Genomic DNA, 50,563 nt, shown 5'->3' with positions numbered 1-50,563 from the left:
GACCGCCGCCCATCTCTTCCTGACCGAGCAGCGGTCCTGCCCAAAAGTCCCTGCCAGGGCCTGACTCTCCACCAGGCCCTGGCACTCCTCCAACACCTTTTAGCCACCTGGACCGGCACCTGCCCCACCTGTCGGCAACCCACCCCATGGCAGCCCTACGACACCACCTAACAAAGCCCTACTAGCGCGTACCGCCGCGCTCCATCAGCCCGACCTCGCGCGCGAGGCGCCGAGCGGTGTGGGTGAACAGTTCGCCGCGGGCCTCGACCACGCCGTTGAACTGGCCGAAGACCTCGAAGGAGATCAGTCCGAAGAGCTGGGCCCAGGCCGCGATGAGCGCGGCCATCACCTCCGGGGGAAGGCCGGGCGCCAGTTGGGCCGCGAGCCGTTCGGCCTCCGGGCGCAGCTCGTCCGTGAGCGGCGGAAGGGCGATGCCGTCCGCACGATGGGCGTCTGCGGCGATGGAGATCAGCGCCAGCCCGACCCGGGACGCGGGCTCGATCGTCAGCTGGGGTGCCTGATAACCGGGCACGGGCGACCCGTAGATCAGTGCGTACTCATGGGGATGGGCCAGGGCCCAGGCACGTACCGCCACGCAGACGGCGGTCCAGCGCGCGGGAGGATCGGCGGGGCCCGCGGCGGCGAGGGCCCGTTCGGCGGCCGAGCCGACCGCGTTGTAGGCGTCGATGATCAGCGCGGTCAGCAGCTCGTCGCGGCTGGGGAAGTACCGGTAGAGGGCGGACGAGACCATGCCCAGTTCGCGGGCGACGGCGCGCAGTGAGAGCTTCGCCGCGCCCTCGGCCGCGAGCTGTCCGCGCGCCTCGTCCTTGATGGCCGCCGTGACTTCGGTGCGGGCACGTTCCCTGGCTCCCCGGATGGTCGTCATTCGGAGCAGTGTAATGCGTTCGGAGCACCGATCAAAAGAGAGAGCACCGCTCTTGCTTCAGAGCACCGAATCGGTGCACACTGCTCTCAAGCGAGAGCAGTGCTCTCTCAGCTCTTTCAGCGCTCTCGCGCTCTCCCCGCCCTCGTCTCACACCCAGGAGATTCACCGTGTCGCAGCCGCACTATCTCAAGGCCAGCCCGTTCACCGTCCGGATGAACGGACTCATCGGCCGGCTCGCCCGGCACGGCGTGAGCCTCCTCGGCTCGGCCGAACTGTCCGTACGCGGTCGCACGAGCGGCCGGACGCAGCGCATCCCCGTCAACCCCCACACCTACCGGGGCAGTCAGTACCTGGTCTCGGCCCGGGGCCACTCGCAGTGGGTACGCAACATGCGCGCCGCGGGCGCCGGTGAACTGCGCGTCGGCCGCAAGGTCCGGGCGTTCACCGCGACGGAGATCCCCGACAGCGAGAAGCTCCCGATCCTGCGCTCCTATCTGGAGCGCTGGGGCTGGGAGGTCAACCAGTACTTCCAGGGAGTCACCGCGAAGTCCTCCGACGCGGAGATCATCGCGGCGGGCGCCGACCACCCGGTCTTCCTGATCAGGACGGATTCCTGATCAGGACGGACCCCGGGCCAGACGCTCAGGGCCGGACGCTCAGGGCCGGACGCTCAGGGCCAGACGCTCAGGGCCAGACGCTCAGGGCCAGACGCTCAGGGCCAGACGCTCAGGGCCAGACGCTCAGGGCCCGTCGCTCACTCCCGGACACTCAGGGCCGGACACTCAGGGCCAGACACTCAGGGCCGGACGCTCACTCCCGGGCGCCCGCATCCGGCGTACCCGTCACTCCCGCCGCACCGGGCTCCGGCGTCTCACCGTCCGGCGTCCCGGTCTCACTCGGCTGCTGCCTGCGGTCCAGCAGATCCAGCGCGCGGCGGGCCAGCGGATGGGTCCGTACGGCACCGGCCAGTGTGGTCGAACCGCGGGTGATGTCCGCGAACATGTTCCACGCCGGGCGCAGCCCCGTGATCGCCGCGTGCAGCAGTCCCGGCCTGCGCTCGAAGATGGCCAGCATCCGCCGGCCGACGCCCATCTCCACGCCGAGCCCGGCCTTGATGGCGAACGCGTAGTTCAGCGCCTGGCGGCGGGCGTCCACGGCGTCGTGCGACTCCGAGATCCGTACCGCCCACTCCCCCGCGAGCCGCCCGGAACGCAGGGCGAAGGAAATCCCCTCCCTGGTCCACGGTTCGAGGAGGCCCGCCGCGTCCCCGCACACCAGCACCCGGCCGCGCGACAGCGGCGAGTCCTCGCTGCGGCACCGGGTCAGATGCCCGGACGAGACCGCCGGTTCGAAGCCCGCGAGCCCGAGCCGGGCGATGAAGTCCTCCAGATAGCGCTTGGTCGCGGCGCCCTCGCCGCGCGCCGAGATCACGCCGACGGTGAGCGTGTCGCCCTTGGGGAACACCCATCCGTAACTCCCGGGCAGCGGGCCCCAGTCGATGAGCACCCGCCCCGCCCAGTCCTCGGCGACCGTCGGCGGTACCGGGATCTCGGCCTCAAGACCCAGATCCACCTGGTCCAGCTTCACCCCGACATGGGCGCCTATCCGGCTGGCACTGCCGTCCGCGCCGACCACGGCCCGCGCCAGCACCGTCTCGCCGTCCGCCAGCACGACGGCGACCGTACGGCGGTCGGGCACGGCCGGGCCGTGCTGCTCGACGCGCGAGACCGTCACGCCGGTACGGAGCACCGCGCCCGCCTTCTGCGCGTGCTCCACCAGACTCGCGTCGAACTCCGGGCGGTTGATGAGCCCGAAGAGCATGCGCTTGGAGCGGCGGGTACGGGCGAGCTTGCCGTTCAGGGAGAAGGTCACCGCGTGCACGCGGTCCCGGAACGGCAACTCGAAGCCCGGGGGCAGTGAGTCGCGCGAGGGCCCGATGATCCCGCCCCCGCAGGTCTTGTAGCGGGGCAACTCGGCTTTCTCCACCAGCAGCACCTGACGGCCCGCGACCGCCGCCGCGTATGCCGCGGAGGCTCCCGCCGGCCCTGCGCCGACCACGACGACATCCCACACCCGCTCGTCGTGCTCGCTTCCGGCGTCTGCGTTCTCGCTGCTCACGATGTGCTTCTGCTCCTGATCCGACCGGTGGCCCCTGCTGTCGAACGGCATCCTACGGCGCTGGCTCGGTGAACCCGCTGTGGGAGGATCGGCAGTGACTTCGACGTAACACCCGACTGAGACAACGTCGTACCCACCAGGAGCGTGCCCATGACCGCGAATCCGATCGCCGAGACCGTAGCGTCGCTGATGCCCCGTGCCCGCACGGAGCTCGCGGAGCTGGTGTCCTTCCGGTCGGTGGCGGATCCCGCGGTGTTCCCCAGGAGCGAGTGCGAGGCCGCCGCGCGCTGGGTCGCCGACGCGCTGCGCACGGAGGGGTTCCAGGATGTCTCGGCACTCGACACCCCTGACGGCACCCAGTCCGTCTACGGCCTGCTGCCGGGCCCCGAGGGCGCGCCCACGGTGCTGCTCTACGCCCACTACGACGTGCAGCCGCCGCTGGACGAGGACGCCTGGGTGTCACCGCCCTTCGAGCTGACCGAGCGCGACGGCCGCTGGTACGGACGCGGGGCCGCCGACTGCAAGGGCGGCTTCCTGATGCATCTGCTGGCCCTGCGGGCGCTCAAGGCGAACGGCGGTGTGCCGGTGAACGTCAAGGTGATCGTGGAGGGTTCGGAGGAGCAGGGCACCGGCGGCCTCGAACGGTACGCGGAGGCCCACCCGGAGCTGCTGGCCGCCGACGCCGTCGTCGTCGGCGACACCGGCAACTTCCAGCTCGGCCTGCCGACGGTCACGGCCACACTGCGCGGAATGACGATGGTCCGCGTCTCGGTCGACACCCTCGAAGGCAACCTGCACTCGGGACAGTTCGGCGGGGCGGCCCCCGACGCGCTCGCCGCCCTCATCAGGGTGCTCGACTCGCTGCGCGCCGAGGACGGCTCCACCACCGTGGACGGGCTGGCCTCGGACGCCGTCTGGGACGGACTGGCCTACGGCGAGGCCGACTTCCGGAAGGACGCCAAGGTGCTCGACGGTGTCGGTCTGATCGGCGAGGGCGCGGTCGCCGACCGGATCTGGGCCCGCCCGGCCGTGACCGTGCTGGGCATCGACTGCCCGCCCGTGGTGGGCGCCACCCCGTCGATCCAGGCGAGCGCGCGGGCGACGGTCAGTCTGCGGGTGCCGCCGGGCCAGGACGCCGCCGAGGCGACCGAGCTGCTCGTCTCCCACATCGAGAAGCACACGCCGTGGGGCGCGCGGGTCGCGGTGGAACAGGTCGGCCAGGGCCAGCCGTTCCGCGCGGACACCTCCAGCCCCGCGTACACCGCGATGGCCGACGCGATGCGCGTGGCGTACCCCGGCCAGGAGATGCAGGCCTCCGGAATGGGCGGCTCCATCCCGCTCTGCAACACCCTGGCCGAGCTGTATCCGCGCGCGGAGATCCTGCTGATCGGGCTGAGCGAGCCGGAGGCGCAGATCCACGCGGTGAACGAGAGCGTCTCCCCCGAGGAGTTGGAGCGCCTGTCGGTCTCCGAGGCCCTGTTCCTGGTCAACTACGCGCGGTCCAAGCAGGCCTGACGGCGCGAGAGGGGACCGGGGCCCGCCCCGGAGCGGACCCGGAACGGCCGCTGCGCCGCCCCGGAGATCCGCACAGGGCACCGTTCGGACCCGGAACGGCCCCTTCGAGCCGCCCCCGGAGCGGCTCGAAGGGCCCCCGGAGCGGCCTGAGGGCCCCGTGGGCGCGCCGTCAGCCCACGGGGATCCCGTCCTCCAGGTTGAGTACGGTCCCGCGCTCCCTGGCCCGCAGAGCCCAGCGCAGCCGCGCGTAACGGGCGGGGGGCAGCAGCCGCCCGGCCTCCTCCTCGCCGACGAAGCGCCAGCCCCGCAGCTCGGGCCCCGGCAGCAGCAGTTGTCCCGCGAGGTGCGCGGGGAGCAGACCGCCGTCGAAGAGCAGCCGCAGACCGCCGTACCCCGGCGGTCTCGGCGGTTCCCAGTCGACGACCAGCAGTCCGGGCACGTCGGTGAGTTCGATGCCTATCTCCTCGGCGACCTCGCGCATTCCGGCGCGGGCGGGCGCCTCACCGGCCTCGACCACCCCGCCGGGGAACTCCCAGCCGGGCTTGTACGTGGGGTCGACGAGCAGGACGCGGTCCTGCTCGTCGAAGAGCAGGACACCCGCCGCGACGGTCTCGGCGGTCGGCTCGGGTGTCTGCACGATCTCGCAGAGGCCCGCCGTGCCGGTCCGTACCGCTTCCGCGAGACAGACGGCGGTCTCGCGCGCCGTGAGACCGGTGTTGTCGATCACCAGCGCGTCGCCGGTGAGCCAGTCGAGCGCCGCGCGGTAGGGCTCGATGTACGCGTCGCCCCCGCGCCGGACGCGCTCGCCCACTCCGTGCCCGCCCACTCCGTGCCCGCCCGGGTCGTCCGCGCGTGACTCGCCCGACTCGCCGGTCTCATGGGCCACATGGGCCTCGCGGGCCTCACGGGCCGCGATCCTTCCGCGCAGGATCGTTTCATCTGTTGTCAGCAACACATGCCGTACGGGGATACGACGCGAGGCGAGCCCGCCGAAGATCTCGTCCCGGTACTCCTGGCGCAGCAGCGTCATCGGCACGACGAGCGCCCCGCCCACCTCGGCCAGCAGCGCGGCCGCCGTATCGACCACCAGGCGCCGCCAGATCGGCAGGTCCTGGAAGTCGGTCACCTCGGCGAGCCGCTTCTGCGGCAGCAGTTCGGCCAGCGTCCCGCCCATCAGCTCGGGTTCGTACAGAGTGCAGTTCGGGATCAGGTCGATCAGTTCGCGTGCGGTGCTGGACTTGCCCGCTCCGAACGCACCGTTGATCCAGACGATCACGGTTCCCCCTCTTCCGTAGCCCTCAGTGGACTGCCCGCAACACCCTGCCCCGGAAACCCCCGGGCAGACCGGGGAGCCCGCACCGGCCGACCGGTCGTGTCCGAGCTGTGTCCGGATCGAGGTCGTCCTGAGGCCCCGCGCGCGTCTCCTGTACGGACCGATGTCCCCGCCGGGCCGTAACACAACCCCGAGGCACGTCGTTGAGAGCTCGACACAGCAAGGGGGTAACCAATGCGCCGGACGGTGCTGGAGAAGTTTCCCGCGGGAGGACCGCGCGGCAGCTGGCCCGCGGAGGAGTTCGCGCGGGCACGGCGGGACGAGGGCACACCGGCCGAGGTCGTGATGGATCTCGACTCGGACGTGTTCCTCGTCGTCGTACCGCAACAGGCGACCGACTCGGGCTCCTGCGGCGCCAAGTGACGCGTACGCGCCGGAGAACCGGCATGCCCGGAGCCCCGCCCGCGCCCGCCCTGCCTCCGCTCGCACCCGCCCCGTCCGAGTCCGTTCCGCCCGCGCCCACCCCGCTGCCGCACGCCCCGCCTCCGCGTGCGCCACGGCCGCGTGCCCGGCGGTCGGCGCTGACGTTCGCGCTCGCGGGCCTCGCCGTATCGCTGAGCGCCGCCCCCGCGGCGGCCGACAGCAGCGCCTGCACCCACCACTTCTCGGGGCCGCAGATCTGTATCAGGCTGGAGGGGCAGGGCGGCAGGAACGCGGTCACCGGGATCTGGACCAATCCGCCGAGGGCGGTCACGTCCCGCACCGTGTTCCTGTTCCGGAACGGAGAGCTCATCGACAGGGCGACGGCCATCCGTTCCGGCAAGGCGCTGACGCACAGTTGGCCCGCTCAGGACGCGGGCACCGACACCGAGTTGTGTGTGAAGTTCCGGGGCAGCCAGCGCATGGCCTGCCAGACGACCCGCTGAGCGTTCTCCCAGGGCCTGTCGCCGAAGGAGCGTCCCGGGGACAGGCGGGACGTGGAAGACCGGCCCGGGAGCCCGGCGTTCAGCCGCCGACCGCGGCGGCCGTCCCGTCCCGTCCGCCGAGCGCGGCGGCGGCCGCCGCGCCCACCAGACCCGCGTCCCGCCCGGTCAGCGCCGGGGCGATCTTGATGCCCTGGACGAAGGAGAGCGAGGCGTAGTCCTGGAGCGCGCGGCGCAGCGGGGCGAAGAGCACCTCTCCGGCGTTCGCCACTCCGCCGCCGATGACCGCGATACGGATCTCGACCAGTGTGGCGGTCGCGGCGATCCCGGCGGCCAGTGCCTGGGCGGCCCGCTCGAAGGAGGCGATCGCCACCGGATGCCCGGCCCGTGCCGCGGCGGCCACCGCGGCGGCGGAGGTGTCACCGTCGGGTCCCGGCTCCCAGCCGCCCTCCAGCGCCCTGCGGGCGATATTGGGGCCGCTGGCGATACGTTCCACACAGCCCCGGCCGCCGCACGGGCAGAGATCGCCGTCCAGCTCCACACTGATGTGGCCGATGTGCCCGGCGTTGCCGCTCGGTCCCGGGTGGAGTTTCCCGTTCAGGACGAGCCCACCGCCGACCCCCGTGGAGACGACCATGCACAGCGCGTTGTCATAGCCGCGGGCGGCGCCCTGCCAGTGTTCCGCCGCGGTGATGGCGACACCGTCCCCGACGAGCGTCACCGGCAGCCCGCCGGTGACGAGCCGCACCCGTTCCACCAGGGGGAAGCCGCGCCAGCCCGCGACGTTCACCGGGCTGACCGTGCCGGCCGAGGCGTCCACGGGGCCGGCGCTGCCGATACCCATCGCCGTGGCCGACGCCCAGAGCGGGGACGCGGACACCTCGGCCAGAACCGCCTCGACGGCGCGCATCACCGTCTCGCCGTCCTCCCGCGCGGGTGTGGGCCGTTGTGCCCGTACGAGGATCCTGCCGTTGCCGTCCACCAGCGCGCCGGCGATCTTGGTGCCGCCGATGTCGAGTGAGGCAACGGGGTCGGTATGCATCGGTGTGGGATCTCCCGGCGATGAGGTATCCCCGCGTAGACCGGGGATGGACGGAACAGCGGCTTCGATGAACAGTCTCCATTCCCCTGACAACGTTGTCCAGGGCCTATGCTCGACGCCACGGCCGTGGCAGGCAAACCCACGGCAAAGCGACCGGCGAATGAACGCCGGAACACCGACGGAACGACGACAGGACAGCGCACTGTGGCCGACAACACCCGCCGCCCCGAGCCCCGTTACGGCAACAGGCCCACGATGAAGGATGTGGCCGCGCGTGCCGGAGTAGGACTCAAGACGGTCTCCCGGGTGGTCAACGGGGAGCCGGGTGTCACACCCGACACCGAGCGCCGGGTCCAGGAGTCCATCGACGCGCTGGGATTCCGCCGCAACGACTCGGCGCGCGTGCTGCGCAAGGGGCGTACCGCCAGCATCGGCCTCGTCCTGGAGGATCTCGCGGACCCGTTCTACGGGCCGCTGAACCGTGCCGTGGAGGAGGTCGCCCGCGCCCATGGCGCGCTGCTGATCAACGGATCGAGCGCCGAGGACCCGGAGCGCGAGCAGGAACTGGTGCTGGCCCTGTGCGCGCGCCGGGTGGACGGGCTGATCGTGATCCCCGCCGGGCACGACCACCGCTATCTGGAACCGGAGATCCAGGCCGGGGTCGCGACGGTCTTCGTGGACCGTCCGGCCGGGCGGATCGACGCGGACGCCGTGCTCTCCGACAGCTTCGGCGGTGCCCGTTCGGGAGTCGCCCATCTGATCGCGCACGGTCATCGCAGGATCGGCTTCATCGGCGACCAGCCCCGTATCCACACGGCGAGCGAACGCCTGCGCGGCTACCGCACGGCGATGGCGGACGCGGGGCTGGCGATACACGACGACTGGGTCTCGCTCGGCACGACCGTCCCGAAGCGGGTGCACGACGCCGTCGTCGCGATGCTCGCGGGTCCCGAGCCGGTCACCGCGATCTTCACGGGCAACAACCGCGTGACGGTGACGGTGGTGCGGGTACTGGCCGCGCACGACCGGCCGGTCGCCCTGGTCGGTTTCGACGACATCGAACTCGCCGATCTGCTCGACCCGGGCGTCACGGTCATCGCGCAGGACGCGGCGACCCTGGGCCGTACGGCGGCGGAGCGGCTCTTCCACCGGCTCGACGGCGCGGCCGACGCCCCGTCGCAGGTGGTGCTGCCGACGCGGCTGATCGCCCGCGGTTCGGGAGAGATCCCGCCGCCGGCCGAGAAGTAGGAGCGGGAGCGAGGACGCGGCGGCGACGGTCCGGCTCGTCGCCGCTCCCCTTCCCCGGCGGGCGCGGGAGCGGCGGCGACGGCCCGGCGGTGTCCCGACGAGGACCCGGCCGGACAGGACCTACGGAGCGGTGACCGTCAGGTCCGCGCGGCGCGGGATCGCGAAGGTCTCCAGATCGGCGCGGGTCAGACCGGTGAGCCCGGTGACCTCGTCGCTGTCGAGGGCGCCGCAGTCGAGTCCGCGCAGCAGATAGCCGCTGAGCGCCTTGGCCGTTGCGGGTTCGTCCATCACATCGCCGGCCGCCTTGGCGGCATAGGCGGCCAGCCGGGCCGCGGCCGGCTCCAGGCCCTCGCGGTAGAAGGCGTACACGGCGGCGTAGCGGGTCGGCAGATGGCCGGGGTGCATGTCCCAGCCCTGGTAGTAGGCGCGGGCGAGCGCGCGGCGCGTGAGGCCGTAGTGCAGCCTCCACGCCTCGTGGACCTGTGCGGTGGGCCCGACCGGCAGGACGTTGGTGGAGCCGTCGCAGACCCGTACGCCCGTTCCGGCGGCGGCGACCTGCATGACGGCCTTGGCGTGGTCGGCGGCCGGGTGGTCGCTCGACTGGTACGCGGCGCTGACCCCGACGCAGGCGCTGTAGTCGAAGGTGCCGTAGTGCAGCCCGGTGGCCCGGCCGCCGGCCGCGTCGATCATCCTGGCCACGGTGGCGGTGCCGTCCGCGGCGAGGATCGACTGACTGGTCTCGATCTGGATCTCGAACCCGATCCGGCCCGGCTCCAGGCCGCGCGCCTCCTCGAACTCCCCGGCCAGCCGTGCCATCGCGGCGACCTGCTCGGCGTAGGTGACCTTGGGGAGCGTCAGAACCAGCCCGTCGGGAAGACCGCCCGCCTCCATCAGTCCGCTCAGGAAGATGTCGAGGGTCCTGATCGCCCGGTCGCGTACAGCGGCTTCCAGGCACTTCATCCGGATGCCCATGTACGGGGCGGCGGTGCCGTTCCGGTACGCCTCGTGGACGAGCCGGGCGGCGCGGGCGGCGTCCTCGTCCTCCTCATGACCGGGGCGGGGGCCGTAGCCGTCCTCGAAGTCGATGCGCAGGTCCTCGACGGGTTCGCGGCTCAGCTTGTCCCGTACGCGCTCGTACACCGGTCCGGCCAGCTTGCCGGAGAGACCGAGCACCCGCGCGAGCGTGGCCGCGTCGGGGGCGTGGTCGTCGAGGGCGGCGAGCGCCTGGTCGCCCCAGGAGCGGAGGGTGTCCGCGGCGAACGCGTCGCCGGGTACGTAGACGGTGTGGACGGGCTGGCGGGTGCCCGGGTCGCCGGGGTAGCGGCGGGCCAGCTCCGCGTCGACCGACGCGAGGGAGACGCCGACGGCCGCGCCGACCGCGTCCGGGAGACTCGTGGCCACCTTCTCCTGCTGCCCCATTCCCACACCCTCCAATTTTCCGCTCTGCGGAATCAACAATCCGTTGAATGAAGTTAATCGGCGGGCTCGCGCCGCGTCAACGACGCGGGGCCGCGCGGTGATGATCACCACGCGGCCCCGGCCCGTACAACGTCGGCGGATCAGCCCTTGCGGATCTTGATCTCGCCGGTGAGCTGCGGGACGACCTCGAAGAGGTCGCCGACGACGCCGTAGTCGACGAGGTCGAAGATCGGCGCCTCGGAGTCCTTGTTGATCGCCACGATCGTCTTCGACGTCTGCATACCGGCGCGGTGCTGGATGGCACCGGAGATGCCGGAGGCGATGTACAGCTGCGGGGAGACCGACTTGCCGGTCTGGCCGACCTGGCTGGAGTGCGGGTACCAGCCGGCGTCGACGGCGGCGCGGGAGGCGCCGACGGCCGCGCCGAGGGAGTCGGCGAGCGCCTCGATGACCGCGAAGTTCTCGGCTCCGTTGACGCCGCGGCCGCCGGAGACGACGATCGCGGCCTCGGTCAGCTCCGGACGCCCCGTCGACTCGCGCGGGGTGCGGGCGACGACCTTCGTACCGGTGGCCTTCTCGGAGAAGGAGACCGTCAGCGCCTCGACGGCGCCCGCGGCCGGAGCGGCCTCGACCGGGGCCGAGTTGGGCTTGACGGTGATGACGGGCGTGCCCTTGGAGACCCGGGTCCTGGTGCTGAACGCGGCGGCGAACACGGACTGCGTCGCCACCGGGCCCTCCTCACCGGCCTCCAGGTCGACGGCGTCGGTGATGATCCCGGAGCCGATACGGACCGCGAGGCGCGCGGCGATCTCCTTGGCCTCGGCGGAGGACGGGAGCAGCACGGCGGCCGGCGAGACGGCTTCGTAGGCGGCCTGGAGCGCGTCGACCTTCGGGACGACGAGGTAGTCGGCGAACTCGGCGGCGTCGGCGGTGAGCACCTTCACCGCGCCGTGCTCGGCGAGCGCGGGAGCGGTGCTCCCGGCGCCGGGGCCGAGCGCGACGGCGACGGGCTCGCCGAGCCGGCGGGCCAGCGTCAGCAGTTCCAGGGTGGGCTTGCGGACGGCACCGTCCACGTGGTCGACATAGACGAGAACTTCAGCCATGGGACTTCTTCTCTCCTGCTTGCGAAAGATGAGGGGGGCGGTCGGCGAGTGGGGCTCGGACGGGACTCGGACGGGCTTCCGGCCCGCGAGACCGCGTCAGACGAATTTCCGCTCCGCGAGGAAGGCGGCGAGCTGCTTGCCGCCCTCGCCCTCGTCCTTGACGATCGTGCCCGCCGTACGGGCCGGGCGCTCCGTCGCCGAGTCGACCGCGGTCCAGGCGCCTTCGAGGCCGACCTCGTCCGCGTCGATCTCCAGGTCTTCCAGGTCCCAGGACTGCACCGGCTTCTTCTTCGCGGCCATGATGCCCTTGAAGGACGGGTAGCGTGCCTCGCCCGACTGGTCCGTCACCGACACGACCGCCGGCAGGGACGCCTCCAGCTGCTCGCTCGCGGTGTCGCCGTCCCTGCGGCCCTTGACGAGTCCGTCCGCCACCGCGACCTCGGAGAGCAGCGTGACCTGCGGAACGCCGAGCCGCTCGGCGAGGATCGCGGGCAGCACGCCCATCGTGCCGTCGGTGGAGGCCATACCGCAGATGACGAGGTCGTAGCCGGTCTTCTCGATGGCCTTGGCCAGGACGAGGGACGTGCCCATCACGTCCGTGCCGTGCAGGTCGTCGTCCTCGACGTGGACGGCCTTGTCCGCGCCCATGGAGAGCGCCTTGCGCAGCGCGTCCTTGGCGTCCTCGGGGCCGACGGTCAGCACGGTGATCTCGGCGTCGCCGTCCCCGTCGAAGTCCCCGGCGATCTGCAGGGCCTGCTCGACCGCGTACTCGTCGAGCTCCGACAGCAGACCGTCCACGTCGTCCCGGTCGACGGTCAGGTCATCGGCGAAGTGCCGGTCGCCGGTGGCGTCGGGCACGTACTTCACACAGACAACGATCCTCAAGCTCACGCCGGCTCTCCTACTGCATCGTCATTTCTGGGCTGCCTTGTTGCACGCAGCATAGGCGCCTTATGGGGCGGTTTCCGGTCGGGGAGACCGGCGCACCGGAGTAAATATTACTCGCCAGTACACCCAGAATATTCCCGCTGAGCAAGCGCTTGGAACTGTGACCTTGCCAACGCGGCGGGAGAGCCGGAGAGAGAACACTCAGTCGCGCAGCGCGTTGAACCGTCCCTGGTGGTAGAGGAGCGGCCGGCCGCCGCCCGCGGGGTCGCCGACGACGGCCTGGGCGATCACCAGCCGGTGGTCCCCGGCGGGGACCCGGGCGATCACCCGGCAGACCAGCCAGGCCACGACGCCGTCGAGCACCGGCACCCCCTCGGGCCCGGTCCGCCAGGACGTGGGCGGCGCGAACCGGTCGGCGCCGCTGCGCGCGAACGTGGCCGCCAGATCCGTCTGGTGCTCGCCGAGTATGTGCACGCCGACATGGTCGGCCTCGGCGAGGACCGGCCAGCTGGAAGAGGAGGTGCCCACGCCGAAGGAGATCAACGGGGGCTCGGCGGCTGCCGAGTTGAGGGAGGTGGCGGTGAATCCGACCGGGCCCTCCCCCTGGGCCGTGATGACCGCGACGCCCGCGGCGTGCTGCCGGAACACGGAGCGGAGCAGATCGGGAGTGGCCAGTCGGGGAGTGGAGAGATCGGGTGTGGCCGTCATGGAGTTGTCCTTCTTCGGGAGTGGCGAACAGGGCCGTGGCTGCTCAGACAGCCGGACAGCGCGCGCTCGCGTTGCGGGCCAGATCGACATGGGCCCGCCCGTAGAGAAGGAGTTCTTGGGGCACCTGATCAGCGTGACGATAGGTGGCGGGCGCAGTCAAGTACGTAACGCCCGTCCCCGCGTCGGACCCCGGCGTCACAGCGCCTCGCCCAGGGCAGCGATCACATCCGCTGTGCGGGGCTGACCGGCCGCTCTCCGTACGACGCGGCCCCCGGCGTCCAGCACCAGCACCGTCGGGGTCCTGAGGATGCCCAGCTCACGCACCAGTTCCAGCCGTTCCTCGGCGTCCAGCTCCACATGGGAGACGCCGTCGACCATGCCCGCCACTTCGGCGAGGGTGCGCCGGGTGGCCCGGCAGGGCTGACAGAACGCGCTGGAGAACTGGACGAGCGTGGCCCGCTCCCCCAGCTCGGCGCCCAGCTCGGCCGCGCCGAGCCGCTCACCGCCGTCGTTCCCCCGCACCATCGGCCTCCCGTCCCCGCGCCCACGCAGCACTCGGTGGGCGCCCGCCCGCCGTGAGCGCCGCCGTACGCGCATGAGTCCTGTCGTACTCATCCCCGGGTGCAGCGTTCACACCACCGCGGAATATTCCGCGGCCGCCGACATGGCGGGACTGTCGGCCAGGGGGCGCGCGCTCGCCGCCGCCCTCCTCGACGCGGTCTCCGGCCGCGGGCCCGGGGTACGAGATGTACCTGTTGGTCCGGCGCACCACGCCTGCGCTGCGATGACATGACGCCGACGTGACGAGAATCTCGCCGGACGCACAGACCAGGACTGGCCACGAGGCCGCGTATGGGGCACGATCGGCGGAATGCCGAAAACCTACGGCTGCGTAACTTCCGCCGGGAGAACCCTCCCCGGAACAGAAGGGTCCTCACCTGATGGCAGAGCTCGTCTATCGGCCGGTCATCGGCGCCGCCCGCACGATGTTCAAGGCGCTGGACCTGAAGATCGACACTCAGGGTTCCGAGCACATCCCGCGCACCGGTGGCGCCGTGCTCGTCAGTAACCACATCAGCTACCTGGATTTCATCTTCACGGGCCTCGCGGCGCTCCCGCAGAAGCGCCTGGTGCGCTTCATGGCGAAGGAGTCGGTCTTCCGGCACAAGGTCTCCGGCCCGCTCATGCGTGGCATGAAGCACATCCCGGTGGACCGCCAGCAGGGCGAGCAGGCGTACGCCCACGCGCTGGACTCGCTGCGCTCCGGCGAGATCGTCGGGGTCTTCCCCGAGGCGACCATCTCGCCGTCCTTCACCCTCAAGAGCTTCAAGTCGGGCGCGGCCCGGCTGGCGCAGGAGGCCGGGGTACCGCTGATCCCGATGGCGCTGTGGGGCACCCAGCGGGTGTGGACCAAGGGCCGGCCGCGCAACTTCAAGCGCAGCCACATCCCGGTGACGATCCGGGTCGGTGAGCAGATCGAGGCGGCGGCGGACCAGTACGCCGGGGCGATCACGCGCCGCCTGCGCGAACGCGTACAGGAGCTGCTGGAGGCGGCGCAGCGCGCCTATCCGGTACGCCCGAGGGACGCGGCGGACACCTGGTGGGTGCCCGCGCACCTCGGCGGCACCGCGCCCACACCGGCGCAGGTCCGTACGGCGGAGACCGGCTGAAACGTCTCTCCTCCGCTCTCCTCGGAGGGCGGCGGGAAGCATCCGTCAGAGAGGTGAGACCGGCCGGAAACCGAGGGGTTTCCGGCCGGTCGCCTGCTTTCGCGCCCTAGCGCGTCATCTCTTCCTTGAGCGCCTGCACGAAGGCGTCGACGTCGTCCTCCGTCGTGTCGAAGGAGCACATCCAGCGGACGTCCCCCGCCTTCTCGTCCCAGAAGTAGAACCGGAACCGGCGCTGGAGGCGCACACTCACCTCGTGCGGCAGCCGCGCGAAGACGGCATTGGCCTGGACGGGGTGGAGGATCTCCACTCCGTCCACCGCGCGTACGCCCTCCGCGAGCCGCTGGGCCATCGCATTGCCGTGCCGGGCGTTGCGCAGCCAGAGGTCGCCCGCGAGGAGCGCCTCCAACTGCACCGATACGAACCGCATCTTGGACGCGAGCTGCATGGACAGCTTCCGCAGATGCTTCATGGCCCGCGCGGCGTCCGGGTCGAGGACGACGACGGCCTCGCCGAAGAGCATGCCGTTCTTCGTGCCGCCGTAGGAGAGGACATCGACGCCGACGGTGTTGGTGAACGTCCGCATCGGGACGTCCAGCGACGCCGCGGCGTTGGATATCCGCGCCCCGTCGAGATGGACCTTCATGCCCCGCTCATGGGCGTGCGTGCAGATGGCGCGGATCTCGTCGGGCGTGTAGACCGTGCCCAGTTCGGTGTTCTGGGCGATCGACACGACCTGTGGCATGGCCCGGTGCTCGTCGTCCCAGCCGTACGCCTGCCGGTCGATCAGCTCGGGCGTGAGCTTGCCGTCCGGGGTCGGTACGGTCAGCAGCTTGAGGCCGGCGACCCGCTCGGGGGCGCCGCCCTCGTCCACGTTGATATGCGCGGTCTCGGCGCAGATGACCGCGCCCCACCGGTCGGTGAGCGCCTGGAGCGCGACCACGTTGGCGCCGGTGCCGTTGAAGACCGGGAAGGCCTCCGCCGTCGGGCCGAAGTGGCTGTGCATGACGCGCTGGAGGTGACCGGTGTAGTCGTCCTCTCCGTAGGCGATCTGATGGCCGCCGTTGGCGACGGCGAGCGCGGCCAGGACCTCGGGGTGGGCGCCCGCGTAGTTGTCGCTCGCGAAGCCGCGTACGTCGGGGTCGTGGTGCCGGCGCGCGTCCGTCGTACGGGACCTCACGGCTCGGGGGTCAGCCACAGGCGGTTTCCATTCACTTCCCGGGCGGGCCGGTCCCAGACTCCGGCGATGGCCTCGGCCAGGTCCGTGACATCCGTGAAGCCCGCGAACTTCGCATTCGGGCGCTCGGCGCGCATCGCGTCGTGCACCAGTGCCTTGACCACCAGAATGGCAGCCGCGGCCCGGGGGCCCTCCTCGCCCCCCGCCTTGCGGAAGGCGTCGCCGAGGGCCAGCGTCCATGCCTCGGCGGCGGCCTTGGCGGCGGCGTAGGCGGCGTTGCCCGCGGTGGGCTTCGTCGCGCCCGCCGCGCTGACCAGCAGGAAGCGTCCGCGATCGCTGCGCAGCAGGCCGTCGTGGAAAGCGAGGGAGGTGTGCTGGACGGTGCGGATCAGCAGCTTCTCCAGCAGGTCCCAGTCGGCGAGATCGGTCTCGGCGAAGGAGGCGCTGCCGCGCCAGCCGCCGACGAGATGGACCAGTCCGTCGATCCGGCCGAACTCCTTCTCGGTCTTGTCCGCCCACGCGCGGGTGGCGGCGAGGTCGAGCAGATCGACGGTGTCGCCGGTGATCGTGGCGCCGCCCCGCGACCGTGCGGCGTCGACCGCCTCGGCCAGCCGGGTGGCGTCCGCGTCCGCGCCGACGACCGTGGCGCCCGCCGCCGCGAGCCGCAGCAGCACGGCCCGGCCCGCGGGACCCGCCGCTCCGGCCACCGCGATCACGGCGCCGTCCAGTGCGCCGTTCCCGGCACCGTTTCCGTTCATGGCCGTGGCCTCTCGCTCGCGAGGGCTCACGCGGCCGCTCGCCCGGTGTCGTTGGCGCGGATCCCCTTGGTCGAGGCGATCACGTTCTTCAGCTTCTTGGAGAGCGCCTCGTAGAACATGCTGAGCGGAAACTCGTCCGGAAGCACGTCGTCGACCAGCTTACGAGGCGGCTGGGTGAGGTCGAGGGCGTCGGGGCCCTTGGCCCAGCGGGAGCCGGGGTGCGGGGCGAGATACGTCGAGACCAGTTCGTACGCGGCGAACCAGTGGACCAGCTTGGGGCGGTCGATGCCGGCCCGGTACAGGTCCTCGATCTCCGCGCAGAGCTGGTTGGTGACCTGCGGGGCCCGCTCCCAGTCGATGCGCAGGGTGTTGTCCGTCCAGCGCACCACATCGTGCTGGTGGAGATAGGCGAAGAGCAGCTGGCCGCCGAGTCCGTCGTAGTTGCGCACCCGCGCGCCGGTGACCGGGAAGCGGAACATCCGGTCGAAGAGGACGGCGTACTGGACGTCGCGGCCCTGCGCGACACCGTCCGCTTCCAGCCGTACGGCCTCCCGGAAGGCGGTGAGGTCGCAGCGCAGCTCCTCGAGCCCGTACATCCAGAACGGCTGGCGCTGCTTGATCATGAAGGGGTCGAACGGCAGGTCGCCATGGCTGTGCGTGCGGTCGTGGATCATGTCCCAGAGCACGAACGCCTGCTGGCAGCGTTCCTGGTCGGCGACCATCGCGCTGATGTCGTCGGGCAGTTCGACGCCGAGCGTACGGACGGCCGCGTCGATGACCCGGCGGAAGCGGGCGGCCTCGCGGTCGCAGAAGATCCCGCCCCAGCTGAACCGCTCCGGGGCCTCGCGTACGGCGATGGTCTCCGGGAAGAACACCGCGGAGTTGGTGTCGTAGCCGGAGGTGAAGTCCTCGAAGGTGATGCCGCAGAAGAGCGGGTTGTCGTAGCGCGTGCGCTCCAGTTCGGCGAGCCACTCGGGCCAGACCATGCGCAGCACGACCGCTTCGAGATTGCGGTCGGGGTTGCCGTTCTGCGTGTACATGGGGAAGACGGCGAGGTGCTGGAGGCCGTCCACCCGGTCGGCGGCGGGCTGGAAGGCCAGCAGCGAGTCCAGGAAGTCCGGGACGTCGAAGGCGCCGTCGGCCCATTTGCGCAGATCGGCGACGAGCGCCGTGTGGTAGGCGGAGTCGTGCGGGAGGAGCGGGGAGAGCTGCTCGACCGCGGTGACGACCCGGTCGACCGTCGCCTCGACGAGAGCGCGCGCCGGGGCGCCCTGGGCGTCGAAGTCGATCGAGCCGTCCTCGGACTGCCAGGGGCGGATCTCCTCGACGGCATCCTTGAGCTCCCGCCAGGCCGGGTGTTCGATCACCCGGGCAGCCCTCGATATACCGGTTACGGCGGCGTCCTGCGCAAGAATTTCCGTCATGTCACTTCCTCCACGGGAGAACTTGGCGTCAAGACACCGTATAGGGCTTCGCTTCTCCCTTACAAGCAGGGATGACACAAATTATCCTGCGCACCCCCTTGGTCACCGCAGTTTTTCCCGCGATCCAGGGGAAGGACACTCGTAACCAGCGTAGCGTCGCGGGCTCCAACCGGCCTCCGGACTCACTGGTGCGCGGCCGGGTCCCAGGGAGGGGCCTGGCCGTTAGGCTGCGCGCGGGAGCCGCCGTCGACGGAAGCGAGGATCGTCTTGACTTTCCAGACCATCGGTCATCGTGGAGTGATGGGTGTCGAACCGGAGAACACCCTGCGCTCTTTTCTGCATGCCGAGCGCGCGGGTATGGACGCCATCGAACTGGACCTCCATCTGACCAAGGACGGCGCCCTCGCCGTCATGCACGACACGGACGTGGACCGTACGACCGACGGAACGGGCGCGATCGCCGATCACACGCTCGCCGGGCTCCGGGAGCTGGACGCGGGGCGGGGCGAGCGCGTCCCGGTCTTCGAGGAGGTGCTGGACGCCGTACGGTCGCCGCTCCAGGCCGAGATCAAGGACAGGGCCGCGGCCCGCGCGCTGGCGGAGGTGATGCTCCGGCGCGGGCTCGTGGAACGCGTCGAGGTGTCGTCGTTCCATGACGAGGCGGTCGCCGAGATCACCTCACTGGTGCCGGGCGTACGTACCGTACTGGTCGCCAGCCGCTGGGGCGCCGACATCGTGGACCGGGCCAGGGCGGTGGGCGCCGCCCGGCTGGCCCTGAACATCCGGAGACTGACCCTGGAGGTCGTGGAGCGCGCGCACGCGGAGGGGCTGGGGATCATCGGCTGGGTGGTGAACACCCAGGACCAGCTGCGGCTGGCGCGCGCGTTCCAGCTGGGGGCGGTGACCACGGACTTCCCGGAGATCCGGCGCACGGGCAGGTTCACCGCCTGAATCCGCCTCACCGCCTGAGTCCGCGCGGGATCCGCGCGATCCCGCGCGGATCCTGACCGGACCCCGTGTCCCAGCGCCGCGGCGTTTCAGCCGAGCGGCTTGACCAGCAGCTCGAACTCCAGGTCGGCACGCCGCGGGATACCGAAGCGCTCGTCGCCGTACGGGAAGGGATGCAGCTTTCCCGTACGGCGGTAGCCGCGCCGCTCGTACCAGGCGATCAGTTCCTCCCTGACCGTGATCACGGTCATGTGCATCTCCCGCACGTCCCAGGTCTCGCCCGCGATGCGCTCCGCCGCCGCCAGGACCTGCCGCCCGAGGCCGGAGCCCTGCGAGCCGGGCACCACGGCGAACATCCCGAAGTAGGCGGCGTCCTCGCGGTGTTCGAGCTGGCAGCAGGCGACAAGCGCGCCGTCCCGCTCGACGACCAGCAGCCGGCTGCCGGGCGACTCGATCACGTCGAGCACCCCTTGCGCGTCGGTCCGCTGCCCCTCCAGGATGTCCGCCTCGGTGGTCCATCCCGTACGGCTGCTGTCACCGCGGTACGCCGACTCTATGAGGGCGACGAGCGCGTCGGTGTCGGCCGCCGTGGCGTCCCGGTAGACGAGTGCGCCGGTCCGGTGCGGGGCGGTGGGGTGGCTGGGGACGTCCATGGTGCGCGATCTCCTCTGTCCGGCCTGTCCGGTATGCCCGACCCGCCCTGGGTGCGGCCGGGACCTCCGCAGCCTAACGCGAGCGGCATCGGCGACCGGGCCCGCGTCAGCCCTTCACCGCCCCGACCAGCCCGTTGACGAAGTACCGCTGGAGGCTGAGGAAGAGCAGGATCACCGGAATGACCACGATGAGCGCGCCCGCCATCAGGTTGTTGTAGTGCGGCACGTTCTCCGTGGAGAGGTACTGGAGGCCCAGCGGCAGGGTGTACGTGGACGGATCGTTCAGGGAGACCCGGGTGAGCAGGAACTCGTTCCAGGTCGGGATCGCCGTCAGCAGCGCGACAGTGATCAACGCGGGTCTGGCCAGCGGCAGATAGACACTGGTGAAGATCCGCAGCTCGCTCGCCCCGTCGACGCGCGCGGAGTCGCGCAGCTCGCCCGGGACGGCCAGGAAGGCGCCGGTCATCAGCAGCACCGAGAGCGGGGCGCCGCCATTGACGAACGGCAGCACCAGCCCGAAGTGCGTACCGAGAATGCCGAGTTTGTTCTCCAGCAGCACGATCGGCAGCATCACCGTGATGCCGGGCACGAACAGCAGGGACACGAAGAGTTTCTGGAGGGCACCCCGGCCGGGGAAGCGCAGCACGGCGAAGGCGTAGCCCGCCGCCGCGTAGATCACCAGCGTCAGCACCACCGTATAGACCGTGACCAGCAGGCTGTTCAGGAAGAAGTCGAAGAAGTGCAGCTTGTTCCAGGTGTCGACGAACGTGTCGAACGTCGGGTTGTCCGGGATCAGATGCCCGCCGCGTACGACCTCGATCTGGTCCTTGAAGGCGGCCGACACCATCCAGAGGAACGGGTAGACGCTGATGAGTCCGTAGAGACCGAGGAGTATGCCGACGACGGTACGGGCGACGAGCCGGCGGGTGCGGGCCCTGCTCTCGTCGGGCGCACCGGTACGGGCTTTCATGGAGAGCGAGGTCATGTTCTGCTCCGCAGCGCTCGCAGGTTGATCAGGGCGAGGACGAGCGCGACGGCGAACAGGATCCAGCCGAGCGCACTGGCGAGCCCCAGGGTGGGCGCGAGATTCTTGAGGAACGCGAGGCGGTATGCCTCCAGGCCCAGCACATTGGTGTGATCACCGGGGCCGCCGTTCGTCATCACCAGGAAGGTCTGGAAGCCCTGGAGCGACTCGCGCAGGTTGAGCAGTACGACGATGGCGGTGATGGGCCGCACCAGTGGCCAGACCACCGAGGCGTTGGTGCGCCACCAGCCCGCGCCGTCCAGTTCGGCGGCCTCCAGCACGCTGCGGTCGATCCCCTGCAGGCCGGTCAGGTACAGCAGCATCGCGACCGGCACATGGCCCCAGACCGTCACCACGATCATGGTGGGCATGGCGGTGGACGGATTGCCGAGCCAGCCCTGCGGCTGCTGGAGCGAGCCGAGCCCCAGACCGTCGAGGAGGAAGTTGACCGCGCCGTCCGGCTGGAGGATGTACTGCCAGGCGAAGAAGACCGCGACCCCGCTGGTCACATAGGGCAGGAAGTACACCGAGCGCAGCACCGACTGGAACCGCTTGACCCGGTTGAGCAGCACGGCGAGCGGAAAGGCGACCGCGACGGTGAGGGCGGGTGCGGCGATCATCACCCAGAGGGTGTTGACCGCCGCGTGCCGTACCCGTGGGGCGTAGACGGGGCTGCGCCACAGCAGATCGGCGTAGTTGTCCAGCCCGACCCAGGTCCAGTTCGGTGTGAAGCCGTTCCAGGTCGCGAAGCTGAGCGCGAAGCCGTACCCGACGGTGTACAGGCCCATCACACAGAACAGGACCACCGCCGGGCCGACGAAGAGGTATCCGGTGAGCGTCTCGTACGGACGGATGCGCCGGCGGGGAGCCGTCGTCACCGCGCCGCCGCCCAGTAGGAGGCGTTGAGTTCGCGCAGCTTCTTCGCCGTCTGTCCGACGGACTGCGTCCCCAGCGGGGTGAGGTCGGCGAGGATGGCGCCCGCGTCGTCCTGCTCGTAGCCCGGCGCGCGGAACTCGTTGCCCCGGCTGGGGTCGTAGGTGTTCTGCGGTGTGCCCTTGAAGCTGTCGACCATGGCGGAGAGCGCCGGGCCGAGTACGGCGGCGGAGTCGGCGCCGAGTTCGGTGGCCGGGACGTCGGAGGCGTCCTTGGCGAAGCGCTCGGCGATGTCCTTGGTGGAGAGGAATTCCAGCCACTTCTTGGCGTTGTCGGGCTGTTCGCTGGTGGCGGCGACGCTCAGGCCTGTCAGCGCGAGCGGGCCGAGCGCGCGGTCGGGGACGGCGCCGTCCTCCGGGGAGGGCAGTCCGAACGCGAACACGTCGTCGGGGTTCATCCCGTTCTGCTTGAGGAAGGCGAGGGTGAAGGTGCCGCCGATGTTGAAGGCCGACTTGCCCTGCGCGAAGGCCTGGTCGGCCTGGTCGATGGTGAGGGACTGGGTGCCCGGCATCCAGTACGGGGTGAGCTGGTCGTACATGCTCAGGATCTTGATGCCGTTGGGCGAGCCGAAGTCGGCGCCCGGGTCCTTGCCGAAGAGGCTCTCGTATCCCCGCTGTCCCAGCTGGCTGAAGGCCAGCGGCTGGAGGACCCAGGTCAGGCCGGTGGCCTGGACCTTGAGGCCGAGGGACATGCCACCGGTCTTCGGGTTCTCGGCGGTGGTCGCCTTCAGCGCGTCCAGGAAGCCGGCCCAGTCGGCCGGGGGCTCCGTGATACCCGCGTCGGCGAGCAGCTTCTTGTTGGCGTAGACGATGCCGAAGGTGCCCACGGTCAGCGGCACGCTGTAGCGGGCGCCCTTCTCGATGCCGTTGTCCTTGGCGGTCGCCGGCAGCGAGTCCTTGTAGCGCTGGTCGGTGACGAGTCCGGACTCCCGTACGGGCTCCTGGATACGGCCGGCCCAGTCGCCCGTGAAGTCGTCGCCGAGGTCGGAGACGATCCCCGCCGCGCCGAAGACCCGGTCCTCGCCGTCGGAGTGCACTTCCAGCACATCCGGCAGATCGCCGGTCTTCGCCGCGGACTGCACCTTGGTGGTGTAGGCGTCGTCGGGGGTGTAGGCCTCGATCGTGACCGAGATGCCCGTCTGCTTCTCGAACTCGGCGGCGGCGTTGCGCAACGCGCCGGCGTGGGACTGCTTGAAGGTCCACATCTCCAGCGAGGTGGAGTTCCCTCCGGAGTCGGAGGACCCGCCGCAGGCGGAGAGTGTGGTGAGCGAGAGCGCCGTGACGACGGCGACCGCCGCGAGCCGGACATTCCTCGATATAGGTATACGCATGGCCCCTACCTAAGGATCAACCGTTCAGAAGGCCGAATGGCGTTGGAGTGACTGAACTTATGGTTGGGGTGATATAGCGTCAAGACGCACGTCGAGATTCGTGCCGACCGGTTCGCCGAGGGGCACCGGTGCGAGAAGCGGAGGTTCCGTGGAATCGGTGGCAGCAGCAGCGCGGGGGCGCAAGCCCGAAGAGGTCAAGTCCGCGGCTCGGGTACTTGAGGTGCTCGAACTCCTGGGCGCGGAAGGCGCCCGGCTCTCGCTCGCCGAACTGGCCGGCACGATGGCCGTACCGAAGAGCAGCCTGCACGCGATCCTCCGCACGATGGAGGCGCGCCGCTGGGTGGATCTGGACCCGTCGGGCACCCGCTACAGCCTTGGCCTCAAAGCCCTGCTGACGGGTACGGCCTATCTGGAGGGCGACGATGTGGCGAGCCTCGCGGGACCGGTGCTCGACTCCCTGGCGGAGGAGACGGGCGAGTCGGTGCACCTGGGCAGGCTCGACGGTACGGACGTCGTCTACCTGGCCAAACGTGAGTCCCGGCATGCCCTGCGGATGTACTCGGCGGTGGGCCGCCGGCTGCCCGCGCACGCCACGGCGCTGGGCAAGGCGATGCTCTCCCTCTATGACGCGGCCGAGATCAGGATGCGGCTCAACTGGCCACTGGAGAGGCTCACTCCGGACACGGTGACCGACCCCGACGCGCTGCTGGACCAGCTGTCCGAGGCGCGGCTGCGCGGGTGGGCCATGGACGACGGCGAGAACTCGCCGGACATCCGGTGCGTGGCCGTGGCGCTCGGCACGGGCCACGGCGGCGGCGACGCGATCAGCTGCTCCGCGCCCAAGAGCCGGATGGACGACGCCCGCGCGGAGGAGATCGCTCTCGCGGTCACCGAGGCGGCCCACTCGCTGCGGACTCTGCTCAAACGGCTCGGGCAGCACTGACGCCGTTCCGCCGCCCATTTGGTAGAGTCGTTGACAAATAGATCTCCCTCTCCCTACGTTCGGATGGCAGTAGGTTATTCCGCTATACGTATGCCCACGTTCACTGGGCCTGCCGCGCAACACCGACCTGCCCCGCACCACCGATGGGAGCGTGCACGACCATGACGTCCGAGACATCCGAAGCCCGGAGGGCCCTGGTGGTCCGTGGCGGCTGGGAGGGACACCAGCCCGTGGCGATCACGGAGTTGTTCCTGCCCTTCCTCCGCGACCGCGGCTTCGACATCCGGATCTCCGACACCTTGGACGTCTACACGGACGCCGAGCTGCTCGCCGCCACCGATCTGGTGGTCCAGTGCTGGACGATGGGCGAGATCACGGCCGAGCAGAGCGCGGGGCTCACCGCGGCGGTCCTGGCCGGCACCGGACTGGCCGGCTGGCACGGCGGGATCGTGGACTCCTTCCGGGGCGATGTCGGCTACCAGCTGCTCACCGGCGGGCAGTTCCTGATGCATCCGCCCGGCTTCTCCGACCACGAGGTCACGCTGGTCGAGGAGCGCGCCGGCCACCCGGTGATCGCCGGGCTGAGCGACTTCGGTGTCCATACGGAGAAGTACTGGCTGGCCACCGACCCGCTGATCGACGTCCTGGCGACCACGGAGTTCGCGGCGGACGAGGAGCGGGCACGACCGGTCACCATGCCCGCCGTCTGGACCAGGACCTGGGGCGAGGGACGGGTCTTCGTCTCCACCATCGGCCACAAACCGGACGACTTCGATGTGCCCGAGGTACGGGTACTCACCGAGAGGGGACTGCTGTGGGCGAGCCGCTGAGGATCGGCATGGTGGGCGCGGGCAAGATCAGCGGCGCCTATCTGGACACACTGGAGCGGCTGGAGAACGTCACACTGACGGCCGTCACGGATCTCGACCAGGAACGCGCCGCGTCGGTCGCCGCCCGGGTGCCCGGCGCGGCGGTCGCCGGATCGGTGGCCAAGCTGGTGGCGCGCCCCGACGTGGACGCCGTACTCAATCTGACGATCCCGGCGGTCCATGCCGAAGTCGCCCTGGCCGCGCTCGCCGCGGGCAAGCATGTGTACGGGGAGAAGCCGCTGGCCGCCACGCGCGCGGAGGCGGACCGGATGCTGGCCGCGGCCGGAGCGGGCGGGCTGCGGATCGGCTGCGCGCCCGACACCGTGCTCGGTACGGGCGTCCAGACGGCGCGCAAGGCGGTCGACGACGGGCTGATCGGCACGCCGGTCGCCGCGACGGCCTTCATGACCACGGCGGGCCACGAACGCTGGCACCCGGACCCGGAGTTCTACTACCGGCGGGGCGGCGGGCCACTGCTCGACATGGGCCCGTACTACCTCTCGGCGCTCGTCCATCTGCTGGGCCCCGTCATCACCGTCACCGGCGCGGGATCCCGGCCGCGCGACGAACGGGAGATCGGCAGCGGGCCGCGGGCCGGGGAACGGTTCGCGGTGGAGGTCGACACCCATGTCACGGGCATCCTGCGACACGCCAACGGCGCCCTCACCACGCTGGTGATGAGCTTCGACATCCAGGCCGCCCGGCTGCCCCGTATCGAGGTGCACGGCACCGGGGGCTCACTGTCCGTCCCCGACCCGAACGGGTTCGACGGAACGGTCGAACTGCACCGGGGCACCGGGGAGTGGGAGACGCTGCCGGTCACGGCCGGATACGTGGGAGCCGGACGCGGCACCGGCCTCGCGGATCTGGCCGAGTCGCTCGCCGGGGACCGCCCGCACCGGGCGTCCGCCGAACTGGCGCGCCATGTCCTCGACATCATGCTGACGCTGCTCGACTCGGCGCGGCAGGGCAGGGCGCTCCCGGTGGAGAGCGTCTGCCGCAAGCCGGAGCCGGTCCGGCACTGACGCGGCACCGGGCGGCGGCCGGTCTTCCCTTCACGCGTTGTCAATTCACTTACTTTCCGACGGCTTCGCCATTCGTCAATTTATTAACCTGACAATTCCGATGCACGCCGTCATCACCAGGCAGAAGAAGGAAGAGGAAAGCCGTTGACTTGATAACACACGTGGTTTTACATGGCGGTTACTGGCTGGACAGGAAGGGCCGCCCATGTATGACCGCAGGAACGCCGGAGAGGCGCGGATCAGTCATTTCCTCGCCGCCCGACTCCGTCCCGCGCTGTACACCGGGCGGCTTCCGATGGATATCAGTGCCTGGCACATCCCCGGTGAACCGGTCCCCGTCGATGTGGCCCTGCGGGCCGACTACACACCGTTCTTCGTGGGCGACGCCTGGGGCCGTCCCTGGTCGACCAGTTGGTTCCAGGTCCACGCCACCGTCCCGCAGCGCTGGGCGGGCGAGCGGGTGGAGGCGGTCTTCGACCTCGGCTTCGAGTCCGGCTCCGGTTTCGAGCCCGGCAACGGCTCCGGCTTCGGTTCCGGGGGCGCCGGCGGGTCGGGGAGCCGTGCCGTGGGACTCGTCCACGACCCGCGCGGCACCCCTCTCCAGGGGCTGCACCGGCTCCACCGGTCCATGACGGTGTCGGCCCCGGCGAGCGGCGGCGAGCCGGTCCGGCTGTTCGTCGAGGCCGCCGCCAATCCGCCGATCGACGCGGCCACCGGCGCGGGCGCGCACTACGGGGACCCGGTCACCGCGGGGGACGAGCCCCTGTACCGGCTGCTCCGCGCCGATCTCGCCGTACGCGACGAGGGCATCTGGCAGCTGATCCATGACATCGATGTCCTGGACGGTCTGATGCGCGCGCTCCCGGCCGAGCTGCCCCGCCGGTACGCGATCCTGCGGGCCCTCGAAGAGGCCGTGGACGCCGTCGATCCCCGCGATGTCGCCGGGACGGCCCCGGACGCGCGGCGGATCCTCGCCCCCGTACTGGCCCGTCGCGCGCACGAGTCCGCGCACACCGTCTCCGTCGTCGGACGCGCACCCCTGGGGGCGGCCCGGCTGGGGCCGGCTCGCGAGACCGTACGCGAGACCGCCCGCGCCTTCAGCACCATGACCGCGCTGGCGGAGGAGTACCCGGAACTGACCGTCGCCGCGCCCTCCGCCCACCGGTACGCCTGGATGAAGGACCGCCATCCGGATGTCTTCGAGCGGGTGCGCAAGTCCGTCGCCGACGGCAACTGGGCGCCGGTCGGGGGTATGTGGGCGGAGCCCGACGGAAATCTCCCCGGCGGCGAGGCGCTGGCCCGCCAGTTCGTGCACGGCCGCCGCTTCTGCCGCGAGGAGCTGGGCACCGACACCGACGGTGTGTGGCTGCCCGGCGCCTCCGGACTGAGCGCCGCCTTCCCGCAGTTGGCGGTGCTCGCCGGGGCCCGCTGGTTCCTCGCGGAGAGTTCAGGCCCCGTACCGCACCCGACCTTCTGGTGGGAGGGCATCGACGGCACCCGTATCCTCAGCCACTTCCCGCCCGCCTCCGCTCTCACCCACGGCGAACGGGTCGTCGATGAACTCGACGCCGGCGTAACCGGTCGCGGTGAACTCGGTCGCGGTGCACTCGGCGGCGACGAACTCGCCTACGCCGCGCAGGCGTTCGCCGAGCAGGGCGACGCCGCCCGCTCCCTGCTGCCCCTCGGCCACGCCGACGGTTACGGCCCCACCCCCGGGACGCTGGAGCGCGCCCGCCGGCTGGCCGATCTCGAAGGCTCGCCGCGGGTCGTGAGCCGGCACCCCGCGCACTTCTTCCGGGAGGCCCTCGACGCGCGGCCGGACACACCGGTGTGGCGCGGTGAGTTCCGCCCGGAAACCCACCACGGCACGTACACCAGCCAGGCGCGCACCAAGCGCGGCAACCGCCGCGCCGAATCGCTGCTGCGCGAGGCCGAGTTGTGGTCGGCGACCGCCGCCGTACGGGACGGCGTCCCCTATCCGTACGACGAACTGGACACGCTGTGGAAGAAGGTCCTGCTCCAGCAGAGCCACGATCTGCTGTCCGGCGCCTCGACCGCCTGGGCGCACCAGGAGGCCGAGCAGGTCCACCGCGAGGTCCACCGCCGTCTGGAGCGGCTGATCCGCCGGGCCGTGGGAGCGTCCGACGGCGGCACCGCCACCGGCGCGTCCGTCTTCAACGCGGGGCCGCTGGCGCGCCGCGAGGTGGTGGTCCTGGACCGGGACCGGCCGGCGGGGGGCGGTCAGCGGCTCTCCGACGGACGTGTCGCCGTACTGGCCGAGGCGCCCGCCCTCGGCCGCGGTGCCATCGTTCCCGAGCCTGCCCTTACCGAGCCTGTCGCGCCGGTGACCGTACAGCCCGCGGACGGCGGCGGGTGGCTGCTGGACAACGGACTGCTGCGGGTCCATGTCGACGCCGAGGGGCTCGTACGCTCCGTGCTGGACCTCGCCACCGGACGGGAGGCCGTCGCCCCGGGAGCGGCGGGCAATCTGCTGCGGCTGCACCGCGACGACCCGCCGCGCTGGAGCGCCCGGAACCTGGACGCCCGCCACCGCGGGGCGTTCCGCGATCTCGACCGGGCGGAGTCGGTCGAAGTGAGCGAGGAGGGAGCGCTGTTGGCGGCCGTCCGGGTGGTACGGAACACCGGCAGGTCCGCGATCGAGCAGACGCTCTCACTGACCGCCGGCAGCCGGTCCCTGACGATCGACACGGAGATCGACTGGCGCGAACGTGACGCTCTCCTCAAGGCTGTCTGGCCGCTCGACGTACATGCCGAACACAGCCGCGCGGAGGTCCAGTTCGGCCATGTCGCGCGCCCCACACACGTGAACTCCGGCAGGGACACGGCCCCTTGTGAGCTGTGGGCGCACCGCTGGATCCATGTGGGCGAGCACGGCTGGGGCGTGGCGCTGGCCGGTGATTCCACGTACGGCTACGACGTCTCGCGCCACACCCGCGAGGACGCCGGTACGACCACGACCGTACGGCTCACCCTGCTGCGCGCGGCGCACAGCCCCGACCCGCACGCCGACCGGGGTCCGCAGCGCTTCCGGCACTCGGTACGCCCCGGGGCGGGGATCGGTGACGCGGTCGCCGAGGGGTACGCCGTCGGTCTGCCGCTGCGCCCCGGCCCTTCGGAGCCCGCGGGATCCGCCGCGCCGCCGCTGGTCTCGGTGGACCATCCCGATGTGCTCGTGGAGGCGGTGAAGCTCGCCGACGACCGCTCGGGGGATGTGGTCGTACGGGTCTACGAGTCGCGTGGCGGCCGGGCCCGTACGGCGCTCTCCGCCGCGTTCCCGGTGGCGTCCGTGTGCGAGACGGACCTCCTGGAGGAGCCGCTCGCCGCCCGCCCGTACGAGAACGGCTCGGTGGCACTGACACTGCGCCCCTTCCAGATCCTGACGCTGCGGCTCACGCCCGGGGACCGCCCGGCGGCGGACCGCACGGCCCTGTCCACGGACCGTACGACCTCGCCGACGGACCGTACGGCCCCGTCTGTGGGACGTACGGGCTCGGCGACGGGCCCCGCCGCGGCGCATCCCGGGGCCGGAGGCACTGATGCCTGAGGCCCCCCAAGACGACGGCCCGGTCGGCTCTCTGCCCCCGGAGCACCGGGCCGTCTTACACCGCTGGGCCGAGGAGGGCGGCCCCCTCGCGACCCGCGCGCGTGTCGTCCTCCTCGCCGCCGAGGGGCTGCGCGACGCCGAGATCTCCCGTCGGCTCGGGGTGTCCCGGCAGACGGCCGGCACCTGGCGGCAGCGCTGGACGAGCGCCGGGATCGACGGTCTCGGACACCGGCCGCGCACCGGCCGGCCCGCCACCGTGGACGAGGCGGAGGTCGTCACCCGTACGCTGCTGGCGCCCGGTGGCAGCGGCGCCTCGCGCGCGGTCGCCAGGGAACTGGGGCTCTCGCACGCCACGGTCGCCGGGATACGGCGCCGCTGGCGGCTCTCCCCCGACGAGACGCCCGCCCCGTCCGTACCGACCAGACCGCCGCTGCCGAGCGGCGAGGTCTGGGTGATGGGCCTGTACGTGGACCCGCGGCGCGCCGTGCTCCTCACGGGCACCGGACGGGGGGTTCCCCGGCAGTCCGCCGCCGGGACCGTGCTCGGCGCGGACGTACTCGCCGGACTCGACCGGGCGGTGGAGGCCGCGCTGACGGCGGCGACGGCGCGCGGGGCGGAGGGCGACGACTCGCCTTCGTACGGCCTGGCGGAGTATCTGGCCGAGGCCGGCCGCAGCCATCCGGACCTCGGGCTGCACGCCATCACGCTGTGGGACGCGGCGGGCGGTAGCGGCACCCTCCAACAGGCCCCTTCGGACGGCACGGTGACGAGACATCAGATTCCCGCGCGGTCGACCTGGCGCACCTTCCTCCGGGCCATGATCGCGCTCGACAGCACCAGCCATCCGGAGTCCTCGCGCCGCGTCTATCTCGATCTGGCGGCCGAGCTGGAGCGGTACGCGACGGCGCGGCCCGACGCCCCGTGCACCGCGGTGCGCTGGCTGCGCGAGAACGTCGCGGGCCTTCCGGGCACGGACCGCCGCCCGGAGAGCACGGCGGGAAGCCAGTCCTGGAGCGGGGTCAACCAGATCGATCTGGGTTCGTTCAACGAGTGTGTGGTCATCGAGACGGTACGGCTCTCCGGCACCATCACCCGGGGCGAGATCGCCCACCGCACGGGCCTCACCCAGCAGTCGGTCTCCCGGATCGCCCGTTCGCTGCTGGACCGCGGCATTCTCATCGAGGACGCCCAGCGGCGCGCGACCTCGGGCAAACCCCGTACGCCGGTACGGCTCTGCGGGACGGCGGCCCACGCCCTCGGGATCCATATCGACCCGGAGGTGCTCACCGCGGTCGTCATCGATCTCGACGGCGCGATCGTCCGTACCCGTACCCGCCCCGTCACCGCCGACATCGACCCGGCGGAGTTCGTCGAACGGGTGGCCGCGCTGGGCCGGGAGACACTGGCGGAGGCGCGCGGGTCGGTGCGGGAGGACGGCTTCCTCGGGATCGGGGTCGCCGTACCGGGACCGGTCGACATCGCGTCGGGCACGGTCCTCGGGCCGCCGCTGATGTCGGCCTGGGGCGATCTGCCGCTGCTGTACCTGCTCCAGGACCACTTCCCGTGCCCCGTCCTGATGGAGAAGGACTCCACCGCGGCGGCGGCCGGCGAGCGGTGGATCGGGCGCGACCGCAGGGCCAGGGACTTCGCGTATCTCTATCTCGGTACGGGCGTCGGTACGGGGCTCTATCTCAACGGCGACCTGTATCGCGGGATCAGCGCCAACGCCGGGGAGTTCGGGCAGTTGTGCGCCATAGCACTGGGGCGGGTGGCCAAGGACGGCCGTCCGGAGATCCTTCCTGAGTGCAATCCGCCGGTGTCCGTGCCGGAGCTCGCGGTACGGGGCGGGATGCGTCCCGTACCGGCCGCGCCGGGGCGCACGTCCGGGAGCACCGCCGCGTATCTGGCGGTGGGCGAGGCCGCCGCCGCGGGCGACCCCGCGGCGGCGGCGGCCGTACGCGAGGTCGCGCAGGCGGTGGGGCGGGGGGCGCTGGGCATGGTCGATCTGCTGGACATCGATCTGATCGTGCTCGGCGGCCCCTTCTTCACCGAGGACGTCGCCGGCTTCTACCTGGACGAGATCGCCCGTACCGTCAACGCGTTCCCCACCGCCAGACGGCTGCGGCGGGTCGCGGTCGAGCCGTCCGTGCTGAGCGCGGAGGCCGCCGCGGTGGGAGCGGCCTCGACCATCTTCCACGCGACGTTCACCCCCCGGCTGCGCGGGCGGGAGAGCCGGACACGGCATCTGCCGGCCCGCTGACGCGCAGGGCCGCCGGGATGTCCCCGGCGGCCCGTACGTCATCGTCCCGCTGCCTGACGTTCCGTGTCCGACCTTCCGCGTCCGGCGTTCCGTGTCCGGCGTTCCGTCAGACCCGGGGCTGGGTGGGCCTGGTGGCCGTCAGTCCGATCTGCCCCTTGAGCATCCGGCCGCCGTCGCCGGTCAGCCGCAGGTAGTAGTCGGACGAGCAGGACGTGCCGTCCTCGTCCAGCGCCCAGATGCCCGATCCGGACGGCACCTGCGTACCGGTCTCGGCGGTCTTCGCGATCTGGTTGCCCTCGTTGAACTCGTCGAACATGGAGATGTAGATGCCCTGCGCGCCGACCCGCACCATGTTGTAGAACTGCCGCCACATGAAGTCACCGTGGGCGCGGTGGCGTTCCTGGAGGTCTCCCGGCAGCACACACGGCTGGTAGTCGATGCCGCGGGCGTTGCACTCCGCCTGGTCGGGGGTGTTGACGTCGCGGAAGAACCGGTCGGTGTCGGCGACGTTGCTGATCCGTCCGACCATCCAGGGCGAGATCATGTTGAACGCGCGGTACACGTCCTGGAAGCCGGGGCGTGAGTCGTCGGTGCTGTTGCGCCAGTGGGTGGGCACGCCGCCGATGACGTAGCAGCCCTGGGCCTTGAACCAGTCCACGACCTCCTTGCACGGTCCGGGCGCGAAGGGCCGGCCGGGGTCGTTGAAGCCGAAGCCCCAGATGCACACCACCGGCTTGCCGTTCTGCTTCGCGTAGGCGCTGGACGCGGTGTGCGCCCTCATCTTCGACGTCCAGTCCTCCTTGATCTGGGACTGCATGGACGTCCAGCCGGTGACGTCGTACATGATGTAGAACTTGCGGCCGTTGGCCTCGGCCGACTGGCGCACCTTCTGCGCCATCGCGTCCCGGGTCGGGCCCTCCGGGCTGAAGGGGTTGAAGCGCTGGAGCGCGGCCGTGTCGCAGTTGTTCTCCCGCATCCAGCGGAAGTGCGTGTCGACCGTCTGCTGGTCCCACGAGGAGAACAGCGTGGCGGGCTGGCCGCCGTTCAGGTTCGGGTAGGCGGTGGGGTAACCGCGCGAGTATTCCCGCATGTCCGGCCACGACTTGATGGTCGTATTGCTGAGCGACGGCGGCTGGCTCATGTTCTGACTCCAGTGCCACCACCCATTGATGGGGGCGCCGTCACCGGTACAGGCGAACCAGCCCTGGTAGCCCACGGTGATTTTGCCGACCACGTCGCCGGGGGGACTCGCGGCGGGAGCCGGCTGTGCGCGGCGGCGCGGTTCGGAGGCCGACGCACTCTGCTGGGCTGCGCCGACGCCGGCGATGGCGGCCGAGGCGGCCAGCGCGGACGCGATGGCGGACCGTCGTGACATATGCATGGGGGAATGCCTCCCACTCGATTTCTGCCAGAAAGACGTAAAGCCCTCGGGGGTGGGGGGTTTTACAGGCGTCGGCAGTCCGCCCGGCCCCCAAGGGAACGCCATTGCAAAGTAGTCGGGCGCTACCGTCACCACAAGGCCACGCGCGCCAGGAATTCGTTCCGGGAAATCGACGGCGTGTCAGCCGATTTTCTTTACGCTTTCCGTTTCCACTGAAATGCGAATAACCGAACGGCGGTGCCCCGCCGGGCCCGTGACCCCCGGTGCGCTCCCCCTGTGTCCCTCTGCGCTCGTATGCGCATCGTCGGCGTCGGGCATTCCCTGGACGAGTCCCCAGACGGGTACACGGAGAGGTGCGCGATGCACGGAACGGCGACGTCCGGCTGGCTGCTCGTCGCGCTCTGCGCGGCGGCCGGGAGCTACTGTCTGCTCCGGTTGCGCGACAGCGTGGGCGACCAGCGCGGTTCGGTGGGCGGTGAGGCCCTGATGGGGTTCGGGATGGCGGCCATGGCGGTGCCCGCCGCCGTGCTGACACCGCCCCGGTGGGTCTGGGCGGGATACGTGGTGGTGTTCTTCGGCGCGGCGCTCCATACGCTCGTCCGCGGCGGTGGTTCGGGGCACCGGCTGCACCATCTGCTGGGGACGCTCGCGATGGTCTACATGGCCGGGGCCATGGCCGTCGCCCCGGCCGGGGCGCACAGCGCGCACATGCAGGGCGCGACGGGCGTGATCAGCGGCGCGCCGCTGATCACCGGCGTGCTGCTGGTCTACTACGCCGGCTATGTGCTGTGGGCGGGCGCCCGGCTGCTGCCCGTCCCGGCCACCGCGGGCCCCGAGGGCGGGGGTGGTGCGGCCCTGGTGGGCTGGGGCGAGCGGCCGGAGCTGGCGCTGGTCTGCCGGCTCTCCATGGGCATCGCGATGCTGGCGATGCTGCTCACGCTCTGATCGCGACCGATCACAGCCGGCCTCATCCGGCCTCGGCCCGCCCCCACCGATCGCGGCCGGTCCGGCCGGCCTCGGAGGATCCGGCCCCGGAGCATCCGGCCCCGGAAGATCAGCGGCGCCCGCGCCGAAACGTGTCGTGGGTCACTTGCCAGGTAAGGACATACCCCTGAGTAGCGCGCCCCTCATACCCTGGGGCCCATGATGGTCTCCCTGGCACTGCTGCTGCTCGGTGCGCTGACCGCCGTCGTCGCCCCGCGGCTCCTGTCGCGCGCCGACTGGCCGGAGCGCGAGCCCGTGGTGGCGCTGTGGGTGTGGCAGTGCGTCGTGGCGGCCGTACTGCTGAGCTTCGCGCTCTCCATGACCTTCAGCGCCGCCGCCTCCTGGCTCCGCGTCCGCGGCCATGTCTTCGCACCCGCCCCGCGCGGCGTGGTGGAGGCCTACGCCTTCGGTTCGCACGGGCCGTGGACCGTCGCGCTGACCGTGCTGCTGGCCAGTGGTGGCCTCTGGACGGCCGCGATGCTCACCCGCGAGATCCACCGGGCCCGCCGCCGACGCCGGCAGCGCCGCAAGGAACTGCTCGTACGCTCGCCCGTACTGCCCGGTGAGGAGCCGAGCGGAGAGCCCCTCGTGGTCCTGGAGGGCGAGCGTCCCGGCGCGTGGTGGCTGCCTGGCGCCGCACCCCAGCTGGTCATCACCACGGCCGCGCTGCGCCGCCTGAAGGGGCGTCAGCTCGATGCCGTACTCGCCCATGAGGAGGGCCACGCGCGCGCCAGGCACGACTGGCTGCTGCACTGCTCGGGGGCGCTGGCGAACGGATTCCCGCAGATCCCGGTGTTCGCGGCGTTCCGCGACGAGATGCACCGGCTGGTCGAACTGGCCGCGGACGATGTCGCTTCGCGGCGCTTCGGACGGCTGACGATCGCGCTCGCGCTGGTCGAACTGAACGAGGACCGCGGGGTGTTCGGGCCCGGCACCACCCCGGACGCACAGCTGCCACAGCGGGTGAACCGGCTGCTGTCGCCCGTACCCCGGCTCACCGCGGGACGCAGGCTGCGGCTGACCGCGGCGGCGGCGCTGGTGCCGGTGGTGCCACTGCTGGTCGCCTTCGTACCGGCTCTTCGCGCTCTGGGATAGCCGGGACAGCCGGCCCCGTCCCGCCCCGGAATGGCCCCCCGCGCACCGCGTGCGCGAGGATCTCCCCCATGCACTCACCCTCGGCCCCCGTGTCCTCTCCGCCGCCCCCGGCCCGTCCCCCGCTCGCCGGACTCACCGGAGCGGGCGCGGTGGCAACGCTGCTGGCCGTCCTCTCGGGGATGCTGACCGTCCTCGTCGTCGCGGAGTGGGCTCCGCTGGTCTCCTTCGACCGGTGGGTCGCGGACGGCCTGCACCGCCGCGCGGTGGACGAGCCCGGCGCGACCTGGGCGAACCGGGTGCTGACCGACTGGGTCTGGGATCCCTGGATGATGCGGCTGCTGACCGCGGTGGCCGTGATCACACTGTGGCTGCGGCATGAGCGACTGCTCGCGCTGTGGACGACCGGGACGGCGGCGCTGGGCGCGGCCGTCTCCCAGGGGGTGAAGGCCGCGGTCGACCGTGAGCGCCCGCGGTGGCCCGACCCGGTCGACTCCGCGCATTTCGCGGCGTTCCCCTCCGGGCATGCCATGACCGCCGCGGTGACCTGCGGGCTGCTGCTGTGGCTGGCACGCCGCCACGGGGCCGGCGGCCGGCTCTGGCGTACGGCGGTCGTCGTCGCGGCGGTATCGGTGGCCGGGGCGGGCCTCACCCGGCTCTGGCTGGGGGTGCACTGGGGCACGGACGTGATGGCCGGGTGGCTGTTCGGTGGCTGCCTGGTCGCGTTCTCGGTCTCGCTGTACGGGCGCGTGACCTTGTCCGGGAAGCGGTGACCCGGCGAGGATCGGACGCATGACCTTCAAGGGCGTGCTCTTCGACTTCTCCGGAACCCTCTTCCGTATCGAATCCGCGAGCTCCTGGCTGCGTGCCGTGCTCGACGAGGCGGGCGTCGCCGTACCCCCCGACGAGGTGCGGCGGTACGCGATGCGACTGGCCGTGGCGGGCGCGCTGCCCGGTGGCTCCTCGCCGGAGCGGGTGCCGCCGGCTCTGGCCGGGCTGTGGGCCACCCGCGACGAGAGCGCCGGGCGCCACCGCGCGGCGTACACAGGGCTCGCCCGGCAGGTGGAGCTGCCCAGCCCGGATCTGTACGACGCGCTCTACGACCGTCATATGACGCCGGACGCGTGGCGTCCGTACACCGATGCCGCCGAGGTGCTCGGCACGCTGCGACGCGAGGGCATCGGGATCGCGGTGGTGAGCAATATCGGCTGGGATCTGCGGCCGGTCTTCCGCGCCCACGGCCTGGACGCGTTCGTCGACGCGTATGTGCTCTCGTACGAGCACGGCATCCAGAAGCCCGACGCCCGGCTCTTCCAGGCCGCCTGCGAGCAGTTGGGGCAGGATCCGCACGATGTGCTGATGGTCGGCGACGACCGCGAGGCGGACGGCGGAGCGGCGGAGCTGGGCTGCTCGGTCCATTTCGTGGACCATCTGCCGGTCGAGGAACGCCCGGCGGGACTGCGGCCCGTTATCGCCCTGGCGGCCCGGGGACCCTTGCGATAGACCCATAAAGAGAGCCGCGAGCAAAGCCTCAAACGGGCGGCCCGAGGCCCGAAACGGGCACCATCACGCCGACCGGGCATGCCGAAGTCGCCTGCCTTGGACGATCCCCCGCGTCGCCCAAGGCAGGCGGAAGCCCCGCTGACCAGGCCCGGAAGGGTCTGCGACGGGACGCGCTGAGTATATTGGCTTAGAGCCAGTCAACGCAGGAGTAAAGCATGTCCCCGCGGAGCGCATCGGTCAATGAAGAACTCCGTCGGCGTTCCCGCGAGCGGTTGCTGCAAGCGACCGTGGAGTTGGTCGCCGAACGCGGTTACGAGGCCACGACGCTCGCCGACATCGCCGACAGGGCGGGTTCCGCGCGCGGTCTCGTCTCGTACTACTTCCCAGGGAAGCGGCAGTTGCTCCAGTCAGCCGTGCACCGGCTGATGCACCGCACGCTCCACACCGCCCTGGAGCGTGAACCGGCCACGGACGACGGCCGGGAGCGGCTGGCACGGGCGATCGACGCCATCCTCGGGCTCACCGAGGACAGCCCCGTCCTGATGCGGACGCATATGGCCGGCATCCTGCAGGCCGAGGGGTTCGTGCAGTGCCCGGAGCAGCAGCGGCTCGCGGGGCTGCTGCGGGAGACGGTGGAACGGTACGGCTCACAGGACCCGGACAGCGATTATCCGCTGCTGCGCGCCCTGTTGATGGGCGCGGTCTTCGCCGTTCTGATGCCGGGCGCGCCGATGCCGCTGTCACGGTTGCGCGCCGAGCTGTTCCAGCGCTACGGGCTGGAGTGGGAACTCGGCGTTCCGCCGGGCGGCTGCCCGCCCGGCGGAACGAGTCAGGACACGATGCTTCAGTGGCCCGAGCGGTCGAAGTAGTCCGGCTGCGTCTGCACGTTCAGCTCGGACATCCGCACCCGCTTCGCGGGGTCGGTCACACGGTCGTCGAGCCGCAGCACGTCGAAGCCCTTGACCATGTCGTTCGAGTAGATGTGGCCGTTGTAGTAGTAGGAGGACCAGGTGCCTCCGCCGACCATGGTCTCGGCCGAGATCGGACCGCGCTCGAAGTACGCGATCTCCTTCGGCTTCGAGGAGTTGGTGAAGTCCCAGACCGAGACGCCACCCTGGTACCAGGACTGGACCATGATGTCGCGGCCCTTGACCGGGATCAGCGAGCCGTTGTGGGCCACGCAGTTCTCGGTGTCCGCCTGGTAGCGGGGGATCTTGTAGTAGCTGCGGAAGACCAGCTTGCGCTTGTCCCCCTTGCCGACGATGTCGTAGATACCGTCGGCGCCCCTGTTCGGACCGATCTCGGCGTTGCAGGTGGCGGCGCCACCGCCGCCCAGCTCGTCGGTGAAGACGACCTTGTCGGCACTCTGGTTGAAGGTGGCCGAGTGCCAGAAGGCGAAGTTGACATTGTCCTGGACCTGGTCGATCACCCTGGGACGTTCGGGGTTCTTGATGTCGAACAGGATGCCGTCACCCATGCAGGCACCGGCGGCCAGGTCCTTGGAGGGCAGCACCGTGATGTCGTGGCAGCCGGTGGTCGCCGAGACACCAGGGTTGGTGGGCGCTCCCGGGTTTCCGCCCTCGGGGAAGAGCACCGGGAAGTTCACGATCGCTGCCTTCTCCGGGGACTTGCGCGGCACCTTGATGATGGAGATGCCGTCGTGCGGCGGCTGGCAGTCCGGGAAGGACGCGCTGGGCGAGTACGAGGAGACGTAGACGTAGACGTCCTTGCGCTCCGGCACCAGCGTGTGGGTGTGCGAACCGCACGCGGTCTCGACAGCGGCGACGTACTTCGGGTTCCGCTTGTCGCTGATGTCGAAGATCTTCATACCCTCCCAGGACGACTTCTCCGTGGCGGGCTGCGTCGTGCTGGTGCACGAGTTGTCGCTGCGCGAGGAGTCGGTGGAGAGGAAGAGCAGATCGCCGGAGACCGAGATGTCGTTCTGCGATCCGGGACAGAGCACCTGCGCGACGGTCTTGGGGGACTTCGGGTTGCTGATGTCGAAGATCCGGAAACCGTCGTAGTTGCCCGAGAAGGCGTACTTGCCCTGGAACGCGAGGTCCGAATTGGTCCCCGTGATCAGGTCCTTGGGCACATTGGCGAGGTGGCTGATGTTGCGGCTGTGGACGATCTCGTCCACGCCGGGTATCTCGCCGTTCTGGATGGCCGACTTCACCTCGGCGGCCTGGCCGCTGGAGATCTTCTCCTTGGCCTGACGGTCACCGGGGTCGGGTGTGGCGACCGCCGGACCGGCGGTCAGCAACGTCGCGAAGAGCCCGACCGCGGCTGCTGCCACGCCCAGGCGTCTGCGCCGCACGCGGGTGGTGTGCAACGAACTCACTACGTGTCCTCCCTTGTATCCCCGCCCAGACATGAACGGGTCACGGACCTCGGCAGTATCGTCCCTCTCATGTACATCTCAACAGATGGCAACAGAGATGTAATGAAAGTTTTTGATCACTCGTTGCCTGAAGCGTGCTAGGAAATGTCCACCACACCATGTGCCGCAGGAGGTCGCCGTGTTGATCCGCCACCGGAGCCCGCGTGTTCGCCGGTCCGTCGTCGCGGCGGCCGTCGCCGCCGCCGCACTCGCCCTGGGCGCCTGCGAATCGGGCGGCGACAACGGTACGGACGCGGCAAAGGCCGACACGGGCAAGGGTGCTGGGGTGGTGGCCCCCGGGAAGCCGGGCGAACCGGCGAAGACGCTCTCCGCCGAGGAGGCACTGAAGGCGGCTCCGGACAACACCCCCAACTCCGCCGATTTCACCTATGCGCAGATGATGATCGTGCATCACGGGCAGGCACTGGACATGACCGCGCTCGTGCCGGAACGGGCGGGCTCGGAGCAGGTGAAGCGGCTCGCGTCACGGATCGCCGACGCGCAGAAGCCCGAGATCGGCATGATGGAAGCCTGGCTGAAGAACAACGGCGGGGCGAAGAAGCACGCGGGCCATGATCACGGCACGATGCCCGGAATGGCCACCGAGGCCCAACTGACCCAGTTGCGGGCGGCGAAGGGCAAGGCCTTCGACGAGCTGTTCCTCAAGCTGATGATCACTCACCACCAGGGGGCGATCACCATGGCCACCGAGGCGCTCTCGGAGGGCAACAACGTCCAGGTCGAGGAGATGGCGAACGATGTCATCTCACAGCAGACGTCCGAGATGAACCGTATGCGCGCCATGTGAGGCGCACCGCCCCGTAAGGCGATGAACCGCACGCGAGGTGACTGACGGGACGAACGCTGTTGGTCAGCGCCGGTGGTGACGAGGGGTCAGATGCCCCTCGTCGCGGGCGCCCGCGATCAGTCGCAACGCCTTGCGGCGGCTGTATCCGGTCGCGGACATCACGGCGAGCACCGGGTCCTGGCCGGCCTGCTGGGCGGCCCGGTAGATCTCGGCGACGCCCTGCCGGGCGGCGCTGCCGCGCGGGAGGGACGGACGGGCGCGGTGCCGGCCTGACTGGACCTGGTCCTGAGCGGCTTCCGGGGCGGTATCCGGTGCGACCGGCTGCGCGGATGTCGGCTCGGGCTCCGGCTGCGCGGGCGGGACGGCCGGGGCGGGATGCGGCGCAGGCTCCCCCACGGGCCGTTCGGCCGGCCGCTCGGGCGCGGCCCCGGACGCGTGGACGGGCCCCGACGCGTGGACGGGCCCCGACACGTGAACAGAACCTGACGCATGGACGGGCCCGGCTTCAGGTGCCGGTACAGATTCGGGTGCCGGTACGGGTTCCGACGCCGGTACGGGCTCAGGTGCGGACGGGGACTCGAACCCGGGCTCGGCTCCCTCCGGCGCCACCGCCCCCTCCGGCCCCGGCAGCGGCTGTGGTCCGTCACCGGCGCCCGGGGCGAGCGGGCCGGCCGGGGCGTCAGGGGCGTCCGCGGAAACCGCGCTGTCGACGGGCTGGGGCGCGGGCGGCCGGTGCCGGCCGGCGACCACCTGACAGGCGTTGTGGAGCGGCGCCTCGATCGCCTCGGCGAGCGCGGCGAAACCGTCCAGGGCCAGCGGCGGGTCGGCCTGCGCGTCCTCGATGGCGATCCGCCCGTCCCGTACCACCGCGAGCACATCGATGCGCGCGCCGTCCGCGAAGGTCAGCCTGATATCGACCCAGGGGGGCAGGATCTCGCGCCGCGCGGCGCCGTCCCTGGGGTCCCCGGCACCGGTGACGGTGCCGTGCCCCTGCACTTCCCACACGGGCCATGGGTAAGCGTCGTGCTCGTGAGATTCCTGGGCGGAAATCGATTTATGTTCCGACACATTCACAACTTAATCAGGCAATCCAACCCTTATTGTCATGGCGCGCACGTGCCGAGGCGTACGGCACCCCGTCGGCGCATCGGATCGGCCGAGACCGGTCTCCGGATCACGCGACCGGGCTCCGGATCAGCCGTCGCCGAGCCGGCCGGCCTGCGCGGCGGCGGCATCCAGAACACTGTCGAGCAGACCGGGGAAGAGACGGTCCAGATCCTCCCTGCGCAGTCCGCTCATCTTGGCCGTGCCCCGGTAGTTCTGCTCGATCACGCCGCTCTCGCGCAGCACCCGGAAGTGGTGGGTGGTGGTGGATTTACTGACGGGCAGCTCGAAGTGCGAACAGGAGAGCTCGTCGCCCACCACGGCCAGCTCGCGGACGATCCGCAGCCGCAAGGGGTCGGAGAGTGCGTGGAGCACGCCCTCCAGACGGATCTCCGCACACGAGGGGTGAGCGAGTTCACGTGTGCTGGTCGCGGCGGTCACGGCGGGGCTCCACTTCATCGCGCGTCATCGACGAGATCTCATTGTACGAGAGTTCTCGTAGTTTGACATTCATCTTACTACGATGGGTATCGTACGAAGGGTTGGCGGGTCTCGCGGCGACGCGGCGGCCTGTCCGTCACGTACCGATGCCCCATGTACCGGTGACCCGCGCACCGATGTCCCACGTTCCGAATGGAGTCCGCCGTGAGCGCACTGTTCGAGCCGTACACCCTGCGGTCCCTGACCATCCCCAACCGGGTCTGGATGGCGCCCATGTGCCAGTACTCCGCGGACGAGACGGGCCCGGACGTCGGGGTGCCGAACGACTGGCACTTCTCCCATCTCGCGGCACGCGCCACCGGCGGCACCGGACTGATCCTCGTCGAGGCCACGGCCGTCAGCCCGGAGGGCCGTATCAGCCCCGCCGACCTCGGGATCTGGAACGACACGCAGGTCGAGGCGTTCCGCCGGATCACCCGCTTCCTCGCCTCGCAGGGCACCATCGCCGGCGTCCAGCTCGCTCATGCCAACTGAACCTACTTACAGGTGACATCGGCGTACTCCAGACATGGGAAAGCCCCGGCCACCCTCCCTGGGGGGAAAGGTGGCCGGGGCCGTGGGGGCTTGCTACTAGCTAGCGACGGCTGTCAGGCGTGTGGTGTCCGGTCAGAACACCTTTTACCTCTTCCCCTTCCGCACGCGTCGTGACGCCGGGGGCGTGCGGAAGTATTTGTGAGCGGACAGAAGCCCAGCCGGCCGACCTCAACGATCCTGGACTCCTGCCCGCCCCTTCCCCGCGCGTGCCGTGACGTCGGAGGCGCGCGGGGGCTTGGGGGGCGGGGAGGGACCGACGGCCGTGATACGCGCCGGCCCCTCCCCTGTCCGCACTCTTACGGAGGAACGGAGAGTGCGGAGTTCTGTGTGTCACCTTCAGAGACACGGAGCCCGGGATCAGTTACCGCAGGTGCTACACGCCTCAGTTCGGGATATGCACGTCTTGTTGCCGTTCTCGTCCGTTTCCCAGACATCGCACCTAGAGCCGCTACACCCGGGGGTGGGGCAGGATATGTTCTCTCGGACCTCAGCCACAGGATTTCTCCTCTTGTCGGTTACCTGATCCACATTCGTGGCATGGGAAGCGCGCCACTTCGGTCAGTCCGGCATGCGGGGAGTAGTGGTACAAATCCCGGATCACACCAGCGCATCGGGTATTTTCGCAGGCTGCTGTAGCCCACTGGGTGCTACGGCCTCCGCTGTTCAGTACTGTTCCGTTGCAGTAGAGGCAGGGAAATGGGTTTAGCCCATATTCATTCACCACGTAGGCGATTGCCTCGGGTTTAGCGCAGTTTGGGCAAATCCAGGCCATGGGCCCTCCTTGACTATCGGAGGAATTATGGTCTGGTCGGACCCTGTGACCCCGTCCTTTTCTGGGGGGGTTCACTCTCGGGGGTGAATCGATCTTCCATTGTGTCCGCTCTCCCACGGGGGCGAGGAGAGCGGAGCCCTGGTGTCAGTCCCGGAACAGCCACGCGGCCGTAGCCAGGACCATCGCGACAAGCGACACGATCAGCAGCCACACGCCCGCACAGCATCTGACGACCGTTCGGTACGCCGCCGTGTCCCGCTGCGTCACGGTCGCCACGATGGCGGTCGCGGATCGTCGGGATGATCAGCAAGGTAGGCGTCCACGATCAGTTCCGGTAACGGCCCGCCGTCGGACACGAACAGGCCCTGCGCGTGGGCCCACATTCGCACCCGTCGTACCCACGCACCCGTGATCTGGCGAGGGGTGCGTGGAGGCTCCGGAGGCTCCGGAGGCTCCGGAGGCTCCGCGGGGATCGTGTCCGCCCTGGTGGCCGGATCCGTCGGGAACGCCCGCCACATCGTGGTGCTCGTGGCCCGGTAGTCCCGGTGAGACGGGTTCCGTCCAGTATGGATCAGCGCCCATACCTCCGGACCCACACGGGACCCCTCTGCGGCCGGAGACCGATCACCGCATGTGGCGCACTCGGACTGATGCACAGGGGCTACCGAAGCGCCGTGGGACACATCCTGTCGGAGCGTCCAGAGAACCGAACAGATGATCGTCCTAGGAACCATGAGGCTGCCCACCCGTCTGACAGCGAGGGCAGAGGCACGCTGGGTAGCGTGACGACTCATCAGGCTCTTTTGCCGGCTGCACCTCACGCAGGGGCTTGACGACGGTCCGCTCCCCGGTGGATCTGCTGGCCCGGTAGACCCGAATCCACATCACGAGGCCGCCCGGTCCTTGGCCAGTCGCCAGGACTGCCGGAGCGTTGCGGCCTCGTCACAGTCCACGCCGGCCCGACACGGGATGCATGCCTGCGCATGGGCAATGAAGGCGTTGTACGAGCGCTGGACGCTGCCCTCTATGAGCCGTGCACGGGTCAGCACCGGACCCGTCAACTCCAGTTCCGCGTCCGACCTTTTGTGGCTAATGTTCTCCATGTCGTCGCTCCTCGCAGCGTCGGCCAACGTCCCGGGCCGTTCGCGCGGCGCCGGGACACTTGCGTCCACCCATCGTCACGATGGGCGAGTGCGACGAGCATTGCCCTGTGTACGGCTACAACACAGGGAAGTAGTGGCCTAGTTTTGCCACGCTAAGCTGCGACACCCAGGAACTCAGCAATAGGACGGAGACCTGTCGGGCGGTTCGGCAGGTCCCACAGCTCTTCAACGATCGAGACGGCCAGGGTGTGATGCCGCATCCAGGTAGGCGCAAATCGACGTAGCGACTCCAACGCCTTCACCGCACCCTCCGCGTTACCTACATCGGTGTGGGCGCGTGCGACGTCAAGGAGCAGCCATGTACGCCACGACGGGGGGGTGTCCTTCGAGAGGCGCATTCCCTTCGCCAGTTCGAGCGCCTCCTCAGGGTGTCCGAACTGAACTGCAAGACGTACTCGCTCGATACGCACTGACGATTTGCTGAACACGCTCACCATGCGGTTGTCCTCTGACGTCGGCATTTTGCCGACCCTCACGGCTTCCCTCTCAGCAGCGCGCATCATCGTGTCTGCGCGTTCGTAGTCGCGGCTCCGGGCGTAGCTTGTGGCGGCCGACATCGTCAGACCGCCCCACACCTTCACGCCCTCAGCATCGTCGAAGCGAGTGCTCTTCACCCGATCAGCCGCGCAGAGAGCTACCGCGATGGCATCGTCAAGCCTGTTCTGGCGCTGGTACGCCCATGCGACGCTGTTTGCGATCATCGGCCCCAACAGAGGGTCGGAGGATGCATCCGCGGCAGCTATGGCACGCTCCAGGCTGGACAGCGCCAGGTCCGTCTTCCCCATGCGGATCGACAGATGTCCACCTAGTTGCAGCGCTTTCCCAAGAGCGGCCTGCCCCCCCGCGCGCTCTTCGCTGGTTCCGACGCTCGCCGTCTGCCGCGCGTCGGCAATCACACCGGGCAGGATCTCCATTAGTCGGCCGAACTCCGCGTCGTGGTAGAGCGTCCACGCGTCGGCAATCTCAGCGCGCAGAAGCTCCACAGTCAGCGTCTCCACACCCGTAGGTTCCGGGACGGGGGCGTACAGCGGAGGCATGATTGCCCGCCGCAGGGCCACCATCTGAGGGGGATCACCTTCTCCGTTGGACGGCACGCCCGGCGGGTCCCCCAGCAGCGACGTCAGCTCTACACCGAGCCCCTTTGACAGCGCGTGCAGGGTGGGAAGGCGCGCAGAGCCCTTCCGTCTCTGCTCCAGCTGACGGATGACGTCGACCGACACATCCGCACGTTCGGCCAGGCCCTCCTGAGTCAGCCCAGCCAGTTTCCGGGCCCGGCGAAGCTTATAACCGAGATGTTCGTTCACCCCTCGACGGTACGCCGACGGCGGGCCGTGTACCAGCAGCGCAGAAACGGCCCTGAGGACTCGTATAGGAGGCCCGGCAGACCGGTCGCAGGGCGGGTGTCGTCGTGGAAGATGTCACGGGTCCAGGGTGACCGATGCTGATCCGCGGATGGAACAAAACGCAAAAAAGCCCCTGCCTCGTGTGAGGCAGGGGCTCGGTGGTGCTCAGCCCGTCTCCTTGCCCAGAACGCCCCGGTACTCCGCAAGAGCGGCCAGTCCCCCGTCAGTGATCGACATCATGACCCGCGTGCCGCCACTGATCGGATTGGGTGCCGTGTGCGTGGTAACGAGCCCCTCTTCAACGAGTCCTTGGAGAAGCGTTGCGGATCGTCGGGTCACCGCCGTAACTGGGGCGTCGCCGGTGACCTCCAGCAGAGACAGGGTTTGGTAGTAGTCAGGATTCATCGCTCCGCATCCTCGTCTTCCTGGTTCTCCGGCCGGCGTCCGTCCAGATTCGCGGCAGTTCGTCGCGTGGCCTCGGAATCCGGGGGGAGGATCCAGCGGCGTTCAACGTCGCGACGATCGGGAACATGCCCTTCTGCCTTGTCCGCAGATCGAACGAGTGCGGCAGCGTAAGCACGAGCCTGCGTTGGCGTCATGGGTACCGGCTCGCCAGCCGCCACGTTGGAGACGACGTACACATCCTCCGCCAGTTCGCGGCGGCGGCGCGGCGGGCCAGGGAGGCCGGTTTCCAGATCGTCGAGGTGCATGGCGCGCACGGCTATCTGATCGGGCAGTTCCTCTCGCCGTACAGCAACCGGCGCACCGACGCCTATGGCGGTTCGTTCGAGAACCGCGCGAGGTTCGCGCTGGAGGTCGTGGACGCCGTACGCGCCGAGTGGCCCGAGGAGCTGCCCGTCTTCTTCCGGATCTCCGCCACCGACTGGCTGGACGAGGGGGGCTGGACCGTGGACGACACGGTGCGCCTCGCGGACGAGCTGCTGGCGCACGGCGTGGATCTGCTCGATGTGTCCAGTGGCGGGAACGCCGCGGACGTACGCATTCCGGTCGGTCCCGGCTACCAGGTGCCGTTCGCGGCCCGGGTCCGGGCGGAGACGCGGCTGCCCGTGGCGGCGGTCGGTCTGATCACCCGGCCCGAGCAGGCCGAGAAGATCGTCGCCAACGGCGAGGCCGATGCCGTACTGCTCGTCAGGGAGCTGTTGCGCGACCCGTCCTGGGCCCGCCGCGCCGCCGGAGAGCTGGGCGGGCGGGTACACACCCCGCAGCAGTACCACCGGGCCGTCTGAAATACCGTCCGCCGGGGGCGGGTTGACGGGTGTGTGCGGAAGCGCCCCGTGCGCACCAGTAGAGTGGCACCCCGTGGCAGCACGACCGTTGAACGAAATCGTCGAGCCCGGATGGGCGGATGCGCTGGGCCCCGTGGCCGGACGCATCGCCGAGATGGGCGACTTCCTGCGTACGGAGATCGCCGCCGGGCGCACATACCTGCCGGCCGGACCGAATGTGCTGCGCGCTTTCCAGCAGCCGTTCGACGAGGTGCGGGTCCTGATCGTGGGGCAGGATCCGTATCCGACCCCCGGGCACGCGGTGGGGCTGAGCTTCTCGGTGGCGCCCGAGGTACGGCCCCTGCCCGGCAGTCTGGAGAACATCTTCCGGGAGGCGCATACGGATCTGGGGCTGCCGCGCCCCTCCAACGGCGATCTGACGCCGTGGACGCGGCAGGGGGTGCTGCTGCTCAACAGGGCGCTCACGACAGCGCCCCGCAAGCCCGCCGCGCACCGCGGCAAGGGCTGGGAGGAAGTGACCGAGCAGGCCATTCGCGCTCTGGTCGCGCGCGGCAAGCCGATGGTCTCCATCCTGTGGGGGCGTGACGCCCGTAACTGCCGCCCGATGCTCGGGGACTACCCGGCCGTCGAATCCGCCCACCCCTCCCCCATGTCGGCGGACCGCGGCTTCTTCGGCTCGCGTCCGTTCAGCCGGGCCAATGACCTGCTGATCGGCCAGGGTGCGCAGCCGGTGGACTGGCGGCTGCCATGAGGCGGACACCCGCATGAGCCGGATGCGCCGATGAGCGTGGTGTGCCGATGAGCTGGGTGCTGGGCGTGGACTCGGGCGGCTCCGGGCTGCGGTTCGCGCTCGGCTCGACGGCTTCCGACGGGACGGCGGGCGTGACGACGGTCGCGGCCACCGCCTCCGCCGAGCCGCTGCGCACGGGCCCCTCGGGTATCGACGCAGGGCAGTTGCTCGCCCGGCTGCTGCCCGCGGTGGACACCCTGCTGGCGCAGGCGGGCGTGGACGCGAACGCGGACGCGGGCTCGGGTCCCGGCGTCCTGTCCGCGGTCGCGATCGGCGCGGCCGGGATGGCGACACTCGGCGACGGACTGCGCGCCGAACTGCCCGCGGCGCTCGGGCACTCCCTCGGGGTACGGCGGCTGGTGCTCGCGGCGGACGCGGTGACCGCGTACGCGGGAGCGCTCGGCCAGCGCCCCGGCGCCGTCGTCGCGGCCGGTACGGGCATGATCGCGCTGGGCACGGACCTGACCGGCTGGCGGCGCGCGGACGGCTGGGGTCATCTGCTGGGCGACTGCGGCGGCGGCGCCTGGATCGGCCGGGCGGGACTGGAAGCGGCCATGCGGGCCCACGACGGACGGCGCGGCGGATCGCCCGCACTGCTGTCCAGAATGGAAGAGGTTTTCGGGCCCGCTCCCGAGCTGCCAGGGCTGCTCTATCCGCGTACCGACCGGCCCGCGGTACTCGCCTCGTTCGCGCCGGAAGTGGCCCGTTGCGCGGCAGGCGATCCGATCGCGGCGGGCATCGTCTCGACGGCGGCGCGGCATATCGCGGAGGCCGCCGCGGCGGTCTGCCCGCCGTCGGGCGCGTGCGAAGTCGCCCTCACGGGAGGGCTGTTCGGCCTCGGTGATCCGCTGCTCGTCCCCCTGCGCGCGGAACTGGCAGGTCAACTTCCGCACGCCACGACCGTGTCCGCCGCGGCCGATCCGCTCGGCGGGGCGCTGCTCATCGCGGGGGCGCTCGCCGGGGACGCGCTCCGGCTGCCGCACGACGCGCGCCTGCTGAACGTCCTGACAGAACAGGATGGATGAGCAGAAAAACACCTAACGGATAAATAAGGACAGATGGTTCGCGACTGCCCCCTCCCCGAACAGCCGCGCCCACAAAACCAGTAGCATTCGACGCCATGAGCACCCCCACTGGGCCCGCATCCGGCCTGCCTGTACGAATGCCGCGACCCCGTCAGTCGGGGCGCCACCGCCGCCCCGAACCGGTCGCTGCTCCCGAAGGTGCGTCGGCACTTGTCGTCGCCGTGCCCGGCACCCCCTCGGCCGCCGTCCGCGGTCTGGCCGAAGAGGTCGTCAGTATCGCCCGTTCCGAGCTGCCCGGCCTCGACGCCGTGATCGGCTACCTGGACGGCGACGACTCCGAGTACCCCACGCTGCAGAACGTCCTGGCCGGGACCGCCGCGCTGCGTACCGAGCGCTACGAGCTGGCGAAGGCGGCGGGCCGCGAGGTGGCCGAGCCCGAGGGTCCGGCCGCCGTCGTCGTACCGCTGCTCGTGGGACCGGACAGTGGGCTGGTCACGCGGATAGGTCAGGCCGTCGCGGACAGCGGCGCCACCGCGGAGCTGACCGATGTCCTCGGTCCGCATCCGCTGCTCGCCGAAGGGCTGCACGTACGCCTGTCGGAGGCCGGTCTGGCCCGCGCCGACCGCGCGAGGCTCTTCACGGTCGCCACGGCGGCCGACGGGATCATCCTGGCCACAGTGGGGGGCAAGGAAGCGGTGCAGACCGCGGGGATCACCGGAATGCTGCTGGCCGCGCGCCTCGCCGTACCGGTCATGGCCGCCGCGCTCGATGAGGAGGGCTCGATCGCGGCCGTGGCCCAGGAGCTGCGCGGGGCCGGTTCGACCCAGCTCGCGCTCGCCCCGTATCTCGTCGGCCCCGAGCTGCCCGAGGGCCTGCTCGAAGCTGCGCTGAAGGAGGCGGACTGCGCCGCCGCCGAGCCGCTGGGCGCGTACCCGGCGATCGGGAAGCTGGTGCTGTCGAAGTACACGGCCGCGCTGGGCATTGCCGCGCAGCCGCAGGGGACACCGACGCACTGACCCACCCGCACCGGCCGTGCGCCGCACGCCCCTGAGTACGGGAGCGCAGCACGCCCGTACCCATGGAAAGGGCCCGCCCCGGATCGCTCCGGCGCGGGCCCTTCCGCGTCGGTATGGTCGCCTCCGTGCGTACGGTCGCCTCCGCTCGTACGGTCACGTCCGCTCGTACGGGTGGATTCGCCCGTACGGAGAGAGCCGTCGGGGGCGGAAAGGATCGTACGGGCGGAGGACCGGCCGGCGACCGACCGGTCAGCCGAAGACCACGCAGGAGGCGGCGGGGGCCGCGAGGGAACCGGCGCGTACCGGAATGCCCGTCGCCGGATCCACGTCGAACCAGGTCACATCCCCGGAGTGCTCATTCGCGGCGTAGAGCCGGCCGCCCGCCGGGTCCAGCGCGAGATCGCGCGGCCAGCGCCCGCCGCAGTCGACCGAGGTGACCAGTTCGGCCTTCTCGTAGGTCGCGTCGAGCGCGAGAACGGCGATGCTGTCATGGCCGCGGACCGCCGCCCAGACGAACCGTCCGTCGTGGGAGACGACGACCTCGGAGCCGAAGCCCTCGGTGTCCACGCCGTCGGGCAGGACGGGGGCCTCGCCCACCGGTTCGAGCAGACCCCGCTCCGCGTCCCAGCGGCAGAGGGTGAGCGTCGGCTCCAGTTCGTTGAGCACGTACGCGTGGCCGCCGCCCGGATGGAAAGCGAGATGGCGCGGTCCGGTGCCGGGGCGCAGCGCGGTCTCGGCGTGCGGTGTCAGCGCGCCGGCGGTGGCGTCGAGGGCGCTGATCCGGACGGAGTCGGTGCCGAGGTCGGTGGTGAGGATCCACCGGCCGCTCGGGTCGGTCACCACCTGGTGCGCGTGGGGTCCGCGCTGGCGGTCCGGATGCGGCCCGGAGCCTTCGTGCCTGGTCACTCCGCTCACCGGCCGGAGAGCGCCGTCGGTGCCGACGGGCAGCACCGTGACACTGCCCGAACCATAGTTGGCGGTCAGCAGATGCCCGGCCGTGAGGGTGAGATGGGTCGGGGCGGCGCCGCGGACCGGTACGGGCTCCCCCAGCAGTCGCGGCGCCCCGTTCACCGCGTCCGCCGCCGGTGTGCCGAATGCCGCCGCCGCGCCTTCCTCGGCCTCGGAGACCGCGTAGAGCACGGATCCGTCCGGGGCGAGCGCGAGATAGGACGGATCGGCGACGGCGTCGGTGACTCCACGCTCCGTCAGGGCTCCGGTCTC

General features: G+C 70.7%; 45 protein-coding genes and 4 pseudogenes. 23 read left to right on the top strand and 26 right to left on the bottom strand.

From position 1 onward, the window contains the following. Positions 1-181: 181 nt before the first annotated feature. A complete protein-coding gene (locus CU044_RS28900; RefSeq protein WP_129771708.1) occupies positions 182-886 on the bottom strand; it encodes a TetR/AcrR family transcriptional regulator in 705 nt (234 codons plus the stop codon). 167 nt (positions 887-1,053) lie between these two features. On the opposite strand from CU044_RS28900, the gene CU044_RS28895 reads away from it, so the two are divergent. Further along, positions 1,054-1,503 carry a nitroreductase/quinone reductase family protein gene (locus CU044_RS28895; RefSeq protein ID WP_240045906.1) on the top strand — a complete coding sequence of 150 codons (450 nt, stop codon included), beginning with the start codon at positions 1,054-1,056 and terminating at the stop codon, positions 1,501-1,503. 193 nt (positions 1,504-1,696) lie between these two features. Here the strand turns inward: CU044_RS28895 and CU044_RS28890 are convergent, their stop codons facing one another. Beyond that, complete coding sequence (locus tag CU044_RS28890) at positions 1,697-3,004, bottom strand: geranylgeranyl reductase family protein (protein WP_129771707.1); 1,308 nt, start codon at positions 3,002-3,004, stop codon at positions 1,697-1,699. Between the two features lie 150 nt (positions 3,005-3,154). Here CU044_RS28890 and CU044_RS28885 point away from each other — a divergent pair, with 150 nt between their 5' ends. Further along, the gene (locus CU044_RS28885) at positions 3,155-4,519 is read left to right on the top strand and encodes a dipeptidase (RefSeq protein WP_129771706.1); all 1,365 of its coding nucleotides are present in this window, start codon (positions 3,155-3,157) and stop codon (positions 4,517-4,519) included. Between the two features lie 169 nt (positions 4,520-4,688). Here the strand turns inward: CU044_RS28885 and CU044_RS28880 are convergent, their stop codons facing one another. Beyond that, on the bottom strand, positions 4,689-5,795 hold the full coding sequence (locus CU044_RS28880) for an NUDIX hydrolase (RefSeq protein ID WP_129771705.1): 1,107 nt from the start codon (positions 5,793-5,795) through the stop codon (positions 4,689-4,691). Positions 5,796-6,026: 231 nt separating this feature from the next. On the opposite strand from CU044_RS28880, the gene CU044_RS28875 reads away from it, so the two are divergent. Together CU044_RS28875 and CU044_RS28870 are read left to right on the top strand one after the other, a co-directional pair. Then, positions 6,027-6,215: a hypothetical protein gene (locus CU044_RS28875; protein WP_030349634.1), complete on the top strand. Its 189-nt coding sequence runs from the start codon at positions 6,027-6,029 to the stop codon at positions 6,213-6,215. A 23-nt stretch (positions 6,216-6,238) separates the two neighbouring features. Continuing rightward, the gene (locus CU044_RS28870; protein ID WP_129771704.1) at positions 6,239-6,718 is read left to right on the top strand and encodes a hypothetical protein; all 480 of its coding nucleotides are present in this window, start codon (positions 6,239-6,241) and stop codon (positions 6,716-6,718) included. 79 nt (positions 6,719-6,797) lie between these two features. On the opposite strand, the gene CU044_RS28865 is transcribed toward CU044_RS28870, so the two are convergent. Beyond that, positions 6,798-7,757 (bottom strand): ROK family protein, encoded by a 960-nt coding sequence (locus tag CU044_RS28865; RefSeq protein ID WP_129771703.1) that lies wholly within the window; start codon positions 7,755-7,757, stop codon positions 6,798-6,800. Positions 7,758-7,961: 204 nt separating this feature from the next. On the opposite strand from CU044_RS28865, the gene CU044_RS28860 reads away from it, so the two are divergent. Continuing rightward, complete coding sequence (locus CU044_RS28860; protein WP_129771702.1) at positions 7,962-9,005, top strand: LacI family DNA-binding transcriptional regulator; 1,044 nt, start codon at positions 7,962-7,964, stop codon at positions 9,003-9,005. A gap of 120 nt (positions 9,006-9,125) precedes the next feature. Here the strand turns inward: CU044_RS28860 and CU044_RS28855 are convergent, their stop codons facing one another. The 5 genes from CU044_RS28855 to CU044_RS28835 form a co-directional block, all read right to left on the bottom strand. Then, positions 9,126-10,430, bottom strand: a complete 1,305-nt coding sequence (locus CU044_RS28855) for an aldolase/citrate lyase family protein (protein ID WP_193564104.1) — start codon at positions 10,428-10,430, stop codon at positions 9,126-9,128. Between the two features lie 134 nt (positions 10,431-10,564). Then, complete coding sequence (locus CU044_RS28850; RefSeq protein WP_129771700.1) at positions 10,565-11,527, bottom strand: electron transfer flavoprotein subunit alpha/FixB family protein; 963 nt, start codon at positions 11,525-11,527, stop codon at positions 10,565-10,567. A 96-nt stretch (positions 11,528-11,623) separates the two neighbouring features. Further along, the gene (locus tag CU044_RS28845) at positions 11,624-12,418 is read right to left on the bottom strand and encodes an electron transfer flavoprotein subunit beta/FixA family protein (RefSeq protein ID WP_129771699.1); all 795 of its coding nucleotides are present in this window, start codon (positions 12,416-12,418) and stop codon (positions 11,624-11,626) included. Positions 12,419-12,616: 198 nt separating this feature from the next. After that, positions 12,617-13,123, bottom strand: coding sequence for a flavin reductase family protein (locus CU044_RS28840; RefSeq protein WP_129771698.1), 507 nt, complete (start codon positions 13,121-13,123; stop codon positions 12,617-12,619). A gap of 195 nt (positions 13,124-13,318) precedes the next feature. Next, complete coding sequence (locus tag CU044_RS28835; protein ID WP_240045904.1) at positions 13,319-13,648, bottom strand: thioredoxin family protein; 330 nt, start codon at positions 13,646-13,648, stop codon at positions 13,319-13,321. Positions 13,649-14,064: 416 nt separating this feature from the next. Here CU044_RS28835 and CU044_RS28830 point away from each other — a divergent pair, with 416 nt between their 5' ends. After that, positions 14,065-14,793, top strand: coding sequence for a lysophospholipid acyltransferase family protein (locus CU044_RS28830; RefSeq protein WP_129771697.1), 729 nt, complete (start codon positions 14,065-14,067; stop codon positions 14,791-14,793). Between the two features lie 106 nt (positions 14,794-14,899). Here CU044_RS28830 and CU044_RS28825 read toward each other — a convergent pair whose 3' ends face one another. From CU044_RS28825 to CU044_RS28815, 3 genes are read right to left on the bottom strand one after another with little or no spacing between them, the layout of a single operon-like run. After that, a complete protein-coding gene (locus tag CU044_RS28825; RefSeq protein WP_129771696.1) occupies positions 14,900-15,988 on the bottom strand; it encodes a low specificity L-threonine aldolase in 1,089 nt (362 codons plus the stop codon). Beyond that, positions 15,967-16,725, bottom strand: coding sequence for an SDR family NAD(P)-dependent oxidoreductase (locus CU044_RS28820; protein WP_129771695.1), 759 nt, complete (start codon positions 16,723-16,725; stop codon positions 15,967-15,969). Before CU044_RS28820 ends, CU044_RS28825 begins: the two co-directional genes overlap by 22 nt. Positions 16,726-16,751: 26 nt before the next feature. Continuing rightward, a complete protein-coding gene (locus CU044_RS28815; RefSeq protein WP_129771694.1) occupies positions 16,752-18,149 on the bottom strand; it encodes a DUF6421 family protein in 1,398 nt (465 codons plus the stop codon). A 300-nt stretch (positions 18,150-18,449) separates the two neighbouring features. Here CU044_RS28815 and CU044_RS28810 point away from each other — a divergent pair, with 300 nt between their 5' ends. Then, the gene (locus CU044_RS28810) at positions 18,450-19,100 is read left to right on the top strand and encodes a glycerophosphodiester phosphodiesterase family protein (RefSeq protein ID WP_129771693.1); all 651 of its coding nucleotides are present in this window, start codon (positions 18,450-18,452) and stop codon (positions 19,098-19,100) included. Between the two features lie 86 nt (positions 19,101-19,186). On the opposite strand, the gene CU044_RS28805 is transcribed toward CU044_RS28810, so the two are convergent. The 4 genes from CU044_RS28805 to CU044_RS28790 form a co-directional block, all read right to left on the bottom strand. Continuing rightward, on the bottom strand, positions 19,187-19,750 hold the full coding sequence (locus CU044_RS28805) for a GNAT family N-acetyltransferase (protein WP_129771692.1): 564 nt from the start codon (positions 19,748-19,750) through the stop codon (positions 19,187-19,189). Between the two features lie 106 nt (positions 19,751-19,856). Continuing rightward, a complete protein-coding gene (locus tag CU044_RS28800) occupies positions 19,857-20,735 on the bottom strand; it encodes a carbohydrate ABC transporter permease (protein WP_129771691.1) in 879 nt (292 codons plus the stop codon). Next, entirely contained in the window at positions 20,732-21,652 is a 921-nt protein-coding gene (locus CU044_RS28795; protein ID WP_240045903.1) for a sugar ABC transporter permease, read from the bottom strand. The genes CU044_RS28800 and CU044_RS28795 overlap by 4 nt, the downstream gene beginning before the upstream one ends. Then, positions 21,649-23,037: an extracellular solute-binding protein gene (locus CU044_RS28790; RefSeq protein WP_129771690.1), complete on the bottom strand. Its 1,389-nt coding sequence runs from the start codon at positions 23,035-23,037 to the stop codon at positions 21,649-21,651. Before CU044_RS28790 ends, CU044_RS28795 begins: the two co-directional genes overlap by 4 nt. 157 nt (positions 23,038-23,194) lie before the next feature. On the opposite strand from CU044_RS28790, the gene CU044_RS28785 reads away from it, so the two are divergent. From CU044_RS28785 to CU044_RS28765, 5 genes are all read left to right on the top strand, one after another. Further along, complete coding sequence (locus CU044_RS28785) at positions 23,195-23,980, top strand: IclR family transcriptional regulator (protein WP_240045902.1); 786 nt, start codon at positions 23,195-23,197, stop codon at positions 23,978-23,980. A 143-nt stretch (positions 23,981-24,123) separates the two neighbouring features. Further along, positions 24,124-24,810, top strand: coding sequence for a ThuA domain-containing protein (locus CU044_RS28780; protein WP_129771688.1), 687 nt, complete (start codon positions 24,124-24,126; stop codon positions 24,808-24,810). Further along, entirely contained in the window at positions 24,795-25,874 is a 1,080-nt protein-coding gene (locus tag CU044_RS28775; protein ID WP_129771687.1) for a Gfo/Idh/MocA family oxidoreductase, read from the top strand. Before CU044_RS28780 ends, CU044_RS28775 begins: the two co-directional genes overlap by 16 nt. A gap of 205 nt (positions 25,875-26,079) precedes the next feature. Continuing rightward, positions 26,080-29,439: a glycoside hydrolase family 38 C-terminal domain-containing protein gene (locus CU044_RS28770; RefSeq protein ID WP_240045901.1), complete on the top strand. Its 3,360-nt coding sequence runs from the start codon at positions 26,080-26,082 to the stop codon at positions 29,437-29,439. Continuing rightward, the gene (locus CU044_RS28765) at positions 29,432-31,699 is read left to right on the top strand and encodes an ROK family protein (RefSeq protein ID WP_129771686.1); all 2,268 of its coding nucleotides are present in this window, start codon (positions 29,432-29,434) and stop codon (positions 31,697-31,699) included. The genes CU044_RS28770 and CU044_RS28765 overlap by 8 nt, the downstream gene beginning before the upstream one ends. Positions 31,700-31,805: 106 nt before the next feature. Here the strand turns inward: CU044_RS28765 and CU044_RS28760 are convergent, their stop codons facing one another. Further along, a complete protein-coding gene (locus tag CU044_RS28760) occupies positions 31,806-33,080 on the bottom strand; it encodes a glycoside hydrolase family 71/99-like protein (RefSeq protein WP_129771685.1) in 1,275 nt (424 codons plus the stop codon). A 360-nt stretch (positions 33,081-33,440) separates the two neighbouring features. On the opposite strand from CU044_RS28760, the gene CU044_RS28755 reads away from it, so the two are divergent. The 5 genes from CU044_RS28755 to CU044_RS28735 all read left to right on the top strand — a co-directional run bounded on the left by CU044_RS28755 (position 33,441) and on the right by CU044_RS28735 (position 37,528). Then, the gene (locus CU044_RS28755) at positions 33,441-34,025 is read left to right on the top strand and encodes a DUF5134 domain-containing protein (protein WP_129771684.1); all 585 of its coding nucleotides are present in this window, start codon (positions 33,441-33,443) and stop codon (positions 34,023-34,025) included. Between the two features lie 198 nt (positions 34,026-34,223). Further along, positions 34,224-35,159, top strand: a complete 936-nt coding sequence (locus CU044_RS28750) for a M56 family metallopeptidase (protein ID WP_129771683.1) — start codon at positions 34,224-34,226, stop codon at positions 35,157-35,159. A gap of 68 nt (positions 35,160-35,227) precedes the next feature. Further along, positions 35,228-35,929 carry a phosphatase PAP2 family protein gene (locus CU044_RS28745; RefSeq protein WP_129771682.1) on the top strand — a complete coding sequence of 234 codons (702 nt, stop codon included), beginning with the start codon at positions 35,228-35,230 and terminating at the stop codon, positions 35,927-35,929. A 19-nt stretch (positions 35,930-35,948) separates the two neighbouring features. Continuing rightward, a complete protein-coding gene (locus tag CU044_RS28740; protein ID WP_129771681.1) occupies positions 35,949-36,659 on the top strand; it encodes an HAD-IA family hydrolase in 711 nt (236 codons plus the stop codon). Between the two features lie 215 nt (positions 36,660-36,874). After that, complete coding sequence (locus tag CU044_RS28735; RefSeq protein ID WP_129771680.1) at positions 36,875-37,528, top strand: TetR/AcrR family transcriptional regulator; 654 nt, start codon at positions 36,875-36,877, stop codon at positions 37,526-37,528. Here the strand turns inward: CU044_RS28735 and CU044_RS28730 are convergent. After that, positions 37,504-39,000 carry a hypothetical protein gene (locus CU044_RS28730; protein WP_129771679.1) on the bottom strand — a complete coding sequence of 499 codons (1,497 nt, stop codon included), beginning with the start codon at positions 38,998-39,000 and terminating at the stop codon, positions 37,504-37,506. The genes CU044_RS28735 and CU044_RS28730 overlap by 25 nt on opposite strands. A 160-nt stretch (positions 39,001-39,160) precedes the next feature. Here CU044_RS28730 and CU044_RS28725 point away from each other — a divergent pair, with 160 nt between their 5' ends. Continuing rightward, positions 39,161-39,847 carry a DUF305 domain-containing protein gene (locus tag CU044_RS28725; RefSeq protein WP_129771678.1) on the top strand — a complete coding sequence of 229 codons (687 nt, stop codon included), beginning with the start codon at positions 39,161-39,163 and terminating at the stop codon, positions 39,845-39,847. Between the two features lie 63 nt (positions 39,848-39,910). On the opposite strand, the pseudogene CU044_RS40240 reads toward CU044_RS28725, so the two are convergent. The 3 genes and pseudogenes from CU044_RS40240 to CU044_RS28715 form a co-directional block, all read right to left on the bottom strand. Continuing rightward, positions 39,911-40,144, bottom strand: a pseudogene (locus tag CU044_RS40240) (DUF6214 family protein); the annotation flags it as partial. Positions 40,145-40,570: 426 nt separating this feature from the next. Then, positions 40,571-40,843, bottom strand: a pseudogene (locus CU044_RS40235) (DUF6214 family protein); the annotation flags it as partial. Between the two features lie 198 nt (positions 40,844-41,041). Then, complete coding sequence (locus CU044_RS28715) at positions 41,042-41,410, bottom strand: helix-turn-helix domain-containing protein (protein WP_129771677.1); 369 nt, start codon at positions 41,408-41,410, stop codon at positions 41,042-41,044. Positions 41,411-41,596: 186 nt separating this feature from the next. Here CU044_RS28715 and CU044_RS28710 point away from each other — a divergent pair. Then, positions 41,597-41,920: pseudogene (locus tag CU044_RS28710) on the top strand (NADH:flavin oxidoreductase/NADH oxidase); the annotation flags it as partial. A gap of 982 nt (positions 41,921-42,902) precedes the next feature. Here CU044_RS28710 and CU044_RS40100 read toward each other — a convergent pair. The 4 genes from CU044_RS40100 to CU044_RS28695 all read right to left on the bottom strand — a co-directional run bounded on the left by CU044_RS40100 (position 42,903) and on the right by CU044_RS28695 (position 45,669). Further along, a complete protein-coding gene (locus CU044_RS40100) occupies positions 42,903-43,025 on the bottom strand; it encodes a hypothetical protein (RefSeq protein ID WP_275670230.1) in 123 nt (40 codons plus the stop codon). 617 nt (positions 43,026-43,642) lie between these two features. Next, entirely contained in the window at positions 43,643-43,861 is a 219-nt protein-coding gene (locus CU044_RS28705) for a hypothetical protein (protein WP_129771676.1), read from the bottom strand. Between the two features lie 152 nt (positions 43,862-44,013). Then, a complete protein-coding gene (locus CU044_RS28700; RefSeq protein WP_129771675.1) occupies positions 44,014-45,225 on the bottom strand; it encodes a helix-turn-helix transcriptional regulator in 1,212 nt (403 codons plus the stop codon). 204 nt (positions 45,226-45,429) lie between these two features. After that, on the bottom strand, positions 45,430-45,669 hold the full coding sequence (locus CU044_RS28695; RefSeq protein WP_129771674.1) for a hypothetical protein: 240 nt from the start codon (positions 45,667-45,669) through the stop codon (positions 45,430-45,432). A gap of 236 nt (positions 45,670-45,905) precedes the next feature. Between CU044_RS28695 and CU044_RS28690 the strand changes: the two are divergent. From CU044_RS28690 to CU044_RS28675, 4 genes and pseudogenes are all read left to right on the top strand, one after another. Continuing rightward, positions 45,906-46,511: pseudogene (locus CU044_RS28690) on the top strand (NADH:flavin oxidoreductase/NADH oxidase); the annotation flags it as partial. 73 nt (positions 46,512-46,584) lie between these two features. Further along, positions 46,585-47,262 carry a uracil-DNA glycosylase gene (locus CU044_RS28685; protein WP_129771673.1) on the top strand — a complete coding sequence of 226 codons (678 nt, stop codon included), beginning with the start codon at positions 46,585-46,587 and terminating at the stop codon, positions 47,260-47,262. 47 nt (positions 47,263-47,309) lie between these two features. Beyond that, the gene (locus CU044_RS28680) at positions 47,310-48,326 is read left to right on the top strand and encodes a BadF/BadG/BcrA/BcrD ATPase family protein (RefSeq protein ID WP_129771672.1); all 1,017 of its coding nucleotides are present in this window, start codon (positions 47,310-47,312) and stop codon (positions 48,324-48,326) included. Between the two features lie 95 nt (positions 48,327-48,421). After that, positions 48,422-49,342, top strand: coding sequence for a hypothetical protein (locus CU044_RS28675; RefSeq protein WP_129771671.1), 921 nt, complete (start codon positions 48,422-48,424; stop codon positions 49,340-49,342). Between the two features lie 249 nt (positions 49,343-49,591). On the opposite strand, the gene CU044_RS28670 is transcribed toward CU044_RS28675, so the two are convergent. Then, the coding region (locus CU044_RS28670) for a lactonase family protein (RefSeq protein ID WP_129771710.1) at positions 49,592-50,563 on the bottom strand (972 nt) is incomplete at its 5' end.

The sequence above is a fragment of the Streptomyces sp. L-9-10 genome (genome assembly GCF_004151105.1).
Lineage (GTDB): Bacteria > Actinomycetota > Actinomycetes > Streptomycetales > Streptomycetaceae > Streptomyces.
Note: the sequence above shows the minus strand (reverse complement) of the source record. Positions and strands in the feature narration are given on the sequence as shown.

Bases quoted from the DNA above. Each gene is read 5' to 3' on its own strand.
- CU044_RS28900 (WP_129771708.1), bottom strand. From the start codon at position 886: ATGACGACCATCCGGGGAGCCAGGGAACGTGCCCGCACCGAAGTCACG.
- CU044_RS28885 (WP_129771706.1), top strand. From the start codon at position 3,155: ATGACCGCGAATCCGATCGCCGAGACCGTAGCGTCGCTGATGCCCCGT.
- CU044_RS28875 (WP_030349634.1), top strand. From the start codon at position 6,027: ATGCGCCGGACGGTGCTGGAGAAGTTTCCCGCGGGAGGACCGCGCGGC.
- CU044_RS28870 (WP_129771704.1), top strand. From the start codon at position 6,239: ATGCCCGGAGCCCCGCCCGCGCCCGCCCTGCCTCCGCTCGCACCCGCC.
- CU044_RS28865 (WP_129771703.1), bottom strand. From the start codon at position 7,757: ATGCATACCGACCCCGTTGCCTCACTCGACATCGGCGGCACCAAGATC.
- CU044_RS28850 (WP_129771700.1), bottom strand. From the start codon at position 11,527: ATGGCTGAAGTTCTCGTCTATGTCGACCACGTGGACGGTGCCGTCCGC.
- CU044_RS28840 (WP_129771698.1), bottom strand. From the start codon at position 13,123: ATGACGGCCACACCCGATCTCTCCACTCCCCGACTGGCCACTCCCGAT.
- CU044_RS28835 (WP_240045904.1), bottom strand. From the start codon at position 13,648: ATGGTGCGGGGGAACGACGGCGGTGAGCGGCTCGGCGCGGCCGAGCTG.
- CU044_RS28830 (WP_129771697.1), top strand. From the start codon at position 14,065: ATGGCAGAGCTCGTCTATCGGCCGGTCATCGGCGCCGCCCGCACGATG.
- CU044_RS28820 (WP_129771695.1), bottom strand. From the start codon at position 16,725: ATGAACGGAAACGGTGCCGGGAACGGCGCACTGGACGGCGCCGTGATC.
- CU044_RS28815 (WP_129771694.1), bottom strand. From the start codon at position 18,149: ATGACGGAAATTCTTGCGCAGGACGCCGCCGTAACCGGTATATCGAGG.
- CU044_RS28810 (WP_129771693.1), top strand. From the start codon at position 18,450: ATGGGTGTCGAACCGGAGAACACCCTGCGCTCTTTTCTGCATGCCGAG.
- CU044_RS28805 (WP_129771692.1), bottom strand. From the start codon at position 19,750: ATGGACGTCCCCAGCCACCCCACCGCCCCGCACCGGACCGGCGCACTC.
- CU044_RS28800 (WP_129771691.1), bottom strand. From the start codon at position 20,735: ATGACCTCGCTCTCCATGAAAGCCCGTACCGGTGCGCCCGACGAGAGC.
- CU044_RS28790 (WP_129771690.1), bottom strand. From the start codon at position 23,037: ATGCGTATACCTATATCGAGGAATGTCCGGCTCGCGGCGGTCGCCGTC.
- CU044_RS28780 (WP_129771688.1), top strand. From the start codon at position 24,124: ATGGGAGCGTGCACGACCATGACGTCCGAGACATCCGAAGCCCGGAGG.
- CU044_RS28770 (WP_240045901.1), top strand. From the start codon at position 26,080: ATGTATGACCGCAGGAACGCCGGAGAGGCGCGGATCAGTCATTTCCTC.
- CU044_RS28765 (WP_129771686.1), top strand. From the start codon at position 29,432: ATGCCTGAGGCCCCCCAAGACGACGGCCCGGTCGGCTCTCTGCCCCCG.
- CU044_RS28760 (WP_129771685.1), bottom strand. From the start codon at position 33,080: ATGCATATGTCACGACGGTCCGCCATCGCGTCCGCGCTGGCCGCCTCG.
- CU044_RS28755 (WP_129771684.1), top strand. From the start codon at position 33,441: ATGCACGGAACGGCGACGTCCGGCTGGCTGCTCGTCGCGCTCTGCGCG.
- CU044_RS28750 (WP_129771683.1), top strand. From the start codon at position 34,224: ATGATGGTCTCCCTGGCACTGCTGCTGCTCGGTGCGCTGACCGCCGTC.
- CU044_RS28745 (WP_129771682.1), top strand. From the start codon at position 35,228: ATGCACTCACCCTCGGCCCCCGTGTCCTCTCCGCCGCCCCCGGCCCGT.
- CU044_RS28740 (WP_129771681.1), top strand. From the start codon at position 35,949: ATGACCTTCAAGGGCGTGCTCTTCGACTTCTCCGGAACCCTCTTCCGT.
- CU044_RS28735 (WP_129771680.1), top strand. From the start codon at position 36,875: ATGTCCCCGCGGAGCGCATCGGTCAATGAAGAACTCCGTCGGCGTTCC.
- CU044_RS28715 (WP_129771677.1), bottom strand. From the start codon at position 41,410: ATGAAGTGGAGCCCCGCCGTGACCGCCGCGACCAGCACACGTGAACTC.
- CU044_RS28705 (WP_129771676.1), bottom strand. From the start codon at position 43,861: ATGGAGAACATTAGCCACAAAAGGTCGGACGCGGAACTGGAGTTGACG.
- CU044_RS28695 (WP_129771674.1), bottom strand. From the start codon at position 45,669: ATGAATCCTGACTACTACCAAACCCTGTCTCTGCTGGAGGTCACCGGC.
- CU044_RS28680 (WP_129771672.1), top strand. From the start codon at position 47,310: ATGAGCTGGGTGCTGGGCGTGGACTCGGGCGGCTCCGGGCTGCGGTTC.
- CU044_RS28675 (WP_129771671.1), top strand. From the start codon at position 48,422: ATGAGCACCCCCACTGGGCCCGCATCCGGCCTGCCTGTACGAATGCCG.